The organism is Rhodococcus sp. RD6.2 (genome assembly GCF_001040705.1).
In the GTDB taxonomy this organism is placed as follows: Bacteria; Actinomycetota; Actinomycetes; order Mycobacteriales; family Mycobacteriaceae; genus Rhodococcus_G.
Map to the genome: position 1 here is coordinate 169,726 of NZ_CVQP01000005.1, position 55,029 is coordinate 224,754.

General features: G+C 69.0%; 53 protein-coding genes and 6 pseudogenes (2 of these 59 cut by a window edge). 26 read left to right on the forward strand and 33 right to left on the reverse strand.

Annotation, left to right across the window (positions count from 1 at the left end):
• From RHCRD62_RS07305 to RHCRD62_RS07315, 3 genes are all read left to right on the forward strand, one after another.
• Positions 1-17, forward strand: the 3' end of a protein-coding gene (locus RHCRD62_RS07305) for a response regulator transcription factor (RefSeq protein ID WP_253277235.1). 295 nt of this gene lie to the left of the window's left edge; 17 of the gene's 312 nt are visible here — the last part of the coding sequence; its start codon lies beyond the left edge, outside the window; it ends in the stop codon at positions 15-17.
• 79 nt (positions 18-96) lie between these two features.
• Entirely contained in the window at positions 97-1,242 is a 1,146-nt protein-coding gene (locus RHCRD62_RS07310; protein ID WP_157050837.1) for a sensor histidine kinase, read from the forward strand.
• A 56-nt stretch (positions 1,243-1,298) separates the two neighbouring features.
• A complete protein-coding gene (locus RHCRD62_RS07315; protein WP_157050838.1) occupies positions 1,299-2,339 on the forward strand; it encodes a hypothetical protein in 1,041 nt (346 codons plus the stop codon).
• 27 nt (positions 2,340-2,366) lie between these two features.
• Here the strand turns inward: RHCRD62_RS07315 and RHCRD62_RS07320 are convergent, their stop codons facing one another.
• Positions 2,367-3,365 (reverse strand): NAD(P)-dependent oxidoreductase, encoded by a 999-nt coding sequence (locus RHCRD62_RS07320; RefSeq protein WP_050064039.1) that lies wholly within the window; start codon positions 3,363-3,365, stop codon positions 2,367-2,369.
• A gap of 166 nt (positions 3,366-3,531) precedes the next feature.
• On the opposite strand from RHCRD62_RS07320, the pseudogene RHCRD62_RS25745 reads away from it, so the two are divergent.
• Both RHCRD62_RS25745 and RHCRD62_RS26355 read left to right on the forward strand, forming a co-directional pair.
• A pseudogene (locus RHCRD62_RS25745) lies at positions 3,532-3,843 on the forward strand (acyl-CoA dehydrogenase family protein); the annotation flags it as partial.
• A gap of 3 nt (positions 3,844-3,846) precedes the next feature.
• A pseudogene (locus RHCRD62_RS26355) lies at positions 3,847-4,423 on the forward strand (amidohydrolase); the annotation flags it as partial.
• Positions 4,424-4,517: 94 nt separating this feature from the next.
• Here the strand turns inward: RHCRD62_RS26355 and RHCRD62_RS07335 are convergent.
• The 4 genes and pseudogenes from RHCRD62_RS07335 to RHCRD62_RS26360 form a co-directional block, all read right to left on the reverse strand.
• Complete coding sequence (locus RHCRD62_RS07335; protein WP_050064041.1) at positions 4,518-5,513, reverse strand: DUF1648 domain-containing protein; 996 nt, start codon at positions 5,511-5,513, stop codon at positions 4,518-4,520.
• Positions 5,510-5,860, reverse strand: a complete 351-nt coding sequence (locus RHCRD62_RS07340) for a GntR family transcriptional regulator (RefSeq protein ID WP_050064516.1) — start codon at positions 5,858-5,860, stop codon at positions 5,510-5,512. The genes RHCRD62_RS07335 and RHCRD62_RS07340 overlap by 4 nt, the downstream gene beginning before the upstream one ends.
• Positions 5,861-6,413: 553 nt before the next feature.
• Positions 6,414-6,966: pseudogene (locus RHCRD62_RS26165) on the reverse strand (hypothetical protein); the annotation flags it as partial.
• Positions 6,963-7,304, reverse strand: a pseudogene (locus tag RHCRD62_RS26360) (hypothetical protein); the annotation flags it as partial. The pseudogenes RHCRD62_RS26165 and RHCRD62_RS26360, both read right to left, overlap by 4 nt.
• A gap of 152 nt (positions 7,305-7,456) precedes the next feature.
• Here RHCRD62_RS26360 and RHCRD62_RS07365 point away from each other — a divergent pair.
• Positions 7,457-7,894: a hypothetical protein gene (locus RHCRD62_RS07365; RefSeq protein WP_050064046.1), complete on the forward strand. Its 438-nt coding sequence runs from the start codon at positions 7,457-7,459 to the stop codon at positions 7,892-7,894.
• Positions 7,895-7,997: 103 nt separating this feature from the next.
• Here RHCRD62_RS07365 and RHCRD62_RS07370 read toward each other — a convergent pair.
• Positions 7,998-8,350: pseudogene (locus RHCRD62_RS07370) on the reverse strand (enoyl-CoA hydratase/isomerase family protein); the annotation flags it as partial.
• Positions 8,351-8,362: 12 nt separating this feature from the next.
• On the opposite strand from RHCRD62_RS07370, the pseudogene RHCRD62_RS07375 reads away from it, so the two are divergent.
• Positions 8,363-8,992, forward strand: a pseudogene (locus tag RHCRD62_RS07375) (amidohydrolase family protein); the annotation flags it as partial.
• Positions 8,993-9,156: 164 nt separating this feature from the next.
• Here the strand turns inward: RHCRD62_RS07375 and RHCRD62_RS07380 are convergent.
• Positions 9,157-10,014 carry a helix-turn-helix transcriptional regulator gene (locus tag RHCRD62_RS07380; protein ID WP_050064048.1) on the reverse strand — a complete coding sequence of 286 codons (858 nt, stop codon included), beginning with the start codon at positions 10,012-10,014 and terminating at the stop codon, positions 9,157-9,159.
• Between the two features lie 104 nt (positions 10,015-10,118).
• On the opposite strand from RHCRD62_RS07380, the gene RHCRD62_RS07385 reads away from it, so the two are divergent.
• Positions 10,119-11,729: a long-chain-fatty-acid--CoA ligase gene (locus RHCRD62_RS07385; RefSeq protein ID WP_050064049.1), complete on the forward strand. Its 1,611-nt coding sequence runs from the start codon at positions 10,119-10,121 to the stop codon at positions 11,727-11,729.
• A gap of 49 nt (positions 11,730-11,778) precedes the next feature.
• Positions 11,779-12,627 (forward strand): 3-hydroxybutyryl-CoA dehydrogenase, encoded by an 849-nt coding sequence (locus tag RHCRD62_RS07390; RefSeq protein WP_050064050.1) that lies wholly within the window; start codon positions 11,779-11,781, stop codon positions 12,625-12,627.
• Between the two features lie 65 nt (positions 12,628-12,692).
• On the opposite strand, the gene RHCRD62_RS26060 is transcribed toward RHCRD62_RS07390, so the two are convergent.
• The gene (locus RHCRD62_RS26060) at positions 12,693-12,848 is read right to left on the reverse strand and encodes a hypothetical protein (protein WP_172671023.1); all 156 of its coding nucleotides are present in this window, start codon (positions 12,846-12,848) and stop codon (positions 12,693-12,695) included.
• Positions 12,849-13,026: 178 nt separating this feature from the next.
• On the opposite strand from RHCRD62_RS26060, the gene RHCRD62_RS07395 reads away from it, so the two are divergent.
• The 5 genes from RHCRD62_RS07395 to RHCRD62_RS07415 all read left to right on the forward strand — a co-directional run bounded on the left by RHCRD62_RS07395 (position 13,027) and on the right by RHCRD62_RS07415 (position 18,967).
• On the forward strand, positions 13,027-14,478 hold the full coding sequence (locus RHCRD62_RS07395) for an MFS transporter (RefSeq protein WP_050064051.1): 1,452 nt from the start codon (positions 13,027-13,029) through the stop codon (positions 14,476-14,478).
• 354 nt (positions 14,479-14,832) lie between these two features.
• Positions 14,833-15,621, forward strand: coding sequence for a VOC family protein (locus RHCRD62_RS07400; RefSeq protein WP_050064052.1), 789 nt, complete (start codon positions 14,833-14,835; stop codon positions 15,619-15,621).
• A gap of 4 nt (positions 15,622-15,625) precedes the next feature.
• Positions 15,626-16,207 carry a TIGR03086 family metal-binding protein gene (locus RHCRD62_RS07405; protein WP_050064053.1) on the forward strand — a complete coding sequence of 194 codons (582 nt, stop codon included), beginning with the start codon at positions 15,626-15,628 and terminating at the stop codon, positions 16,205-16,207.
• Complete coding sequence (gene ilvD / locus RHCRD62_RS07410; protein WP_084734137.1) at positions 16,204-17,949, forward strand: dihydroxy-acid dehydratase; 1,746 nt, start codon at positions 16,204-16,206, stop codon at positions 17,947-17,949. Before RHCRD62_RS07405 ends, ilvD begins: the two co-directional genes overlap by 4 nt.
• Positions 17,942-18,967, forward strand: coding sequence for an adenylate/guanylate cyclase domain-containing protein (locus RHCRD62_RS07415; RefSeq protein WP_253277236.1), 1,026 nt, complete (start codon positions 17,942-17,944; stop codon positions 18,965-18,967). The genes ilvD and RHCRD62_RS07415 overlap by 8 nt, the downstream gene beginning before the upstream one ends.
• Before the next feature lie 75 nt (positions 18,968-19,042).
• Here RHCRD62_RS07415 and RHCRD62_RS07420 read toward each other — a convergent pair whose 3' ends face one another.
• The 3 genes from RHCRD62_RS07420 to RHCRD62_RS07430 form a co-directional block, all read right to left on the reverse strand.
• Positions 19,043-19,783, reverse strand: a complete 741-nt coding sequence (locus tag RHCRD62_RS07420; protein ID WP_050064054.1) for a DUF6319 family protein — start codon at positions 19,781-19,783, stop codon at positions 19,043-19,045.
• 6 nt (positions 19,784-19,789) lie between these two features.
• Positions 19,790-20,443: a S1 family peptidase gene (locus RHCRD62_RS07425; RefSeq protein ID WP_050064055.1), complete on the reverse strand. Its 654-nt coding sequence runs from the start codon at positions 20,441-20,443 to the stop codon at positions 19,790-19,792.
• 286 nt (positions 20,444-20,729) lie between these two features.
• On the reverse strand, positions 20,730-21,395 hold the full coding sequence (locus RHCRD62_RS07430; RefSeq protein WP_050064056.1) for a TetR/AcrR family transcriptional regulator: 666 nt from the start codon (positions 21,393-21,395) through the stop codon (positions 20,730-20,732).
• Positions 21,396-21,477: 82 nt separating this feature from the next.
• Here RHCRD62_RS07430 and RHCRD62_RS07435 point away from each other — a divergent pair, with 82 nt between their 5' ends.
• A complete protein-coding gene (locus RHCRD62_RS07435; RefSeq protein WP_050064057.1) occupies positions 21,478-23,013 on the forward strand; it encodes an MFS transporter in 1,536 nt (511 codons plus the stop codon).
• A gap of 32 nt (positions 23,014-23,045) precedes the next feature.
• On the opposite strand, the gene RHCRD62_RS07440 is transcribed toward RHCRD62_RS07435, so the two are convergent.
• Complete coding sequence (locus RHCRD62_RS07440) at positions 23,046-23,756, reverse strand: phosphatase PAP2 family protein (protein ID WP_050064058.1); 711 nt, start codon at positions 23,754-23,756, stop codon at positions 23,046-23,048.
• A 127-nt stretch (positions 23,757-23,883) separates the two neighbouring features.
• On the opposite strand from RHCRD62_RS07440, the gene RHCRD62_RS07445 reads away from it, so the two are divergent.
• The 3 genes from RHCRD62_RS07445 (at position 23,884) to RHCRD62_RS07455 (ending at position 26,637) form a co-directional block, all read left to right on the forward strand.
• Positions 23,884-24,312 (forward strand): very short patch repair endonuclease, encoded by a 429-nt coding sequence (locus RHCRD62_RS07445; protein WP_050064059.1) that lies wholly within the window; start codon positions 23,884-23,886, stop codon positions 24,310-24,312.
• A 79-nt stretch (positions 24,313-24,391) separates the two neighbouring features.
• Positions 24,392-26,053, forward strand: a complete 1,662-nt coding sequence (locus RHCRD62_RS07450) for an alkaline phosphatase D family protein (RefSeq protein ID WP_050064060.1) — start codon at positions 24,392-24,394, stop codon at positions 26,051-26,053.
• A 20-nt stretch (positions 26,054-26,073) separates the two neighbouring features.
• Positions 26,074-26,637, forward strand: a complete 564-nt coding sequence (locus tag RHCRD62_RS07455) for a mismatch-specific DNA-glycosylase (RefSeq protein WP_050064061.1) — start codon at positions 26,074-26,076, stop codon at positions 26,635-26,637.
• Positions 26,638-26,761: 124 nt separating this feature from the next.
• Here the strand turns inward: RHCRD62_RS07455 and RHCRD62_RS07460 are convergent, their stop codons facing one another.
• From RHCRD62_RS07460 to RHCRD62_RS07500, 9 genes are read right to left on the reverse strand one after another with little or no spacing between them, the layout of a single operon-like run.
• Entirely contained in the window at positions 26,762-27,523 is a 762-nt protein-coding gene (locus RHCRD62_RS07460) for an SDR family NAD(P)-dependent oxidoreductase (RefSeq protein WP_050064062.1), read from the reverse strand.
• A gap of 13 nt (positions 27,524-27,536) precedes the next feature.
• Positions 27,537-28,310 carry an SDR family oxidoreductase gene (locus tag RHCRD62_RS07465; protein ID WP_050064063.1) on the reverse strand — a complete coding sequence of 258 codons (774 nt, stop codon included), beginning with the start codon at positions 28,308-28,310 and terminating at the stop codon, positions 27,537-27,539.
• A 2-nt stretch (positions 28,311-28,312) separates the two neighbouring features.
• Positions 28,313-29,110: a MaoC/PaaZ C-terminal domain-containing protein gene (locus RHCRD62_RS07470; RefSeq protein WP_050064064.1), complete on the reverse strand. Its 798-nt coding sequence runs from the start codon at positions 29,108-29,110 to the stop codon at positions 28,313-28,315.
• The gene (locus tag RHCRD62_RS07475; protein WP_050064065.1) at positions 29,110-30,288 is read right to left on the reverse strand and encodes a lipid-transfer protein; all 1,179 of its coding nucleotides are present in this window, start codon (positions 30,286-30,288) and stop codon (positions 29,110-29,112) included. The genes RHCRD62_RS07470 and RHCRD62_RS07475 overlap by 1 nt, the downstream gene beginning before the upstream one ends.
• Positions 30,288-30,731 (reverse strand): MaoC family dehydratase, encoded by a 444-nt coding sequence (locus RHCRD62_RS07480; RefSeq protein ID WP_050064066.1) that lies wholly within the window; start codon positions 30,729-30,731, stop codon positions 30,288-30,290. Before RHCRD62_RS07480 ends, RHCRD62_RS07475 begins: the two co-directional genes overlap by 1 nt.
• Positions 30,728-31,837, reverse strand: coding sequence for an acyl-CoA dehydrogenase family protein (locus RHCRD62_RS07485; protein WP_050064067.1), 1,110 nt, complete (start codon positions 31,835-31,837; stop codon positions 30,728-30,730). Before RHCRD62_RS07485 ends, RHCRD62_RS07480 begins: the two co-directional genes overlap by 4 nt.
• Positions 31,837-32,775 (reverse strand): bifunctional MaoC family dehydratase N-terminal/OB-fold nucleic acid binding domain-containing protein, encoded by a 939-nt coding sequence (locus RHCRD62_RS07490; RefSeq protein WP_050064068.1) that lies wholly within the window; start codon positions 32,773-32,775, stop codon positions 31,837-31,839. Before RHCRD62_RS07490 ends, RHCRD62_RS07485 begins: the two co-directional genes overlap by 1 nt.
• A complete protein-coding gene (locus RHCRD62_RS07495) occupies positions 32,772-33,938 on the reverse strand; it encodes an acyl-CoA dehydrogenase family protein (protein WP_050064069.1) in 1,167 nt (388 codons plus the stop codon). The genes RHCRD62_RS07490 and RHCRD62_RS07495 overlap by 4 nt, the downstream gene beginning before the upstream one ends.
• Before the next feature lie 40 nt (positions 33,939-33,978).
• Positions 33,979-35,460, reverse strand: coding sequence for an MFS transporter (locus tag RHCRD62_RS07500; RefSeq protein ID WP_050064070.1), 1,482 nt, complete (start codon positions 35,458-35,460; stop codon positions 33,979-33,981).
• 129 nt (positions 35,461-35,589) lie between these two features.
• Here RHCRD62_RS07500 and RHCRD62_RS07505 point away from each other — a divergent pair, with 129 nt between their 5' ends.
• Complete coding sequence (locus RHCRD62_RS07505) at positions 35,590-36,021, forward strand: SgcJ/EcaC family oxidoreductase (RefSeq protein ID WP_050064071.1); 432 nt, start codon at positions 35,590-35,592, stop codon at positions 36,019-36,021.
• Positions 36,022-36,094: 73 nt separating this feature from the next.
• On the opposite strand, the gene RHCRD62_RS07510 is transcribed toward RHCRD62_RS07505, so the two are convergent.
• Positions 36,095-36,418: an AzlD domain-containing protein gene (locus tag RHCRD62_RS07510; protein ID WP_050064072.1), complete on the reverse strand. Its 324-nt coding sequence runs from the start codon at positions 36,416-36,418 to the stop codon at positions 36,095-36,097.
• Positions 36,415-37,107 (reverse strand): AzlC family ABC transporter permease, encoded by a 693-nt coding sequence (locus tag RHCRD62_RS07515; protein WP_050064073.1) that lies wholly within the window; start codon positions 37,105-37,107, stop codon positions 36,415-36,417. Before RHCRD62_RS07515 ends, RHCRD62_RS07510 begins: the two co-directional genes overlap by 4 nt.
• A 66-nt stretch (positions 37,108-37,173) precedes the next feature.
• Here RHCRD62_RS07515 and RHCRD62_RS07520 point away from each other — a divergent pair, with 66 nt between their 5' ends.
• Complete coding sequence (locus RHCRD62_RS07520) at positions 37,174-37,737, forward strand: helix-turn-helix domain-containing protein (RefSeq protein ID WP_050064074.1); 564 nt, start codon at positions 37,174-37,176, stop codon at positions 37,735-37,737.
• A 36-nt stretch (positions 37,738-37,773) separates the two neighbouring features.
• Positions 37,774-38,196, forward strand: coding sequence for a DnaJ family domain-containing protein (locus tag RHCRD62_RS07525; protein ID WP_050064075.1), 423 nt, complete (start codon positions 37,774-37,776; stop codon positions 38,194-38,196).
• Between the two features lie 79 nt (positions 38,197-38,275).
• On the opposite strand, the gene RHCRD62_RS07530 is transcribed toward RHCRD62_RS07525, so the two are convergent.
• The 5 genes from RHCRD62_RS07530 to RHCRD62_RS07550 all read right to left on the reverse strand — a co-directional run bounded on the left by RHCRD62_RS07530 (position 38,276) and on the right by RHCRD62_RS07550 (position 44,256).
• On the reverse strand, positions 38,276-39,424 hold the full coding sequence (locus RHCRD62_RS07530) for an acyl-CoA dehydrogenase family protein (RefSeq protein ID WP_050064076.1): 1,149 nt from the start codon (positions 39,422-39,424) through the stop codon (positions 38,276-38,278).
• A complete protein-coding gene (locus tag RHCRD62_RS07535) occupies positions 39,424-40,650 on the reverse strand; it encodes an acyl-CoA dehydrogenase family protein (protein ID WP_050064077.1) in 1,227 nt (408 codons plus the stop codon). Before RHCRD62_RS07535 ends, RHCRD62_RS07530 begins: the two co-directional genes overlap by 1 nt.
• 146 nt (positions 40,651-40,796) lie before the next feature.
• A complete protein-coding gene (locus RHCRD62_RS07540) occupies positions 40,797-41,693 on the reverse strand; it encodes an LLM class F420-dependent oxidoreductase (RefSeq protein ID WP_050064078.1) in 897 nt (298 codons plus the stop codon).
• A gap of 36 nt (positions 41,694-41,729) precedes the next feature.
• On the reverse strand, positions 41,730-42,563 hold the full coding sequence (locus tag RHCRD62_RS07545; RefSeq protein WP_050064519.1) for an SDR family NAD(P)-dependent oxidoreductase: 834 nt from the start codon (positions 42,561-42,563) through the stop codon (positions 41,730-41,732).
• 22 nt (positions 42,564-42,585) lie between these two features.
• The gene (locus tag RHCRD62_RS07550; RefSeq protein WP_050064079.1) at positions 42,586-44,256 is read right to left on the reverse strand and encodes a steroid-22-oyl-CoA synthetase; all 1,671 of its coding nucleotides are present in this window, start codon (positions 44,254-44,256) and stop codon (positions 42,586-42,588) included.
• Positions 44,257-44,500: 244 nt separating this feature from the next.
• Here RHCRD62_RS07550 and RHCRD62_RS07555 point away from each other — a divergent pair, with 244 nt between their 5' ends.
• A complete protein-coding gene (locus RHCRD62_RS07555; RefSeq protein ID WP_050064080.1) occupies positions 44,501-46,159 on the forward strand; it encodes a steroid-24-oyl-CoA synthetase in 1,659 nt (552 codons plus the stop codon).
• Between the two features lie 22 nt (positions 46,160-46,181).
• A complete protein-coding gene (locus RHCRD62_RS07560; RefSeq protein WP_253277237.1) occupies positions 46,182-46,643 on the forward strand; it encodes a nuclear transport factor 2 family protein in 462 nt (153 codons plus the stop codon).
• 68 nt (positions 46,644-46,711) lie between these two features.
• Here RHCRD62_RS07560 and RHCRD62_RS07565 read toward each other — a convergent pair whose 3' ends face one another.
• A complete protein-coding gene (locus RHCRD62_RS07565) occupies positions 46,712-47,179 on the reverse strand; it encodes a hypothetical protein (protein ID WP_050064082.1) in 468 nt (155 codons plus the stop codon).
• Positions 47,180-47,615: 436 nt separating this feature from the next.
• Between RHCRD62_RS07565 and RHCRD62_RS07570 the strand changes: the two genes are divergently transcribed.
• On the forward strand, positions 47,616-50,405 hold the full coding sequence (locus RHCRD62_RS07570) for an FAD-binding and (Fe-S)-binding domain-containing protein (protein ID WP_050064083.1): 2,790 nt from the start codon (positions 47,616-47,618) through the stop codon (positions 50,403-50,405).
• A 5-nt stretch (positions 50,406-50,410) separates the two neighbouring features.
• Here RHCRD62_RS07570 and RHCRD62_RS07575 read toward each other — a convergent pair whose 3' ends face one another.
• Entirely contained in the window at positions 50,411-51,319 is a 909-nt protein-coding gene (locus tag RHCRD62_RS07575; RefSeq protein WP_050064084.1) for a mechanosensitive ion channel family protein, read from the reverse strand.
• A gap of 150 nt (positions 51,320-51,469) precedes the next feature.
• Between RHCRD62_RS07575 and RHCRD62_RS07580 the strand changes: the two genes are divergently transcribed.
• Entirely contained in the window at positions 51,470-52,147 is a 678-nt protein-coding gene (locus tag RHCRD62_RS07580; RefSeq protein ID WP_050064085.1) for a hypothetical protein, read from the forward strand.
• Positions 52,148-52,154: 7 nt separating this feature from the next.
• Here RHCRD62_RS07580 and RHCRD62_RS07585 read toward each other — a convergent pair whose 3' ends face one another.
• The gene (locus tag RHCRD62_RS07585) at positions 52,155-53,399 is read right to left on the reverse strand and encodes a DUF4303 domain-containing protein (protein WP_157050840.1); all 1,245 of its coding nucleotides are present in this window, start codon (positions 53,397-53,399) and stop codon (positions 52,155-52,157) included.
• Positions 53,400-53,541: 142 nt separating this feature from the next.
• Here RHCRD62_RS07585 and RHCRD62_RS07590 point away from each other — a divergent pair, with 142 nt between their 5' ends.
• Complete coding sequence (locus RHCRD62_RS07590) at positions 53,542-53,967, forward strand: nuclear transport factor 2 family protein (RefSeq protein WP_050064087.1); 426 nt, start codon at positions 53,542-53,544, stop codon at positions 53,965-53,967.
• A 27-nt stretch (positions 53,968-53,994) separates the two neighbouring features.
• Here RHCRD62_RS07590 and RHCRD62_RS07595 read toward each other — a convergent pair whose 3' ends face one another.
• A complete protein-coding gene (locus RHCRD62_RS07595; RefSeq protein WP_050064088.1) occupies positions 53,995-54,783 on the reverse strand; it encodes an SDR family NAD(P)-dependent oxidoreductase in 789 nt (262 codons plus the stop codon).
• Between the two features lie 98 nt (positions 54,784-54,881).
• A protein-coding gene (locus tag RHCRD62_RS07600; protein ID WP_050064089.1) for a PaaI family thioesterase crosses the window boundary here: on the reverse strand, positions 54,882-55,029 show its 3' portion. It continues 509 nt past the right edge of the window; only the last 148 of its 657 coding nucleotides appear in the window; the start codon falls outside the window, past its right edge; its stop codon occupies positions 54,882-54,884.

A 55,029-nucleotide genomic window follows, 5' to 3' on the forward strand; every position in this document is an offset into this window, starting at 1 on the left:
AGCTCCACGAGCTGTGACCGCCTCTCCGCGGAACCGACGGCGGTGACCCCCGCGGTCGAGTCGGCAACCCGGATCGGGCCGGCCGAGGATCGCGTCGTGCGCACGTTCGCGGGCTTCATCGGCGCCACGGCTCTACTGTTCGCCGTCCTGCTCGCGCCGGGCGCGATCAAGCTGTCCGACATCATCCCGTCCTGGTGGACGGCAATCGCCGCAATACTCGTCGTCGTGCCGATCCTGTCGCTGTGGCCGGCGTCGCGTGCGACCGACCCGAGGTGGATCGGGCGCTGCGTCACGGCTGCGGCCGCCGGCTACCTGGTGTCGTTGGTGTCCTGGCTGTTCCTGGTCGACGGTCACATTCCGGCGAATCGCGACGTGTGGCTCGCGACGTTCCCAGGCCTCGTCTCGATGGCGACGGCCCTGCGTTGGCGGCCGGCGGCGAGCCTGACGTACCTGGCTGTCTCCGCGGGCACCGCCGAACTCGTCCGATACGTGACACGGGAGAACCAGCAGAAGGTCGTGCTTCCCGTGGAGATCGTGTCGGTCATCGTCTACAGCGCACTGTTCGTCGTGGCCACCATCGCTGCAGTGTCGACGGGTCGAGCCCTGGACAGGGCCATCCGCGCCTCCGTGCAGCACTCCGCGTCGTCGGCCGCCATCGCCGCCCGCGACATCGAGCGGGGTCGATTCCACGCCCTGATACATGATCGGGTGATGTCGACGCTCCTGGCACTGTCGCGCCTGGGCAACACACCGGACCTCCGTGACCAGGCCGCGAGCGCAGTCACCGAACTCGATCGGCTCCGCAACAGCAATGTCGCCGACGAGGACCTCGACGTCAGAACGGCGGTCGGGCTGATCCGTGCCGCCCTCGTCCAGGTCGATGGCGACGTCCCCGTCGAAGTCGACATCGATCCCCAGTCAGCCGACGTACCGAGGGCCGCAACCCGTTCCATCGCATCCGCGGCGGCAGAGGCACTCCGTCACAGCTTCCGTCAGGCGGACGCCGACCGCATCATCGTCATCGATGCGTGCCCGTTGGGACTGCGGGTGGTCGTGGCGGACAACGGAGGTGGACTCGAACAGGTCCCGGCACCCGAACTCGACGTGGAGGCCGCGTTCGGTCTCCGGCAGCGGATGGCCGCCTCGGACGGGTGCGCCTACGCCGTCAAGTCCGAGCCTGGGCGCGGTACGCAGGTCGTGTTGACGTGGACGCGACCAGTACCCGACAGGGACGCCGCGTGAACGCCCGCCGGAAGCACACCGACACCGCGGACCGTGACATTCGTACTCTGCTGTGGATGGATCGGCCCATCGCAATGGTCGTCGCCGTCGTCTTCTGCCTCAGTTCGGCCCTCCGCGCGGCCACGTATCTCGGCGACTCCGAGCACTTCTGGCCCATCCTGCTCGCGCTTGCCCTGACCACGGCGGGCGTACTCGCGATCGTCGCGGTGCCCGGCGACCCGCTGCCGCTGCCCGCCACCGTGCTCCTGACCGCCATCGGGCCGGCGACGTGTCTGCTCGTCCTCCCGCAGATACCCGCGCACGGCTGGATCATGAGCGACATCTGGCATCTGCGGGCCGTCACGATCATTCTGTGCTTCATGTCGGTACGCGGGCGACCCTGGTTCGCCGAAGCGGGGGCGGCGTCGTCGATCCTCGTCTTCACGATCTGGACCGGGATCACTGGTCAGGGCTGGGGCGGCGGGTTGCGGACCAGCCTCGTCGTCTTTGCACCCGTCCTCATCTCACTGCTGGTCGCCTCCGCCGTCCGGCCGATGGCGCAGCGGGTGTTCGCGCTCCGCGAGTTGGAGAGCGAACGCGCCGCCGACGAGGCGATGACGGCGGCCGTCACCTCGGAGCGGGAATCTCAACTCGAAGCTCTGGATTCGTCGGCGCGTCCGATTCTCGAAGCGGCCGCGGCGGGCGCCGCCCTCACCGACGCCGACCGCGAACGCTGCGCCATTCTGGAGGAACGTCTGCGGGACACGTTGCGCGCCCCGGTCTTCGCCACCGACGACGCCCTGCACCGGGCCACCTCGGATGCACGACGACGCGGTACGCAGGTGATCCTCCTCGACGAGGGCGGGCTCGACGACGAGGCCCTGGCGGCCCCCGTACGGGTCGCGTTGATCGACGAACTCGACGCAACTTCGGGCGGCACCGTCACGGCGCGGGCGCTACCGCCGGGGAGGAACACGTCGGCGACGATCGTCATCGAGGTGGGCCACCGGGTACGGCGAGTCGAGTTCGACGCCGAGGGCCGGGTTCGCGTCGAGGTCAGGAACGGCGACGTCCCTGACCTCGACTACCAGGCGGTCCGCTCCATCGTGGGTGGCTGACCGTCCACACGTCACGGAAGATCGACCTCACGCGTCGGCAGGCACTCCGCCCTCGAGCACAACCCCGCTCAGCCGCTCGAGGTGACGCATGACTTCGGTCTGATCGGCACCCGCTTCGAGATCGTCGACGGCGTCGTTCCACACCGCTCCGACCGTCTCCCCGACCCGCGTCGGCACGCCTTCACTCCGCGCGAGGTCCAGCGCGATACCGATGTCCTTGCGCATCAGCGCTGCCGTGAAGCCGGAGTCGAATGTCCGTGACAACACGAACTTCTCGTACTTCGTCTCGGTGGACTGGTTGCGTCCACTTCCCGCGTTGAACACCGCCAGCAGGGTCGCGGGGTCGATTCCGAACCGCCGGCCGACGAGCAGCGCCTCGGCCGCCGCGACGAAGCCGCCCGCCGCGAGGAGATTGTTGAGGGCCTTCGCCGCGTGACCCGCACCGACCGAACCCACGTGAATCACCTCGCGGGCCGTTGCCTCGATGAGCGGACGGACCGAGGCGAGGATCGCACCGTCACCACCCGCCATGACGGCGAGATCGGCCTGCCGTGCCCGTGCCACTCCCCCACTGACCGGGGCATCGACCACGGAAACACCCTTGTTACCAGCGAGATCGGCCAGCGCGCGGGTGCGCGCAGGGACGCTGGAACCCATGTCGACGATGACCGCGCCGGGTCGCAGGCGCGCGAGCAATCCTCCGTCGCCGACGGTGACGCGGTCGACGATGTCACTGTTCGGGAGAACGAGGACGACGACGTCACAGTCCGCGAAGGCCGACAGGTCCGCCGCTCCGACGGCATCCGGATGCGCCGACGTGAAGAGCTCTTGACGCGCCGCATCGGCGTCGTACACCAGCAGCGACTGTCCTGCGGCAAGGAAGTTCGCGGCGATCGGCGTACCCATCGCACCGAGACCGACGAAACCGACGCGCTTGCCCGGCAGTGGTCCCGCGCCGTCGGAACCGTCCGGCGAGTCGCGGGGGCGGTGGCGTGCACGACCACCCGGGTCCACACCGATCCCCACGCGACCTCGCTGACGGAGCGCTGCAACGCTTCCCCGTCCGTGCCCGTACTCCCGCTCAAGGCGGCGTCGACGTAGGCGTCGCCGAGCACCTCGCGGCGCAGTGCCACCCCGGCATCTGGTTGCGCCCGGTCGACGGTGGACGTGCCATCCCCCTCTCCGCAGGACGTCCCGCGCCATGTTGGCGCTGGCTCGCACGCACGCAATGGACCGCACCCAATTCGGCAAGCCCGTCGCGGGCTTACAGGCGGTCCGGCACAGGCTGGCCGAGACCCTCGTCGCGATCGAGGGCGCCGAAGCGGCCCTCGGGTTGTCCGACGGGGACCTCCGGGCGATGCTCGCCAAAGCCGCTGCTGGACAGGCGGCCCTGACCGCGGCCCGGCACTGCCGGCAGGTGCTCGGCGGCATCGGGTTCACCGCCGAACACGACCTGCACCGCCACGTGCGACCGGTGCTGGTACCGAACGGCCTGCTCGGCGCGCAGGGCTTCGGCGCACTGCGCCTGGCGTCGGACTTCCCATCGACAACCTGATGGTGTTGGCGCCCAGCGTGTCCCAGATCGCCGTTCAGGACCTGCTCTGGGGGCCCGGCGATGCACGCCTACCCGAAGCTGAAGGTGGCGCTGTCCGAGGGTGGCATCGGCTGGATCCCGTTCTTCATGAACCGCTCGGACCGAGCGCTACACCAATCAGAGCTGGCTGCCGCGCGACTTCGGGGGCAAGCTGCCCAGCGAGGTGTTCCGCGAGCACGTCATCGCGTGCTACGTCACCGACAAGACGTCACTCAAGCTGCGCCACGAGATCGGCATCGACATCATCGCCGGGGAGTGCGACTACCCGCACTCCGATTCGCTGTGGCCCGACGCACCCGAGTTCGTCCTCAACGAGTTGAACGCCGTCGGCGCGAGCGATTCCGACATCGACAAGATCACGTGGCAGAACGCCTGCCGGTTCCTGCCCTGGGATCCGTACGCGCACATCCCCGAGTAGCAGGCGACGGTCGGGGCTCTGCGCGCCAAGGCGACCGACGTCGACATCTCGACCCGCTCGCGCACGGAGTACCCCGCGCTGTACGCGCAGCGCGGCGTCCAACCACCCGAGAAACGGTGCTCCTCCCGGCGCTGCGCGCCGGGAGGAGCGGGGAAACTCCGCCGGGTCAGACGCGGCCGCGGGCAGCGAGGGTGTTGAGCACCGCCGCGGCCTGGTCGGCCCCGTCGACAGTGACGGTGAATCGCGACCCGTCACCCCGGGTGACCTCCAGCGCGGGGCCTGGCCGGGCAATCAGTCCGACGCCCCGGGGACCGACCCGATAGCCGTAGCCGCCGAACCCGTTGATCACCTTGACGGTGACCGCGCGCGCTTCGGCGACCTCGTCGAGAGGGATGTGAACGGGCCGGACCGGGACGACTCCGCGCGCGGACAGCCCGCGCTGATCGACGAGGACGCGAACCGGAGCGAGGACGAGCGCCATCGCGGCCCCCGAGATCGCGGCGACCACGAGCAGCAGGATCGCCGGGCCCACCCCGACCGCCATCAGTGCGACGACGACCGCGATCGGGAGCAAACCAAGGAGAACGCCGAACCACCGGGGCATCGCCGCCGATCCTGACCACGCCACCCGCTCCCCGTCCTCGAGCGGGATGCGTGGAGCGTCGGCGACGGGCGAGGTGCTCGCCCGAGCCGGTCCGGGCGCCGGCATGCTCAGGTGGGCGAGCACCGCCGCGCCAACCGCGATCGCCGCGCCGGCGACGATCCACCAGCCAGGCACGGTGACGGACGAGGCATCGGCGACGCCGCGTTGCGGGATTGCCAGCAGGATCGGGAGCACCGCCAGGAACGAGCCGATGCCGGAGGCGAGGGTGACGCCCAATCTGGCGGTTCGCAGGTCACGGCGGGTGATCAGCACCAGGACCGTCACCAGGACCGCTGCGGCGGCGGGACCGAGAAGCACGCTCGCGCGCGCCGCGGCCTGCGAGGCGAAGCCGTCGGCACTGCCGCCGAATGTGAAGTGCACGGCCATCGGATCCGGCAGGTCGGCGGCCCAGGCGGCGAACAACACCAGCGCGATCGCGGCGAGCACCACCGGCGCCGACAGCGCGCCGACCAGCGCCCGGACCCACGACACCTGCGGTGCCACGGTCTGTTCGGTCATGTCATCTCCTTCTTGATGAGGGTCACCAGTTCCGCCGCGCTCAGTCCGAGGCGACGCGCCTCGGTGACGACGTCGAGGACCGCCTCCTGGAGCCGGCTGCGTCCGCCGGCGTCGTCCGCGACCACCGCGCCGCGCCCACGCCGCAGTTCGATCAGCCCCTCGTCGCGCAGCTGCTGGTAACCCCGCAGCACCGTGTGCACGTTCAGGTCGAGGGATTCGGCGAGTTCCCGGGCGCCGGGCAAACGGTCCCCGGGACCGACGCTGCCGTCGGCCAGGGCGCGCCGCACGCTCGCCGCGACCTGTTCGAAGAGCGGCGTCGGCGAGGCGGGGTCGATTCGGATGAGCACGAACACATTCTATTGTTCTAGTTTCATTAGAACAACTTGGTATCGCGGGTGCACCGTTCGAGCACCCCCAGAACGGTGCGCGGATCGCGTTTGGTCGGCCGCTCGCCGAAGAAGCCGGCGGCCGCTCGCCGAAGAAGCCGGCGGCCGCTCCGGCCGGACCACCGGCCACCGCACATGAGTGGCCGCTGGTACAGGCGACTGTGGGACGGCGCCGGGTTCGTCACCGCCCCAGAGTCGTTGGTGGACTTGTCGTCAGCAGCCGGCGACAGGTTGCCACCGCCGTGAACGGAGAACAGGGCACAGAAGGTGGCTGCGGGGACCTTCCACGTTCCGTCCTGGTTGACGGCCTGGCCACCTGGTCCGGCATGACAGGGGCACCGCCCATGAGCAGCGTGTAGGTGACGTTGGGTTTGGTCTCGTCGACTCCTTCGATCGCCGCGACCGTCACCGTCGTGGCGGACGCGCGCGGGTCGGCGGCCATTCCCTCGAATGCGAGCCGGAAGGTGTCACCGTTCTCGACCAGGCCCACTCGCACGTCAACCGGCGAAGTCCCGTCCGCGGCGCTCTGCACCGCCTCGCATCCGAGAAGTTTGAGCATCGAGAGCGAGGCGACCTCCTGGTCGCCGCGCGCCTCGCGGGCCAGCACCTGCGTGGCGTAGTGGTCGCGGTCCAGTTCCGTGACGAGACGGAAGTCCTCGAGAAGGTCCTGGAGTCGGTCGGAGAAGCTGAGCCACAACAGGGTTCGCTCGTGACCGAGCGAACCCGTCGCGACACGCCAGCCCTTGTTCAGTTCATCGACGAGGCTTCCACGGGCACCCGGGCGTCAGTGAAGAAGACCTCGTTGAAGTCGAGGTCGTCGCCGGCGCAGACGGACGCGAACGGCCGACGGGTGACGCCCGGGGTGTCGGCGGGGATCAGCAGCACACTGATGCCCTGGCGCTTCGGGGCATCGGGGCGGTGCGGACGAAGGTGAGAAGTACGTCGGCGTCGTGCGCGCTGGACCGGGGACGTTCGCCCGCTTCGGCTTCCGTGGGCAGGTTCGCGTCGAGGAAGGCCACGAACTCGGCCCGGAACTCCTCGACAGCCGTGTCGAAGGTCAGCTTCACGCGTATTCCTTGGCGATCTGTGATCGGTACCCGTCGGCGATCCGCGCTCGGTGCTCTGCCGACCGCCGAGCGTCAACTGACCGGCCTTGGCTCGCTTGAGCGCGAACTGGAGGTCGTTCTCCCTAGTGAATTCCATGGCGCCGAACTGCTGCCGTTGCCGGAGATGCTCGAGTACGAGATCCAGAATCCGTTGGCAGGCACCGACACGTCGCCATGCCCATGAGCGCGAACTCACGCGCCCGCGCGGGATCGACGTCGGCGCGCTCGGCGTCGGTGACGCGGACGCCGGAGAACCTCACCTCGGCGAGGTGCAGGGTGGGGTCGAACACCGGCGAGCGGGCGGAGGCCCCCTGGTGCGCGCGCGGCGAGGGGCGGCGGGCACCGCTCTCCGAAGCGCCGTCACCGAGTTCGCGTAACGCGCGGTCCCTTTCGACCGATTCATCTCCCAACAGGCAACGTTGCGTGTGACGTCCGGCCCGAAGGAGCGAGGATGAAGACCAAATTGGTGCGTGCCGCCATCGCGGGCGCCGCTGCAGTCGGAATTGCCACCGGAGGTGTGGTCGCCGCCCCCGCGCAGGCGGCACCGGTCGGCCCGGTCGATCTCGACCTGACCGGTGGCGTGTACTGCGCCTTCGGAAAGCCTGGCGATCCGTGGGTGGACTCGTGGTACATGGTGCGGTGGATGGAAGTCACCGCGTACGGACGGGACTGGCCCAACGTGACGCTGCAGGAACTGGGCGGAGCACAGCAGTTCAGCCCCCTGCTCAAGGCGGGCGAGAAGCTCCGCATCGAAACCAAGTGGTTCGGCTGCTTCCCCAGTTCGATCTCCGGTTACACCATCTCCAGCGATGTCGACCCGCTGCAGAACAACTTCGGGTTCTGGGCGAACGTCGAGCGACGCGGCGGCGACAGCGGAAGCGCCAGTTAGTCCTCCGCGCAATCCCGGGGTCTCGTGCGCTGCCGACACCCGGGATTGCGTTCTCGTTCAATCGATGTGGGATGCGGGACGCGACACACGTCTTGACCGCCGTCAGTCGCGCGATGGTGGTGCGGAAGTCCTCGGTCTGGAACGACTGGTCCTCGGCGGCGTTCGCGTAGTCGAGGGAGGCGAGCACAGCCCATTCGATGTGCAGGTTCAGCATCCGTTTCGTCGCCTCGACAGACTGCGGTTGGGTGGCTTCGGTGCGCAGGCGAGAGCGTCGGCGAACGGGTCGGCCACCACGTGGTTCGCCAACCCCAGTTCCCGCGCCCGCTCCGCGGGGATCCGAACGCCCGTCAAAGTGAATACCTTCGCGAGCGGCAGACTGATCTGCAGCGGCCAGGTCAACGGGCCGCCGTCGGCCGCGACGAGTCCGACCTGCACGTGCGGGTCGGCGAGGTATGAGGGCCCGACCATCTGTTCGACGAGGACAACCACCTGTACGAGACCCCCGAGGCGCGGACCAAGTTCCTCCCCGAGAAGTACAGGGGCGTCATCAAGTACGTCCAGGTAGACGGCCGCATCAAGATCGCTATCAACGGCCAGATCAGCGAGTACATCCCCAATCCCACTTCGAGGTGGTCGCGCGTCCCGGCGCGATGGAGGACTACTTCAAGAACGGCAACCCCGAAGGCAAGAGCAGGCGCGAGATCTTCGGCTCCTCGATGAAGTCGATCCCCGCCTTCCGTGAGCCCGCCGCCCGCCTGGAGCTGATGGACGAGCTCGGCGTCGACCACACCTTGATGTTCCCGACACTCGCGAGCCTCGTCGAGGAGCGCATGCGGCACGATCCCGACGCGATCCACGTCGTCGTCCACGCACTCAACGAATGGCTCTACGAGACTTGGCAGTTCAACCACAAGGATCGGATCTTCACGACGCCCGCCATCACCCTGCCCAACGTGGACAAGGCGATCGAGGAACTCGAGTGGGTCGCCGAGCGCGACGCCAAGGCCGTCCTCATCCGGCCTGCTCCGGCCCGGGCTACAAGGGCCCCGCTCGTTCGCGCTCCCCGAGTTCGATCCATTCTGGAAGCGCGTGGTCGAACGGTCGATGCGACCCTCGACGCGGACGTCGTCGCCGAGCTGATGGAGGTGTGCAACCGCCGTGTCCTTCCCCCTATGGCACGGGCCGGCTGAGGCGGAGCCAATGAGCCGCGGAACCACCAGTCGGATCTGCGCCGGGCCGGTGATTCCGCACACCACTCCTGCCTACGGGATCAGGCCGCTCCGCCGCGCAGCGACCACCGCGGCCTGCCTGCTGTTCACGTCGAGTTTCGCCATCAGGTTCCGCATGTACGTCTTCACGGTTTCCACGCTGAGCGAGAGCCGGTCGGCGATCTCGACGTTCCGGCACCCGAGGGCGACGTGAGACAGGACATCGAACTCTCTCGGCGACAACGTGATCGACGACGGCTCCACTGCCGGCGTGGTCAGCGTGCGCAGCGTGTCCTCCACCTCGCGCAACTGCGCGGCAAGCACCTCGTCGTCCACCCGCGCCGCCAGATCACGCAGCGCCAGGTAGCTTTCCGTGATCCGCTCGGACTCGGTCGTCGACCGTCCGGCTCGGGGCGGCACCGCCGTCAGGATCTCGACCCGCCGGTCCACCTCGTCACGGATCTCGATCTCCCGGGCAAGTCGCGACGACGCCCGCAGGACCGGGCCGATCATCACGTCACCGATCGGCCGACGGACGCGCAGCCCGCCGTACAGTGCCGCCCGTGTCACGCCTCGCACCACGACGGGAACCGCGAGCAGCGACTCGATGCCCTCGCCCGCCACCTGCACGTCGTAGTCGTGGGTGATGTGGTCGGAGGCGAAGTAATCGGGTGCGGCCTCGGGGCGCTGCTCAGCGACGGCACGGCCACCGAGACCGCAGCGGAAGTCGATGGTGAGCCCGCGCAGCATCCGGGTGCGGGTACCCGCGAAGCCGGTGAGCAGCATCGACCCACCCGACACGGCACCACCGAACAGCACGGGAAAGGCCGACCCGGCGCTCAGGGCCCGCAGTTCGGCGCGGAGCGCGTCCTCGTCGCTCGGCCTCAGTACGTCGTTCGGTGTCTCGTTCATGGCATACCCACTTCGTAGGGTAGCGGCCCGTTCACGGTGACCCCTAGCGTCGGGGGCAACCCGTGTAAGCCCCGTCACAGTCCGTCCTACCTGGAGAAACGCGAATGACCGCCCTGGCCGCCAACCATTCCGAGCTGAGCCCGCTGCGTTTCCTGGAACGCTCGGCGTCGGTGTTCCCCGACCGCACCGCCATCGTCCACGGCGACCGCCGCTACACGTACCGGGAGTTCGGGGCCGAGGTGCAGCGTCTCGCGCAGGTGCTGGCATCGCGCATCGAGCCCGGCGACCGGGTCGCATACCTCTGCCCGAACACCCCCGAAATGCTGATCGCGCACTTCGCGGTCCCCCTGGCGGGCGGCATCCTCGTCGCCCTGAACTCCCGGCTTGCCGGCCCCGAACTCGAGTACATCCTCGACCACTCCGGCGCCACGATCCTGTTCGTCGACTCCGAGCTCCTCGGTTCGGCGGCCACCATCCGTGAGCGGGTCCCGACGGTGCGGGAGATCATCGATGTCCCCGATTCCACGATCACGATCGAGAATCCGGTCACCGGCGTCGCTACCACCACCTACTCCGAGTTCCTGGCATGCGACGTCGTCCGCGCTTCCCTGCCCTGGTCCGTCGCCGACGAACAGACACCGATCGCGATCAACTACACCTCCGGCACCACCGGAAAACCCAAGGGCGTCATGTACTCCCACCGGGGCGCCTACCTGAACTCGCTCGGCGAGACCTTCCACAACGGGTTCACCGGTGACACGAAGTACCTGTGGACTCTGCCGATGTTCCACTGCAACGGCTGGTGCACACCGTGGGCCGTCACTGCGGCGGGCGGCACGCACGTGTGCCTGCGCGCGGTCCGCGCCGATGCGATCTGGGAAGCCATCGACACCCTCGGCGTCACCAATCTGTGCGGCGCCCCGACCGTCTGCTCGACCATCGCCGACGCGGCGCAGGCCCACCCTCTGACGACGCCGCTCCGCATCACGACAGCAGGCGCCCCGCCGTCGCCGACGATCATCGGACGGCTGGAGTCGCTCGGCGTCACCGTAGTGCACGTGTACGGCCTGACCGAGGTGTACGGGCCATACACGATCTGCGAGCCGCAGGACTCGTGGGCGACGCTCGCGCCTGCGGAGCGGGCCGTCCTGATCTCGAGGCAGGGCGTCGGGATGCTGCAGGCCGAGAACGCGCGCGTCGTGGACCCGCAGATGAACGACGTCCCGTCCGACGGGATCAGCCTCGGCGAGATCGTGCTGCGCGGCAACAACGTGATGCTCGGCTACTACCGCGACGAGGAGGCCACCGCACAGGCATTCGCCGGCGGCTGGTTCCACACCGGCGACCTCGGCGTCATGCACCCGGACGGGTACATCCAGCTAAAGGACCGCGCGAAGGACATCATCATCTCCGGCGGCGAGAACATTTCCACTGTCGAGGTCGAGCAGGCGATCGTCTCCCATCCTGCGGTCGCGGACGTCGCGGTGATCGGCGTCCCGGACGACAAGTGGGGAGAACGTCCGAAGGCGTTCGTCCTCGTCCGGCCCGGTGCTGTGGTGACCGCACTGGAGTTGATCGCGCATGCTCGCGACCTGCTCGCCGGGTACAAAATCCCCCGCGACATCGTGTTCGCGTCGGACCTGCCACGGACCCCCACCGGCAAGATCCGCAAGAACGAGCTGCGGGCGGCCGATGACCCGGTTACCGGCGCATAGCAGAATGAGCCCGACAACATGACGAGATTTCCAGGTTTGGAGTGAAGCTGTGGAGCTGATCGGAGTTATCGGTGGCGGCACCATGGGTGCCGGAATCGCCGAGGTGTGCGCGAAGGCCGGGAGCGACGTCCTGGTGCTCGAGACGAAGCAGGAGTTCGCGGACGCCGCCACCGCGCGCATCGCGACGTCCATCTCCCGCGGTGTCGCCAAGGGCAAGATCACGCAGGAAGAGGCCGACGCGGCCATCGCGCGCGTGCGGGTCACCCTCGACATCGAGGAGTTCGCCGACCGCGACCTGGTCATTGAGGCCGCGCCGGAGATCGAGGCGCTCAAGTACGAGATCTTCGGCAAGCTCGACAAGATCGTGAAGCCGTCCGGCATCCTCGCGACCAACACCTCCTCCATCCCGGTGATCAAGGTCGCGGGCGCCACGCAGCGTCCCGAGCAGGTCGTCGGCGTGCACTTCTTCAACCCGGTGCCGGTGATGCCGCTGGTGGAGATCATCTCCACTCTGGTCACCGCTCCGGAGACGGCCGCCGCCGTCACCGACTACGCGAAGAACACGCTGGGCAAGACGACCGTGCAGGCCGGCGACCGGTCCGGCTTCATCGTCAACGCGCTGCTCATCCCGTACCTGTGCCAGGCGGTGCGGATGCTGGAGTCGGGTTACGCGTCGAAGGAAGACATCGATGCGGCGATGAAGGGTGGCTGCGGCTACCCGATGGGTCCGCTGACCCTGCTCGACACCGTCGGCCTCGACATCGCGCTGGCCGCGGCGGAGTCGCTCTACGCGGAGTTCGCGGAGCCGCACTTCGCTCCGCCGGCGCTGCTGCGTCGCATGGTCGACGCGGGCCGTCTGGGCCGCAAGACCGGCCGCGGGTTCTACGACTACAAGTAGGCACTACGCGCAAGTGCGCGGGTTTGGTGGCCCTCACCACCGAACCCGCGCACAGGCACAGGCGCTCAGCTGAGAGCCGACGCGGCACCGACGACGGTGAGGACCGCGCCGAGACCGCCGACGATGGCGCCGACACCGGTCACGATCGGCTGGATCTGCTTGATGAGGGCGAGGTTGTCGTCGGAAATCGAACCGTCGCGGGTCGCACGTGCAACTGCCATTGAACTTCTCCTTGTGTGAGTGGTTGAGCAGGGACGATGTAACCTCACGGTTCGCGCCGAATCCGTGCCTCGAGGTGCGACGGCACGCGAATGCGCAGGCAGCGAATTTGAATCCGGCTGCCCCGAACGCATCCGGCTGCGGCGGTCGAACAGGGTCTCGCGGCGTACCGTCACACCCATGACTGTCCCGTTGCGGTCACCGACGGGCCGGGCCGTGGTTCTCACGACGGTCCTCGGCTCGTCACTGGCGATGCTCGACGCGACGGTCGTGAACATCGCACTTCCCCGCATCGGCGAGGACCTCGGTGCCTCCGTCGCCGACCTGCAATGGGTGGTCAGCGGGTACACCCTCACCCTTGCGTCACTGATCCTGCTCGCGGGCGCTCTCGGCGACCGCCTCGGCAGGCGTCGCGTGTTCGTCTGGGGCACAGTGTGGTTCACGGTCGCCTCGGCGGCCTGTGCACTCGCACCGAACATCGAACTGCTCATCGCGGCCCGCATCGTGCAGGGCGTCGGTGCGGCACTGCTCACCCCCGGCAGCCTCGCGCTGCTGTCCGCGACCATCGACGACGACGATCGCGGCGCCGCCATCGGACTGTGGTCCGGGCTCGGCGGTGTCGCGTCGGCGGCCGGGCCGTTCCTCGGTGGCTGGCTCGTCGAGGTCGCGAGTTGGCGCGCCGTGTTCTGGCTCAATGTTCCCCTCGCGGCTGCCGTGGTGTGGGTCGCTGTTCGGCACGTCCCGGACAGCCGCGACCCGCACGCTCACGGACGACTCGACGTCCCGGGCACCGCGCTCGGCATCGTCGCCCTCGCCGCTCTGACCTACGGCCTGATCGCCGGGCACGCGATACCCGTCGGCATCGGGATCGTCGCGTTCGGCCTGTTCGTCGTCACCGAGCGACGCTCCTCGAATCCGCTCGTGCCGCCGTCGCTGTTCCGGTCGCGGGTGTTCACCGCGGCGAATCTGGTGACTCTCGCCGTGTATGCGGCACTGGGCGGGGTGTTCTTCCTCCTGGTCCTGCAGCTGCAGATCGTCGCCGGGTACTCGCCGATTGCGTCGGGAGTCGCGACGCTGCCGATCACGGTCCTGATGCTGGTGCTGTCGTCCCGCGCGGGACGCTGGGCGCAGCACCACGGGGCCAGGCTGCCGATGACGGTGGGACCACTGGTCGGAGCGGTCGGCCTACTGCTGATGCTCCGGATCGGCCCCGACGCCTCGTACGTCGCGGACGTCCTGCCTGCGGTAGTGGTGTTCGGACTCGGCCTGTCGGCACTGGTGGCGCCGCTGACCGGGGCCGTCCTCGGGTCGGTGTCCACGGACCGCGCCGGCATCGCGTCCGGTGTGAACAACGCCGTCGCCCGGACGGCGCAGCTGCTCGCCGTCGCGGCACTGCCCGGGCTGGCGGGCATCACCGACTACTCGGACATCGACGGGTTCAACGCAGGGTTCCACATCGCGATGCTGATCTGCGCCGGCTTGATGCTCGCAGGCGCCGCGATCGCTGCCCTCCTGGTGCCGTCGGCGAAACCCACTGTCGAACATGCTGATTCGATCGAATGCCAACCCCACTGCGACGTCTCAGCTCCCGCGCTCGTACCGGAATTCGACTCCCCACACGATGATCGCTGAGTAGCTCCAGAACCGGCCACCGTCGGACCCCGGGCGACCGCATCCCCGCCGCTGAGCCCACCGCCATCGACAGCAGTCCCCGGCACAGCGTGACCCCTCCCACGTTTGCGACGGGTACCGCACCGCCGTGACCATCAGATCCGGTCGACACAGCAGGTCAGGGACCCGCGCGGCGACATCGCGGCGGTGTCGGTCACGCACTCGACTCCGCGGAGACGGCATCGGCGACGTCTCGATACAGCCGCTCCACTTTTCAAACGCACCGCGGACTGGAAGCGTGGATGCAGGTCTCCGCCCGACGAGGTCGTGGGCGGGGATCTGCAGGACCGAATTTCCACGCGAAAGGACGTCACAATGCCCACCCGCTCGCACTACCCGGAGGGCTTGCCCTGTTGGGTCGACCTGGCGGCGGGCGACCCCGCCGCGGCCGAGGACTACTACACCCGACTCCTCGGCTGGGAGTTCGAGCGGATGCCGAACCCCGACGGCGGGGTTTACGCGATGGCGCAACTCCGCGGACACGCGGTCGCCGCCGTCGGCGGACAGCCGCCGGGCACCCCGCCCGAGACGCCGTCACACTGGAACACCTACCTCGCCACCGGCGACGTGACCGCGACCACGGCGAAGGTTCCCGGAGCGGGTGGCCAGGTGCTGATGGACCCGGCGGACGTCGGTGACGCGGGCCGCATGGCATTCGTCGCCGATCCGACCGGCGCCGTCGTCGGACTGTGGGAGGCAGGCAGACACATCGGTGCGGGCCTGCGCGGCGAAGCGGGCGCCCTCGTGTGGTCGGAATTGATCACCGCCGAACCGGCGTCCGCGCTGGCGTTCTACGACACCGTGTTCGGCGTGACGTCCACGGCGATGCCGATGCCGGACGGCAGCTACACGGTGCTGCACGCAGGCGGCGAGGACATCGGCGGGTGCGCCACACCGCAGATCCCCGGCGCACCCGCACACTGGCAGGTCTACTTCGCGGTGGACGATCCCGACACCACCGCCGAACAGTCCGTCGCCGCAGGCGGATCGACTCTCGTCGACCCCTTCCACATTCCCGGCGCGGGACGGATCGCCGTCCTGTCCGACCCGACGGGCGGCGTGTTCAGCGTCATCCTCCCCGAGCCCCCACAACAGGAGGGGTGACGCCGTGGCTCTGGAGTGGTTGGCGCTGCTGCGCCAGGCTCAACACGAATTCTCCACACGCGTCGAGTCGGTCACCGACTGGTCCGCCCCGACACCCGACACCGACTGGGACGTCACCGCCCTCGTCCGGCACGTCGTCGTCGAACAGCAATGGGTGCCACCACTGCTCGGGGGGCTCACGATCAGCGAGGCCGAGGAGCGGATCCGACCGCTCCGAGAGGACGACCTCGTCGCCGAGTGGAATCAATATTCGGGGCTGGCGACCGCCGCCTGGGACGTCGCGCCCGCGTCCTCACTCGTACACCTGTCCTACGCCGTGGTCACGGTGGATCACTATCTGCGCGAACAGGTCTGCGACATCACCGTCCACGCGTGGGACCTCGCCCGCGCGACCGGCGCCGACGAAGCGCTCGACACCCGACTCGTCGCCGCCGTGTGGGACGTGTTCGACGAACAGCGCGACATGCTCGGTGCCAGCGGACTATTCGCGGCCCCGGTCCCCGTGCCGGACGACGCACCGCTGCAGGACCGACTGCTCGCGCTCACCGGGCGCGATCCCCGACCGTCCGAAGGAGGCACACGATGACGAACGAACCCGACGTCAAGCCCCACGACGCCCCTGACGTCAAACCGCGCGACGGCGTCGACGTCAAACCGCGCAGCCGCGACGTCACCGACGGGTTGGAGAAGACCGCCGCCCGCGGCATGCTCCGCGCGGTCGGGATGGGCGACGACGACTGGGGCAAATCCCAGATCGGGGTCGCGTCGTCGTGGAACGAGATCACTCCCTGCAACCTGTCCCTCGACCGGCTCGCTCAGGCCGTGAAGGACGGCGTCCACTCGGCGGGTGGTTACCCGCTCGAGTTCGGCACCATCTCGGTGTCGGACGGCATCTCGATGGGCCACGAGGGCATGCACTTCTCGCTGGTGTCGCGGGAAGTGATCGCAGACAGCGTCGAAACGGTGATGCAGGCCGAGCGCCTCGACGGGTCCGTCCTGCTCGCGGGGTGCGACAAGTCGCTGCCCGGCATGCTGATGGCCGCCGCCCGCCTGAACCTGGCGTCGGTGTTCCTGTACGCGGGGTCGATCCTTCCCGGCACCGCGAAACTCTCGGACGGCACCGAGAAGGACGTCACGATCATCGACGCGTTCGAGGCTGTCGGCGCATGCGCCCGCGGGTTGATGAGCCGTGAGGACGTCGACGCCATCGAACGCGCAATCTGCCCCGGTGAAGGCGCCTGCGGCGGCATGTACACCGCCAACACGATGGCCTCCGCCGCCGAGGCACTCGGCATGTCGCTGCCCGGGTCGGCGGCGCCCCCTGCCACCGACCGGCGTCGCGACGGCTACGCCCGCCGCAGCGGACAGGCCGTCGTCGAACTGCTGCGCCGTGGGATCGTCCCGTCGGACATCCTGACGAGGGAGGCGTTCGAGAACGCGATTGCGGTGGTGATGGCGTTCGGCGGCTCCACCAACGCCGTCCTGCACCTGCTGGCGATCGCCAACGAGGCCGGGGTCCCGTTGTCCCTGGACGATTTCAAACGCGTCGGCGCGAAGGTGCCGCACCTCGCCGACGTCAAACCGTTCGGCGCCTACGTGATGAAGGACGTCGACCACATCGGCGGCGTCCCCGTCGTCATGAAGGCCCTCCTGGACGCGGGCCTGCTGCACGGCGACTGCCTGACTGTCACCGGACGCACGATCGCGGAGAACCTGGCGGACATCGCACCTCCCGATCCGGATGGCAAAGTGCTGCGCGCGATGAGCGCCCCCATCCACCCGACCGGCGGCATCACCATTCTCGCCGGATCCCTGGCTCCCGGCGGCGCCGTCGTCAAGTCGGCAGGCTTCGAGTCCGACGTGTTCACCGGAACGGCGCGCGTTTTCGACCGCGAACGCGCCGCGCTCGACGCCCTCGAGGACGGCACGATCACCGCAGGCGATGCCGTTGTCATCCGCTACGAGGGCCCGAAGGGTGGGCCCGGGATGCGGGAGATGCTCGCGATCACCGCCGCGATCAAGGGTGCCGGACTCGGCAAGGACGTCCTGCTGCTCACCGACGGCCGTTTCTCCGGCGGTACCACCGGGCTGTGCGTCGGGCACGTCGCACCCGAGGCCGTCGACGGCGGACCGATCGCGTTCGTCCGGGACGGCGACCCGATCCGCCTCGACGTCGGCACCGGTCGCCTCGATGTGCTCGTCGACCAGGGTGAACTCACGTTGCGCGCACAGGGATGGGAGCCGTTGCCGCCCCGGTACACTCGCGGAGTGCTCGCCAAGTACACGAAACTCGTGGGTTCGGCGTCGAACGGGGCCGTGTGTGGCTGATCGCGACCACGAACGGCGGCGCGCCCGCGAGTTCGAGATGATCGAAGCCGAGGTCGAACGGAGCCTCCTCGGCGGAGAGTTCAAGTACACCCGCGAACAGGCCGCCGAGATCGCCGGTGTCCCGCTCGAACGGGCCCAACGCCTGTGGGTCGCGCTGGGATTCGCCCACGACGACAAACCCGACGAGCCGATGTTCACCGACGCCGACGTCGAGGCGCTCAAGTCGATCACCTCACTGGTCGACGCCGGCATCATCGACCCCGGCCTCGAGGTGTCGGTGACCCGCGCACTCGGACAGGCGTTCTCACGGCTCGCCGAATGGCAGCTGGGCCTGCTCAACACCTATGTCGCCGATCGGGTCCGCAATCACGAGGCAGGCGACGAAGTCGACCCGCGTGCGGTGGCCGCCGCCGCCTCTCTCGTCGCCGAGCAGATGCTGCCCACCCTCGAGAAGCTCCAGTCCTACGCGTGGCGGCGGCACCTCGCGTCGAATGCGGCCCGCTTCCTCGACCGGCGCAGCGAGGACACGGACCGGCGCACGCTCGTGATCGGGTTTGCGGACATGGTCGGCTACACCAGCCTCACCCGCCGGCTCGACATCACCGAACTCACCACGCTGCTCGAGTTCTTCGAGTCCACCGTCACCACCGTCATCAGTCAGAACCGCGGCTGGGTGATCAAGAACGTCGGCGACGAAGTGCTCTTCGCAGCTGAGGACCCCGTCGATGCCGCCCGTATCGCCCTGTCGCTGCAGGACGCCGCACAGACCACCGAGGAACTGCCGAACCTTCGCGTCGGCCTCGCCCTCGGCGAGGTGCTCGTCCGGTTCGGGGACGTGTACGGCGCGGTCGTGAACATCGCCGCGCGGCTCACCAGCTCCGCCCGCCCCGGCACCGTCCTCATCGACTCCGCGATGGCCGACGCCCTCGAATCGGAGCACGAGTTCCAGGTGCGCTCCATGCGCACCCTGCGGGTCCGCGGCTACAGCAGGCTCAAGGCGTACACCCTGCGCCGCTGACCCGCCACGGTTCCCTGATGTCACACCAGGTCACTAGAGAACCCCCAATGTGACATCAGGGAACCAGAAGTGGCGTTACGAGCCCAGCGACTCGAGCGCGCTGCGGGCTTCGTCGAGCTGCTTGCTGAGTTCCTCGACGCGCTTCGCGGCGGCCTCGCGGGCGGCCGAGAGCACCGACGCGACAGCCTCCTCCGCAGCGGGATCACCGAGTTCGTGGACCGCCCGCTCGACCGAATCCGCGGACACCGGTGCGGCCTTGCCGGGACGCTTCGCGCCGTGGGTGACGGTGACGGTCCATTCGCCTCCCGCCTCCGCGTGCAGGGTGACGCTGACGCCAACGGGTTCCTTCGTGCGGCGGGGGCGCTTCGGCGCCGGCGCGGTCGCGGCGTCAGGGGTCGGAGTTGTCACGGCGTCCTTCGGTGAGGTGGGGAGGGGCTTCGGTTGCGGCGACACCGGTTTGGGCGCGGAGGCCGCGGACCGGTCGAGGGCGGCCTGCGCTGCTGCCGACCGCGGTCGGGCCGGCGGAGCAGCCGGCTTCGGCGCCGGTGCCGGCTTCGCAGCGGGCTGCGAGGGGTTCCGCGTCATCCGCAATTCGTCTGCCTCGAAAGGCAGTTCGTCATTGACACCCTTGGGTCGGATCAGCACCGTGGTGCCGTCCACCGACACCACTTTCGCGGAACAGCCCGCGGGCAGCCCGAGGCTCGGTGTGGCGTCGTTGAGGTAGACGGTGGCGCGTTTTCCATCTGCGATGGCGGCGGCGAGGTCAGTGAGATTCTGCTCGGTGAGGCGGTCACCGAGCCGGGAGCGAGGGGGCATACGTGATCAGATCGGACGGAAGCCTGCGCCAACGCCGCCGTGCGCGTTGAGATCCGCCAGGATGATGTCGATGTCGGTTCCGAGTTCGGGGCCGAGACACGCGACCCCCAAATAGGCATTCACCATGCCGACCAATGTAGTCCCGCGGACGACAGGCGATCCCGAGTCACCCTGGATCACGCACATCTGGGTCCACGTTTCGTTGGTCTGCAGGAGATCCCCCCACACGACTCCGCACGTGTTGCCGGTCCGCAGCCCCTGCTTGCAGACCACGTCCGGGAAGTTGGCGGGCGACCCGACCGTGGTGATGGTGACCGGGCCGATGCGGTTGACCGGGACCACCTTCGCGGGGTCGAACTCGATCACCGCGTAGTCGAGTTCGCGACTCTTGCCCACCATGTGACCCACGATGCCGACGTCCTGTCTGCGTTCGGGGACGATCTCGTAGCCCGGTTCGCCGCAGTGTCCTGCCGTCAGACCGACGAGTTTGCCACTGTTGTCGTGACCGATGGCGGTCAACGTGCACAGTGCCTCGTTGCCGAGAATGATGCCGGTGCCTCCTCCCATCACGGCAGGTGGAGCGGCCGCGGAGGTTCCCACCCCCAGGTATCCGAACAGTGCCGCGATCACCACGACCACGAATGTCGCCTTCTTGGCCATCGTCCGACCTCCAGGAGGTTCGCCGCGCCGGGCCTTACGCCCGGTCCGTGGGAGACGAGCTCACAGGGCATGCCTCTCGGTTCCCTCGGATGCGCCTGTCGGGGCAATCGCCGTCCGGCGTGGAGAGCCGATACGGGGTGTGTATCGGTGCCGACGGCGGCGCAGCGGGGCGGCGATGGGCGCCAGGTGCACCGACGGGTGGCCGGGAGGTATCTCATCAGTATCCGCGCATGCGCAACCCCGTGCAGTCGTTTGCTGCGATTCGCCGAACCTCGGTGGTGCGGTGTCACTCCTCCGCGGCGGCCACGTCGCGACCCACTGCCCGGCCTCGCGCGGCGAGGAAGTCGTCGACGATCTGTTCCCGCACGCGGGCGTCGAGGGGAGGCAGGGTCGCCAGCCGCACGAACACGAGCGGTCCGATCAGCTGCGCGAGGGCCACGTCGTGGTCGAACTCGCCGAGTTGTTCGCGGCATTCCGCGCTCGTGAAGACGCGGTCGAACGGCTCCCGGTACCGGGTGACGATGCGCTGCCGCAGAGAGTGCAGTTCGCTTCGGTCCGCGTTGGCGGCGCGAACGGACACGGGACCGCCGATTCCGGGCCCCATCCCGAGCCAGCACATCGCCGTCAACTGTGCGGGGGCCTCGTCGATGAGCCTGTCCTGTTCTTCGACGAGTGCGATCAGCTGGTCGCGCAGCGTCGCACCCTCAGGCACCGACGACGCCGGCGGCACCAGGCGCGCGAAGGCGGCGGCGAGCAGTTCGGTACCGCTGTCGAAATGCCGGTACAGCGTCGCGCGTGCGACGTGGGCGGCCTCGGTGACGGCGTCGATCGTCACGGCGTCGATCCCGCCGCGGGCGAGGAGGTTCGTCGCCGCGTCGAGCAGTCGCGCCCGCGACCGCGCCTTGCGCGGGTCGACGCGTCCCGAAACGTCCGCGTCCACGGCACCTCCCATCGCTCACGAAACCTGTGGGTTGTGGAACCCCGACACCACAAACGATACTGACAGTCTCATTTTGCCTCGGGGAAGGCCGCGCATGAATGCACGAACCGGATTGACCGCCCGGGAGATCTGGACGCTTTTCGTGGTGTGCTCGGGCGTGGCCTTGGTCATCGCCGCGATGGCTGCCCTGAATTCGGCCCTGCCCGCCATCGCCCTCGATACCGGTGCCACCCAGGGCGAACTGACCTGGATCATCGACAGCTACACCCTCACCCTGGCTGCGCTCCTGCTGCCCGCAGGTGCGCTGGGCGACCGGTACGGCCGGCGCGGGGTGCTGCTCATCGGACTGGCGATCGTCGGCATCGCCTCCCTCGGACCGATCTGGCTCGACTCGCCCACCTGGATCATCGCGTTCCGCGCATTCGCGGGAGTCGGCGCCGCCTTCATGATGCCCGCGACGTTGTCGCTGCTGGTGGCCACATTCCCGCCCGAACATCGTGCTCGCGGTGTCGCGATCTGGGCGGGCGTCGCCGCGATCGGCGGCATCGCGGGCATGGTCATCTCCGGCCTGATGCTCGAGCACTGGTCGTGGCAGTCGATCTTCGTCGGGTTCGCCGTCGGCGCGATCGGACTGTTCGTGGTCACCTGGACCATCCCACCGTCACGCGCCGAGCATCCCCCACGCATGGACGTGCCCGGCTCGTTGCTGTCGGTCGGTGCGGTCGGCGGATTCGTCCTCGGCATGCTCGAGGGTCCGCTCCGCGGCTGGTCGGACCCGCTGCCGGTCACGGCTCTCGTGACGGCCGTCGTCTGCGGAACGGCGTTCGTCGTGGTCGAGTTGCGGCGCACGGAGCCCCTGCTCGACGTGCGACTGTTCGGCAATCGCGGGTTCAGCGCCGGGTCACTGTCCATGACTCTGCAGTTCCTCGCATCGTTCGCGATGTTCTTCCTCGTCGTGCAGTACATGCAGTTGGTGCGAGGCTTCAGCCCGCTGATGTCCGGGATCGCGCTCGCTCCGATGGTGATACCGGTGATGGGAATGTCCGCGGTCGTCCCGTGGCTGCTCCCGCGCGTCGGACTGCGCTGGCTCAGCGTCGTCGGCTTGAGCCTGACGGGAGTCGGGATGTTCGCGTTCGCGACCATCGACGCCGACAGCGGGTACTGGACCACGGTGTGGTGCCTGATGATCTACGCGTTCGGCCTCGGACTGTGCACAGCACCCGCCACGCACGCGATCGTCGAGAACACCCCCGAGGACAAGCAGGGCGTCGCGTCCGCCGTCAACGACACCACCCGTGAGGTCGGCGCCGCCATCGGCATCGCGCTGGCGGGCAGCCTGCTGGCGTCCACCTACAGCCGCGAGATCGCGCCCGCTGTCGACGCGGTCCCCGAAGCGGCGAAGGAACCGGTCGGGTCGTCTCTCGCGGCCGCGCTCGAAGTGGCGAAGATGGCCGGTCCTCAGGGGGAGCAGCTCGCCGACTTCGCGCGATCGGCGTTCATGGCCGGGATGTCGAACGCCGCCTATGTGCTGGGTGGGATCCTGCTCGTCGCCGCCGTCGCGGTCGGCATCTGTGCGCCGGCTCGCCGCGCCGCCACGCCCGTTCCCGAGGAACCCGCCCTCGTCGACTGAACTCCGGCAGGCTCGCGCCGGAACGACATTCCCTAGTAGTGCGCGGGCTCGCGTCGCGGAGTGCCGAGGCCGACGCGGCGTACCACGATCGTCGCGACCGGTGTCAGGGCCACTGCGAAGGCGAGTGCGATGCACGAGCCGAACACCAACCCCGCGGCGACGTCGTGCGGGTAGTGCACCCCGCTCACGACCCGGGAGAAGCCGACGATCACCGCGGTGACGCCGGCGAGCACGGACATCCACGTCCGACGCGCCGCATAGCCGGCGAGGACCACCGCAGTGGCGAGGGCCGCAGAGATTCCCGAATGGTTACTGGGGAACGACCAGTCACCGAGCGGTGGGCACTCCGAGAGTGCGTGCACTCCCGGGAGGGCGGTGCAGGGCCGTTCCTCGGTGACGACCGACTTCACGGCGAGAGTCGCCAGGGCCGATCCGGCCGCGCCTGCGCCCGCGGCCAAGCCGACTGCGAGGGTGCGGGTGTCACCGCGACCCCACCACAACGACACCGCGAGCATCAGCGCGAGGGCGACCAGCCCCGCTTCCGCGACGAGATCGCTGACGGTCCCCGCGCCTGCAGGCCAGGACGCGGTGACGGCGTCAACGTCCCGATAGAGGGAGCTCGACCAGCCGATGACGGGGTTGCTCGCCATGTCGGCCGGACCGAACACGGCGAGGATGCCTGCGGCGACGATCAGGGCGGCCAGCCCGAGGGGCCAGTGCCGGGGTAGGAGGCGGGTACGCACGGGCGGAATGTACGGGGCGAAGCTGGCAGGAGACTGAGAGGGCCGGTCGGCGCAACCCCGAACCGGTGAACACCGGCGAAACAGCTGGGCATCTCGTGGTCACCCCGATCGGCGGACAATGGCATCCATGACGGCCCGGCCACTTCCGGATTCGGCGACGACCCGCGCCCGGATGAGTGCGCAGCGTCGCCGCGACACCGCGCCGGAGTTGGCATTGCGTCGGGAACTGCATCGCCGCGGTCGCCGGTACCGGGTCGACCGGGCACCCCTTCCCGGAATGCGCCGACGCGCAGATCTCGTGTTCCCGCGGGCCCGCGTCGCGGTGTTCGTCGACGGCTGCTTCTGGCATCGGTGCCCGCGGCACGCCACGTCGCCGAAGAACAACGCCGCGTGGTGGGCGACGAAACTGGACGGGAACGTCGCCCGCGACCGCGACACCGACGAGCGGCTCGCCGCAGCGGGCTGGACCGTGGTGCGTATCTGGGAGCACGAGGATCCGGTGACGGCCGCCGACGCGGTGGAGGTCGCGCTTCACCCCGCACGGACCGACCGGTGAACATCGGGAAAACTCGGAGCGAATGCAAAGTTACGTCTAGTGTAAATGTGTAACTGTCCCCTCCCCTCCGAGGTGTCCTGTGCCCTTCCCGTCCACCAACGTCTCTCGCCGAGCATTCCTGGTCGGCGCCACCGCTCTCGGTGGGGCAGCGCTGTTCCCCTCAGGCGCGAACGCCGCACCCCTTCTGCGTCAGGCACCCGACGCCGGACCGGGACTGATCCGGAACCCCGAGTTCGGCAACGGCGTCATGGCGGGTGTTCCCCGCACGGACGGCGCCACGTTGTGGACTCGGGTCGGGGCCGGTAGCGCGGCAGGCAGCAGCGTCTCCACCGGCAGCGCAGGGAGCAGCGCCACCGGAGGCGAACTGGCGCTGATCGTCTCGACGCGAGAGGACCTGTCCAGTCCCGTCATCGCTGAACGCGTTCAGGTGTCGGGCGACGCCGACGGCACGGCGCACTTCGACGCAACCGGATTGGCGCCCGGCGAGGCGTACTACTACCAGTTCCGCGGTGACGGCGGCGAGTCCCCGGTCGGACGGTTCCGGACGCTGCGGCCCGCCGACTCCAACGAACCGGTCCGCATTGGCTGGTTCACCTGCCAGGGCTTCGAGGAGGGCTACTACGCGGCGCACCGGCACCTCGCCGCGGAAGACCTCGACTTCGTCGTCTGTCTCGGCGACTACGTGTACGAGTTCACCAAGCCCGGCGTCCGTGGAGTGGAGAGCAACGCCTTCCCGCAGACCCTCGACGCCATGCGCGACAAGTACCGCAGATACCGCACCGACGCCGACCTGCGGGCGATGCACAGCAGTCACGCGTTCGTGCCGCTCTGGGACGACCACGAGTTCCGCAACAACTACAGCAAGGACGGCTGGACGTTCCCCGTCATCTCGCCGATCGAGGGCGCGATCGGCTTCCAGCAGAAGAAGCAGCAGGCGTGGCAGTCGTGGTTCGAGCACATGCCCGTCCCCCGATTCGCCGGCGACCCGACGCGCACCTACCGGTCGCTGCGCGTGGGCCGCACCGTCGAACTGTTCGCGCCCGACACCCGCCAGTACCGCGACAAGCAGGGGTGCGGCGACTCCCTCGACCACATCGTCTGCGCGGACGCCGACGTCGCGGGCCGGACGATGCTGGGTGCGCAGCAGAAGCAGTGGTTCCTCAACGGACTCACCACCTCGGATGCCCGGTGGAAGGTCGTCGCGAACCCGAACATGATGATGGGCATGGTCGTCGAGGACCAGGGCACCCGCGCCTACATGGACACCTGGGACGGCTACGGGGCCGAACGCAACGAAATTCTCTCCACTGCAGCGCAATCCGTCGAGAATCTTCTTCTTGTCACCGGCGACGACCACGACGGCTGGGCGGGCGAACTGTGGGACACCGGGTTCGCTCCCGGAACTCCGAGCGGCGCCCAGGTGAACGCGCCAGGGACCCGGCGCGCGGGCGTCGAGTTCGTCGTTCCGTCGGTGACGTCCTCCAACACCGGCGACGGCGGCTACACCAGCAGCGGCGTCGACACGAGCGGGGCCCGGGCCGAGGAAGCAAGCCGTCTCGCGAAGAACCCGCATCTCAAGCACGCCGACATGGTCGCGCACGGTTACGGGATCCTCGAGGTCGACGCGAGCGAGGCACGGTTCGCGTTCCGGGCCGTCGACAAGCTCAACCCGAACTCGGGCGTCGAGACGTCCAAGACGATGCGCGTCGAGTCGGGGACGTCTGTGCTCGACAACGCCTGAGCGGATGATGTACTGGCGCGATGGGTTTCACACGCGCCGAGTTGGAGTCGTTCCGCGACGCCGCGGTCCCGGACCTGATCGGGCCGGGATGCCGACTGCTGTTCGTCGGCATCAACCCCGGTCTGTGGACCGCGGCGACGGGAGCGCACTTCGCCCGTCCCGGTAACCGGTTCTATCCCGCACTGCACCGCGCGGGCATCGTGCCGCACCGCATCGACCCGAGCGCCGGGATGTCCGACGCCGACCGGGACCTGTTGCTCAGCCGCGGGATCGGGATCACCAACCTCGCGCCACGCGCCACCGCCCGGGCCGACGAACTGACGGCGTCCGAGCTACGCGACGGCCCCGAGCGACTGCGTCGGGTCGTGCGCTCGACGCGTCCCGCCGTCGTCGCGGTCGCGGGGGTGACGGCGTATCGCACGGCCTTCGGCGACCGGCGCGCGTCGACGGGGAGGCAGCCCCTGGACTTCGAGGGCGCGGCGCTGTGGGTGGTGCCGAACCCCAGTGGCCTCAACGCACACGAGACCGTCGACACCCTCGCCGAGTGGTACCGCCTCGCCGCCGTCGACGCAGGGGTGCTGTAGCGGGCCGCCACCCGCCCAGCGAAATCCCCTGCGCACACCGATTCTGCGGCGTGCACACGGGAATTGCGCGCACAACACCCCTGCGCGTGCTCCACAACCTGTGCACACAGGTTGTGGACAGGGCCTAACCCCAGCGGGACTGGCCACCGTCGAGGGGAACGGTGGCACCGGTGAGGTACCGGGAATCCTCGGAACACAGGAACACCACGGCGCGACCGATGTCGGATTCCGGGTCGCCGACGCGGCCGAGGGGAATGCCCGCGACGAAGGCCTCCGCCTCCTCGGGGTTCTTGTCCATCCACCACTGCAGCGCAGGCGTCATCGCATGTGGGGCAACGTTGTTGACGCGGATGCCGTCGCGTCCCCATTCCGCCGCGGCCGCGCGGGTGAGGACGCGCGTGCCCTCCTTGATGGACCCGTAGACGCCGTAGTTGCTGGCGTCCCACCGCACAGACGCCGACGTGACCAGGTTGACGACCGACCCGCCGCCGCGCGCGACCATGTGCGGGTGGCATGCCCGCATGAACCGCAGCGTCGCAAGCGGTCCGGACGCGAACGCGCGCTCGAAGTGCTCGTCCACCACGTCGAGCAGTGGGCCGGGCTTGGAGTCGTTGGCGTTGTTGACCATGATGTCTACGCCACCGAACTGCTCGACGGTGGTTGCGACGGCCGCCGCGATGTCCTCGGCGACCGAGACATCACACCGCACCGGGATGGCGCGTCCGCCGAACTCCTCGATCTCCGCGACCGTCTTGTGCAGTTTCGACTCGGTTCGGCCCGCGACTGCGATCGCGGCCCCCTCTTTCGCCAGTGCCAGCGAGATGCCGCGACCGATGCCCTGGCCGGCGCCGGTGACGATCGCGACCTTTCCGTCGAGGATGCCCATGTTCGTGCTCCGATCAGATTTCGGGGTGGGTGGCCAGGTAGCGGGCCGGGTATTCGCCGCCACCGTGAACGGCGATGTCGGCGCCGTTGACGTACGCCGACAGCGGTCCCGCGAGGAACAGGCAGGCACCGGCGATGTCCGACGGCACCGCCATCCGGCCGATCGGCAGGGTGCGGGTGACCGCGGCGCCGCCGTCCTCGCCGTACACCGACGCTGCGGCCTCGGTGCGGATCAGCCCGGTGGTGATGTGGTTGACGCGGACCTTCGGCGCCCACTCCAGCGCGAGGGCCTTCGTCAGCATCAGCAGGCCCGCCTTGGCCGCGGAGTACGCGGCGGTGCCGGGTTGCGGGTCGTGCGCCGACACCGAACCGATGTTGACTATCGCGCCGCCGGTGTCCTGCTGTTGCATCACCGCATTCACGGCCTGCGCAACGTAGAAGGGCGCCAACAGGTTCAGAGCGACGATCTTGTCGACGAACCGGGGTGAAACCGTCGCGGCGTCCGCGTCGGGCGAGCCGCCCGCGTTGTTGACGAGAACGTCCAGGCGACCCATCCGTGCGTGTGCGGCATCGACCATCGCCTTCACCGCGTCGGCGTCACGGACGTCGACGGGGACGAAACATGCTCGGCGTCCACCGCTCTCGATCTCACTGTCGGGCGCACTGCGAGCACAGACGGTGACGTCGGCTCCGGCCGCGAGGAACGTCTCGGCGACGACGCGACCGATACCCTTGGTGCCACCGGTGATCAACACCGACTTACCCGTGAAGTCTGCCGGATTGTCCATCCCTACGCCTCGAAACGGGCGTGGGCGCCGGTGATCGCGCCGCCGACCTCGAAATCGACGCCGCGGTCCCCGAGCCAGCCGCGGATCGGCTGCGTGTCTCCCGGAAACATCGGGGCGGCAAAGCGTCCCGACAGCTGTACCAGGTCCGCGGGGTGTGAGCCCAGTTCGCGGGCCAGCGGCAGCGTGCTCGCCGCCAGGGTGCACAGTCCGTGCATGATCGGGCGGGGCTGCCCGATCACCGCGGCCGCGACCGGGTCGATGTGGATGTGGTGCATGTCGCCGAGCAACCGGTAGAGCGCCGTCTGGTTCCCGGCGGTCACCAGGTCCGTGGTCACGGTGGGATCGCCGGACGGCCCTGCGGGCTTCGACGGCCCCCTCTCGCCGCCGAATCCTCCGTAGCCGGGCGCGAACAGCGACCACGTTGCGACGAAGTAGTCGCTCTCGACGACCACCTCGAACACGGCGGCGGCTCCCTTGTCCCACACCTCACCGACACGGGCCGACAACGCGATCTCACCGGAGCGCGGAAGCGGGGCGAGCACCGTCAACTCCTGCGAGCCGTGCAGCGCGGTCTTGGTGTCGAACGCGCCGCGGGAGCCCAGTTCGTCGGGCGCCCACTGCGCGAGTGTCAGCGCGAACGTCGGCAGCACCCGCAGCCGGTCCTCCATCACGAGGTCCAGGTCGGTGGCCTTCGCGCCCACGGCGAGCGCGTAGAGGATCGCGTCGCGTTCGGTGTAGCTCACGGTCCGGGTGCCCAGGTCGGTGCCCCGCCAGCTTCCCGCATTCAGAGTCGTTGTCATCAGGCTGCTCCCAGGATCAGACCGCTCGTGGGAACCGCGGTTCCCGCCGTGACGATCACATTCTCGACGTTGTCGGGTTGGTTGGTGGACGTGCCGCGGACCAGTCGGACACCTTCGGCGATCCCGTTGACGCCGTGCAGGTACGCCTCGCCCACCTGACCGCCGTGGGTGTTGCTCGGCAACCGGCCGCCGATCTCCAGGTTGCCCGCGCGGATGAAGTCCTTGGCCTCACCGGGGCCACAGAAGCCGAGCTCCTCGAGCTGCGGGAGCACCAGCGGGGTGAAGTGGTCGTAGAGGATCGCAGCATCGATGTCGTCCGGCGTCAGGCCGGCCTGCGCGTACAGCTGGCGTCCGACGAGGCCCATCTCCGGGATGCCGGTGATGTCGGGGCGGTAGTAGCTCGCCATCATGTGCTGGTCCTTGCCACTGCCCTGCGCGGCGCCCTTGACGATCGCGGGTGTGTGGCGCAGGTCCTTGGCGCGTTCGGCCGAGACGACGACGAGGGCCTGACCGCCGTCGGTCTCCTGGCAGCAGTCGAGCAGGTGCAGCGGTTCGGCGATCCACCGGGAGTTCTGATGGTCCTCCAGCGTGATCGGTTTCCCGTGGAACCATGCTGCGGGGTTGTTGGCGGCGTGCTTGCGGGCGACCACCGCGACCCGTCCGAAATCCTCACTCGTCGCACCGTATTGGTGCATGTAGCGTCGAGCGAACATCGCGACCCACTGAGCGGGAGTCGAGAGGCCCTGCGGGGTGAGCCAGGCGTACGCCGCCCGATCGGCGGTGCTGTCCATTGGGCGGTCGTGCTGCCCCAGGCCGAAACGCATGCCGGAGCGTTCGTTGAACGCGCGGTACACGACGACGACCTCGGCGACGCCGGTTGCGACGGCCATCGCCGCCTGCTGCACCGACGCGCACGCGGCGCCGCCGCCGTAGCCGATGCGGGAGAAGAACTTGAGCTCCCCCAGCCCACAGTTGCGGGCGACGAGGATCTCGCCGTTCGTCTCCATCGTGAAGGTGGTCAGGCCGTCGACCTCGGACGGGTCGATGCCTGCGTCGGCGAGGGCCGCGGTGACGGCCTCGCACGCGAGCTGTAGCTCGGTGCGACCGGAGTTCTTGGAGAACTCGGTGGCACCGATACCGACGATCGCGGCGGCACCGGAGAGCGGACTGACGGCCATCAGGCGTCCTTCCCTTCGCTGGCGGGGTACGACACGGTGACGGTTCCGGACAGGTGATTGCCGAGGCTGTTCGCACCCACGACCTTCACCTCGACCTGGCCGTTGTCCTTCGCGACCACCTCGCCGGTCATCGTCATCGTGTCGCCCGGATAGTTCGGGGCACCGAGGCGGATCTTCACGCGGCGCACCGTCGCATACGGTCCCGCCCAGTCGGTCACGAATCGTCCAGCCAGCCCGTTGCTGGTGAGGATGTTCATGAACACGTCCTTCGAACCGCGCTCGCGCGCGAGATCGGGGTCGTGGTGCACGTCCTGGAAGTCGCGGGTGGCGATGGCCGTCGCGACGATCAGCGTGCGCGTCAGCGGAATCGCCAACTCGGGAAGCACGTCACCGACCGCGATGTCGTCGTAGCCGCGGCCGGTCCGATCGATCGTGGCGGTCATCCGGCGACCTCGACCCCGGCGGCGAGCTGGGCGCCGAGACGCGCCAGATCCGATGCCGACCCGCCGAGGGTTGCACCGATCTGCTTGCCCCACAACAAGTGCCGGTGCACCGGGTAGTCGGTGTCGACACCCATGCCGCCGTGCAGGTGGGTGGTGCGGTGTACGACCCGCTGACCGCCGTCGGTGGCCCACCACTTCGCCACGAGGACGGAGGTTCCGGGGTCCGCGCCGTCCGCGAGATTCTGCGTGGCCTGCCACAGGGTGACGCTCATCGCCTGGAGGTCGATGTAGCAGTCGGCGAGCTGATGTCCGACCGCCTGGAACGTCGCGAGCGGACGCCCGAACTGGTGCCTGCCGTTGAGGTAGGTGACGGCCTGCTCGACGGCGCCGGAACCCACTCCGATCTGGATAGCGGCGAGCGCCAGCTCGACGCGATCGACCAGCCACCGCGCGGTGGTGCCGTCGGCCGGTCCGAGAAGTTCGGCGGGCGCGGACTCGAAGGTGACGTTCCCGCAGATCGCCCAGTCGGTGGACTGGGTCTGCTCGATCGAAACGCCTTCGGCGGCAAGGTCGATGACGAACAGCGCCGCACCGGTGTCGGTGGCGGCCGAGACGATCGCGCGATGCGCGACGTGGGTGATGGGGACGACGGCCTTCGCTCCCGTGAGCGTCCACCGGCCGTCGGTCTCGGTCGCCGTGGTCCGCGGTGCGTCGGTGTAGGGACCGAACTCCTCGAGCCCGACCGTCAGGAACTCGCTGCCGTCGGCGACACCGGGAACCAGCGCGGCGCGCTGGGCGTCGGTGCCGAACTCGGCGACCGCGAGTGCGGCCACCGTCGACGGCCAGATCGGCACCGGCGCAACGTGCCTGCCCTGCTGTTCGAGCAGCACGTACAGCTCGGCCAGTCCGAGACCACCGCCGCCGAGAGCCTCGGGCAGCGCGATCCCGAGCAAGCCCGTGGTGGCGAGTTCACGCCACAGGTCGCGGTCGATCCGATCGTCGCTCCGCTCGACCTCCTTGACCCGGTCGATTCCCGCCTTGCTGGTGAACACCTCGCCTGCGAGGGTGCGAACCGCTTCCTGCTCTTCGCTGAAGGTGAAGTCCATCAGTACTCCTCACGTGCGGCCGGCCGGAACGCGGGCAGCGTCAGATCCGGGTCGGCGTCGATCCAGTCCAGTTCCACCGGCATGCCGATCTCGACCTCGTCCGGCGCAATGCCGGTCATGTTCGCGATCAGGCGGGTGCCCTCCTCGAGTTCGATCGTCGCGACGACGAGCGGGTACTCGAATCCGGGGATCTGCGGGTGGTGGTTGACGACGAAGCTGTAGACGGTGCCGCGGCCCGAGGCGTCGACGGTGTCCCACTCCAGCGACCGGCATGTCCCGCACATCGGTCCGGTGGGGTGACGCAGCGTGCCGCAGGCCGTGCAACGCTGGATCACCAGACGATGCTCCTTCGCGGCCTCGAACCAGAACGCGTTGTCCGCGTTGAGGGCCGGGCGCGGACGCAGCCCCTTCGGCTTGTCTGCCGCCTTCGGTGTGAAACGCAGTGTGCGCCAGCGCTGCGTCGCGACAACGTCTCCGTCGCCGTTGCAGTACGTCTTCAGCGTCGTGACGAAGTGCCCGACGCCGAGTCCGGTGGTCTTCTCCTCGGAGATCGACTCGATCACCTCGGTGAGCGACACCCGGTCGCCGGGACGGAGTTCGGCGAAGAACTCGAAGTCCGAGTCGGTCGCGACGACCGAGGTGAATCCGGCGGTGTCGAGGGTGCCGATCAGGTCGGTCCACACCTGCGACGGGTCGTTGTTCGCCATCTTGTCGGTGAAGGTGCGCATCGTCCACACCTGTGTCATGAGTGCGGGCGCGACGGCGCCGGCACGACCGGTGGCGCGGGCCGCGTCGTCGTCCAGGTGGATGGGGTTGGTGTCCCCCATCGTCTCCACCCAGTGCCGGATCATCGGCGTGTTGACCTCGTCGGGCCCCCACGTCTCCGGCGTCAGGGTCTTGCCCTCGAATGCCTTGAGGGTGGTGAGGAAGTCGCTCACTTGACCCTCTTCTCCCGGACCAGACCGAGGCCCATCGTCGCGACCATGTCGCGCAGCACCTCGTTGACACCGCCGCCGAAGGTGTTGACCATGCCCTGCCGCGAGATCTGCTCGATCTGACCGGCCAGCAGGGCACCAGGCGACTCGGGACGGATACGTCCGGCGGCGCCGAGGATGCCGAGCAGCGACCGATACACGTCGATGTGGGTCTCGGTGCCGTACGCCTTGGTGGCGCCCGCGTCGGCCCCGGACAGGGTGTCGGCGGCGACGGCGGCCGTCATCTTCCAGTTCAGCAGGCGCATGGCCTCGAGCTTGGCGTGGGTCCGCGCGAATTCCTGCTGCACCCAGGGAATCTCGATGGCGCCGTTCTCCTTGGCCCAGTCGAGGACCTGATGCCACAGACCGTAGGTGCGACCACCGATCGCGGCGAGCCCGATGCGTTCGTGGTTGAGCTGGGCGGCGATCAGCTGCCAACCGCCGTTGACGTCGCCGATGACGTTCTCGTCGGCGACGCGAATCCCGCTGTAGTACGTCGAGGTGACTGTCAGGCCGCCGACCGTGGGGATGGGTGACCACGAGAATCCCGCGTCGTCGGTCGGCACGACCATGATCGAGATGCCCTTGTGCTTCGGGGCGTCGGGGTCGGTGCGGCACGCGAGCCACACGTAGTCGGCGGTGTTCGCTCCGGAGGTGAAGATCTTGTTGCCGTCGATCACCCACTCGTCGCCGTCGCGGACGGCGCGGGTCTTGAGCGAGGCGAGGTCGGTACCGGCCTCCGGCTCGGTGTAGCCGATCGCGAAGACGATGTCACCGGACAGGATGCCGGGCAGGAAGCGGGCCTTCTGCTCCTCGGTGCCGTACTTCATGAGGGTGGGTCCGACGGTGTTGACCGTGACGAACGGGAACGGCAGTCCGGCGCGCTGCACCTCGTCGAAGAACACGAACTGTTCCTCGATGGACCGGCCCTGTCCGCCGTACTCCGTCGGCCAGCCGATGCCGAGCCAGCCGTCCGCGCCGAGCAGGCTGACGACCTCCCGGAAGTGCTCGCCACCGACGCCCTGCTCGCCCGCCGCGCGCCGCTTCTCCTCCGGCAGCAGGCCCGCGAAGTACGCGCGCAGTTCCCGTCGCAGCTCCAGCTGCGACGCCGACTCCCTCAACTCCATCGCACATCTCCCATTCCTGGCGTTCCCACCAGGTCGGACGTTACGGAGTGATGTCGACGCGGTCCTGGTCGGTCTCACTGAGCGGTAGATTCCCGGCCTCGGGGGCCCGGTCACGCGGAACGAACAGGCCGACGACCACGGCCACCAACGCCGAGGCCGAACCGATCCCGAACACCACCGCGTACGCCGTGTGGGTGGGGAACTCGACCCCCGCGACCGTCATCACCGACGCCGTCGTGACAGCTGCGACCACCGCGCTGCAGGTCGACGTGCCCAGCGACCGAGCGAGCGCGTTGAGGCTGTTCGCGGCCGCCGTCTCCGAGACCGGGACGGCCCGCATGATCATCGACGGGATCGCGCCGTAGGCGAGCGCGGCACCGATCGACGTCACCGTCGTCGCGACGATCACGATCGCCAACTCGTGGGGCGTGACGGCACGGGTGAAGTTGGAGACGACCAGGATCGTCGTCCCGATCAGGAAGGTGATCCGCGGCCCGCGACGGCGCGACAGGTGGGCGGTCACCGGGGAGAACGCGATCATCGCGAGACCACCTGGCAGCAGGGCGAGACCGCTGAGCGTCAACGACATGCCGTATCCGTAGCCGGTGTCTTCGGGAGCCTGGAAGATCTGGGCGCTCACCATGAACGACGTGAACATCGCGAACCCGACGAGGACCGAGGCGATGTTCGTCAGCAGCACCTGCCTGCGCGCGGACACCCGCAGATCCACGAGCGGCTGCCGTACGGCCTCCTTGCCCGGTGGCGCCAACCGCATCTCGTACACACCCCACGCGGCGAACAGCACGGCCGCCGCCGCGAACAGGCCGAGCACCGGGGGGCTGCCCCAGCCCCAGCCGTTCCCCTGCGTGATCGCGAGCAGCAGGCACACCAGGGCGGCCGACAGCCCGACCGCACCGACGAGGTCGAACTTGCCGCCGGACCGCACCGGCGACTCCGGCACCACCCACCAGATCGCCAGCATCCCCAGCAGTCCCACCACGGCGGCGCCACCGAAGAGCCAGTGCCAGCTGAAGTGTTCGGCGACCACACCGGTCAGCGGCAACCCGATTGCTCCGCCCGCACCCAACGTCGAACTCATCAACGCGATCCCGCCCGCGACCCGTTCCGCGGGCAACTCGTCACGCATGATGCTGATGCCGAGGGGCACCACCCCCATCGCGGCGCCCTGCAACGCCCGGGCGACGAGCACAATGGTGAAGGTGTCGAACACGGCCCCGAGCAGACTGCCTGCCGCCATGACGGCCAGCGCGACGAGCAGCAGTCGCCGCTTGCCGTACATGTCGCCGAGACGTCCGAGGACGGGAGCGCAGACCGCACCTGCGATGAGGTTCGCGGTTACCAGCCACGCCGCACCAGCGGGGCTGGTGTTCAGCAGTCGTGGGAACTCCGGGAGCAGCGGCATCACGATGGTCTGCATCAGCGACACCACGATGCCGCAGGACGCCAGGGCGACGACGACGAGCCGGGCGGACGCGCGTCCCCCGCGCACTGCTGTCGTCACTGGCACACTCCCTGCAACTATTTAGCTTCAGTAATCGAGACTATGACACGGAAGTTCTGGGGCGGGAACGATTTCCCGCTCACCGGATTCCGAGCCCCAGTCCCGTCGGCCATCCGCATAATCGTTCATATGAATGAACCGTCCGACCTCCCCGGACGGTACGCCGTCGCCGTCGACACCCGGGACGCGGACGGGGTGGCCGCGCTGTTCACCCCTGACGCCGAGTTCGTCCAGCCGCCGGCGCTGACCCGCGGTGCAGGCGAGGTCGTGACGGTCGGCGCGGCCGCCATCGCCGCCGCCGTCCTCGGCGCCACCGCACACCTGAAGGGCACGCACCACGCGGTGCACCAGGTGGTCGTCGACGTCGTGGAGGACGATGCGTCCGCAGTCGTGTACTGCCTCGCCCATCACCTGTACGTCGGCCGGGACGGCGCGGCGCGGGACAACGCCGTCGCGATCCGCTACCTGGACACCTACCGACGGGTGGACGGCCGCTGGCTGATCGCCCGCCGGGCGCTCGCCGTCGACTTCACCGAGGACCGCGCCGTCACCCTCCCCTGACTTCCAGGACCGTTCCCTGATGTCACATCAGCTCACTTGACGACCCCAAATGTGACATCAGGGAACGGCGGGGTCAGGGGACACCGAGCAGGCGCAGGACCGCGGCGGTCGCGGCGGCGGCAAGGATGACGACGACGAACGGCGCCTTCCGCCACGCCAGGACACCACCGACCAGGACACCCGCGGGGCGCGCGATACCCGCGACGCCGCCGTCCTCGGTGACCGCATTGGTCACCGCGACCGCGACGAGCAGCACCACCGCGCCGACGGCCAGCACGGATTCGAGCCGGTCCGGGACGACGCCCCGCGCACGCAGCGCCGGGCCCGCGAACCGGAACGCGAACGTGCCCGCGGCGAGGATCAGTACGGCCACCACCAGCGGCAGGGTCGCGGTCATGCGGGCACCGCCTCGGGATGGCCAGGCTTGATCCAAATCAACGCGACGAGTGCCGCGAGGGCGAGGAGTACGGGAACGCCGGTCGGCAGGAAGGGGGTCGCGGCGACGGCGATCGCGGCCCCGAGCATGGCCACCTTCGCGGTCGCGCGGTCCCGGAGAGCGGGAAGCACGAGCGCGATCAGCACGGCCGGGAACATGGCGTCGAGCCCGAAGGCGTCGATGTCGTCGATGAGGCTGCCCGCCGTCGCGCCGATCAGGGCACCGAGCGGCCAGCAGACGCCGATCCCGATTCCGCTCAGCCAGAACACGGCCCGCCTGCGACGCGGATCGGCCTGACCGAGGGCGAAGACAGTGCTCTCGTCGTTGAGGAGGTGGGCGCCGAGTCCCCGGCGCCAGCCGCGGCCCGCGGCGTCGCCGACGGCGAGGCCGAACGGGAGGTGTCTGGCATTGACGATCAGCCCACCCGCCAGGGCGGCGAGGAGGCTGCCGCCCGCCGCGACGATGCCGACGAAGAGAAACTCAGACGCGCCTGCGAGGACGACCACGGACATCAGCACCGGCACCCAGGGCGCGAAGCCGAGTCCGACGGCGATCGCGCCGTACGAGATCCCGACGAGTCCGTCCGCGAGGGACACCAGTGCGATGTCCCGGCGGAGACCACCATCGATTGTTCGCCAGATCGAACGCATGATCTTTATAGTGAACGTTCTGCTATCGTTCGTCAAGGCGAACAAATGAGCCGATATAGTGAACGGATGGCAGCGGACGGCAGCAAGGCACCCCTCGACGTCATCGCAGGCTCGCTGCGCCGCGAACGCGACCGTGCCGGACTGTCCCTGACCGAGGTCGCCCGACGCGCCGGCATCGCCAAGTCCACGTTGTCGCAGCTCGAAGCGGGCACCGGCAACCCGAGCGTCGAAACCCTGTGGGCGCTGAGCGTCGCACTCGACATCCAGTTCGCGCAGCTCGTGGACCCGCCGCGACCCCGCGTCCAGGTGATCCGCGCCGGGGAAGGCCCCGTGCTGTACTCCGAACGCACCGACTACCAGGTCACCCTCGTCGCGTCCTGCCCGCCCAATGCGCGCCGTGACATCTACCGCCTCGACGTCGAACCCGGACCCCCGCGCGAATCGGAGCCGCACCTGCCGGGTGTCGTCGAGCACGTCATCGTCAGCGCCGGCCGCGCCCTCGTCGGACTCCGCGAGGATCCGGTCGAACTCGGCCCCGGCGACTACATCGCCTACCCCGGCGACGTCGCGCACATCTTCCAAGCCCTCGAGCCCGGCACCCGCGCGGTACTGGTGTCCGAGCACACGTGAGGTTCGGACGGGATCGCGCGGGCGCACAATGGACGGATGACTGAGCGGAAACCGTGGGACGTCCCGTTCGAGTCGTGGGTCGAACGGCAGATCCGGCTCGCTCAGGAGCGCGGCGACTTCGACAACCTCGAAGGTGCAGGCAAGCCGCTGCCACATGTCGCCGACACCGACGAATTATGGTGGGTCAAGCGCAAACTCGCGGCCGAGGACCTGTCCACCGAGGCGCTGCTGCCGGCGTCACTGCAACTACGACGCGAGATCGAGCGACTCCCTGAGACCGTCGCCGACCTACCCGGCGAGCGAGACGTTCGCGACCACGTCGCGGACCTGAACCGTCGCATCGCCGACTACATCCGCGCGCCGAGCGCACCGATCGTTCCCGTCCACAGAGTGGACGCCGACGCGACCGTCGCCGCGTGGCGCGCCAGGCGTCTACCTCCACAAACACGAGTTCCCTGATGTCACATCGAGGTTCGTGAAGTGACCCAATGTGACATCAGGGAACCGGAAGCGGGTGGGCACACCCCGCCGGGGAGCGTTACCGGTTTGCGGTGAGCGCCGCGAACCGCGCGATGTGCAGGTCGGCGGAGCCGAACTCGTGCTCGATGACGGTGAGGCGCCGGAAGTAGTGGCCGATGGCCAGTTCCTCGGTCATGCCCATGCCGCCGTGCAACTGGACCGCGTTCTGTCCGACGAAGCGTGCGGCGCGCGCGATGGTCGCCTTGGCTGCGGAGACGGCGAGCGCGCGGTCAACAGGGTCGGCGTCGAGGTTGAGGATCGCCAGGTACACGGCGGCCACAGACTGCTCGACTTCCATGTACATGTCGACCATGCGGTGCTGGAGCACCTGGAAGGTGCCGATCGCCTGCCCGAACTGCTTGCGCTGCTTGGCGTATTCGACGGTGTCGGCGAGGACCTTGCGCATCAGGCCGACGGCCTCGGACGCGATTGCCGCGGTTGCCTCGTCGATGGCGTACTCGATCGACGGCAGCGCACCACCTTCGACTCCGAGGAGCGCATCGGCGGGCAGTCGCAGGTCGGTGAACGTGATGTCCGCGGCCTGACGGTCGTCGACGGTGCGGAAGCTGTGACTGTCCAGCCCGGACTGGCTGTGGGGGCCGAGGGGAACGACGAACAACGAGATGCCGTCGGCGTCGCGCTGATCGCCCGAGGTGCGGGCGGTGACCAGCAGGTGGCTCGCGAGCGGTGCACTGGTGACAACGATCTTGGTGCCGCTGAGCACCCACTCGTCGCCGTCGCGGCGGGCGGTGGTCGTCACGTCGGCGTAGTCGTCGCCGGAGGTGGCCTCGAGCGCGGCGAACGCGGTGATGGCGTTGCCTTCGACGATCTCGGCGATGATCTCGGCCGCGCGGTCGCCGCCTGCGCGCCGCAGCAGACCGGTGCCGATGACGACGGTGTCGACGAACGGCTCGACGACGAGTGCCTGGCCGAGCGCCTCGGTCACGATCATCAGTTCGACTGCGCCGCCACCGAGTCCGCCGTCCTCCTCCGGCAGGGTGGCGCCGAGGATGCCGAGTTCCTCGGCGAAGCTCCGCCAGATCTCGGGCTGCCAGCCGATGCCGGTTTTCGCGGCGGCACGGCTCTCCTCGAGGGTGTAGCGGGCGGCGAGGAACTTGGTCAGTCCGTCGCGGAGAAGTTCCTGTTCTTTGGTCAGGGAGAAGTCCATCAGAGCCCCAATGCTGCTTTGGCGAGAATGTTCCGCTGAATCTCATTGCTACCGGCGTAGATCGAGCCGGCTCGGTCGTTGAGGTACCGCAGCGGCGCGACGGCCTGCCACGGCTGCCCGCTGACGTAGCCGCCCTCGGGGACGACGAAGTCGGCGATCGGGCCGCCGGGCGCAGTGGCGTGCGGCTGGTACACCCGTCCGCGCGGACCGGCTGCCTCGAGTGCGATTTCGGTGATGCGCTGGCTGAGTTCGGTCGCGAGGACCTTGAGCATCGACGACGCGGCGCCGTTGACGTCGACACCGGCGGAGAGGGTGCGGAACTCGAGGATCTCGAGCACCTTCGTCCGGATGCGGGCTTCGGCGAGCTTCGCGGCGAAGGCCGGGTCCTCGATGAGAGGGCGGCCGTTCGGGCCGGGCTGTTGCGCGGCGGCGTCGGCGACGGACTCGGCCATGACCTGCAGTGCGGGTGCCGCCGCTCCGCCGCCACGCTCGAACAGCAGCAGGTACTTCGCGACGGTCCAGCCGTCGTCGATCTTGCCGATGACGTTGGACTTGGGAACGCGGACCTGGTCGAAGAAGACCTGGTTCTGCACCTCCTCGCCGGACGACATGACGAGCGGACGGATCTCGATGCCCGGGGTGGTCATGTCGATGAGCAGGAAGGTGATGCCCTGCTGCTTGCGGTCGGTGCGGGTAGTGCGCACCAGGCAGAACATCCAGTTCGCCTCGGTGGCGTGCGTGGTCCAGATCTTGCTGCCGGTACAGATGAGGTGGTCGCCGTCGTCGACGGCCGACATCGACAGCGACGCCAGGTCCGATCCGGCCTCCGGCTCGGAGTAGCCCTGGCAGAAGAACACGTCGCCGGTGAGGATGCCGGGCAGGAAGTAGTCCTTCTGCTCCCGGGTTCCGAAGGCCACGATCGCGTGCGCGACCATCCGAATGCCCATGGGCGACAGCGACGGAGCACCCGCGAGAACGGATTCCCGGCTGAAGATGTAGTGCTGGGTCAGGCTCCAGTCGCAGCCGCCGTGCTCGACCGGCCATGCAGGCGCGGCCCAGCCGCGCTCGTGCAGGATGCGCTGCCATTCCATGCTCGCTTCGTGATCCGAGTAGACACTCGTCATCAGTCGGCCGGACTGCCGCAGTTCGGGCGTCAGCTTCTCGTCGAGAAAGGCAACGACCTCATCACGGAACGCCGCGTCGTCCGCGGACCACGCCAAATCCATCTGCACTCCCTCGCTAACGTGTCGACCTTGTCGGCCGCAGCAGGAAGTTAATCTAGCTTCGCACGATTGGAGACGTCAATGACCCGATGGTCGCGCCGCGAGTGCGAAACAGATTCACCAGCTTGAACTGGGAAAAGGACTGTCGACTAGGCGACACCGACCGATCCGAGGCCCATACGTTGCGAACAGGAATTCATCTCGTCGAGCACCGCATCGAGGGTGGTGGCGTGCCGCGACGCCGACAGCAGGATCCGGTCGCAGCCCAGCGACTCCGCCCACTCCACCTTCGCCTCGTCCATCCGCGGCAGCGTCGCCCCGAGGACCAGCGCGACGTCGGACGGATCGCGCCCGGCGTCGGCCGCGGCGGCCCGCATCGTTCCGACGGCGGCGGTCAGGTCGTCCCCGCCGAGCCCGAGGGGTTGGAACCCGTCGCCGAGTCGTCCCGCACGCCGAGCCGCGGCCGCGCTGTGCCCGCCGATGTACAGCGGGACACCCGACGGCCGCGCCGGCTTCGGGTAGGAGAACGCCCGGGAGAAGGAGTAGAACTCTCCGGCGAAGTCGACGCCCTCGGACCCGCCCGCCCACAGTGCGCGCATCACGGCGATCGCCTCGTCCGTGGCCTTGCCGCGGCGGGTGAAGTCGCCGCCGCACGCCTCGATCTCCTCCCGCATCCAGCCCACACCCAGGCAGATCCGCGCGCGGCCTCCGGAGAGCCGATCCAACGTGGCGAGCCGTTTCGCCAGGACCACGGGGTTGTGGTTGGGCGCGACCAGGACTCCCGTGGCGAGCCCGAGACGGGTGGTGGCACCCGCGACGAACGAGAGGAGTTCCAGCGGGTCGGGCAGTGGGCAATCGTCCGGTAGGTGGGACTTTCCGGTCGGCGAATACGGGTACTCGCTGCCCGTGTCACCGATGACGACGGCGTGCTCGACGGCCGAGATCTCGTCGAAACCCAACGACTCTGCCGCACGAGCGAATTCGAGCACCCGCTCCGGGTCTCCCGCCATGCCCAGTTCGACCGGCATCACCACACCGAGCTTCACGCCACACACACCCTTTCCGTTGTTCCGCCGCGCGCATCACGCAGCAAAGGAATCCACCAGCTTCGGAGCCCAGACGACCTTGCCGAGGAACCGGTCGGCACCCGGATCGGTTGCCAGCCACACCGCGGCCTCGGCGGGAACCGCCGCGGGGACGACGTCGAACCCGGCGCCCACGATCGCATCGCTGCCACCTCGCGCCGCTCCCGACTCGGTGACCACGAATCCGGGACTGAGATTGAACGCCCGCACCCCGAGGTGGCGATACTCGGCGTTCACCGCGCCCGCGAGCCTGCCGAACGCTGCCTTCGACGCCGCGTAGGACAGTCCCCAGCCGCCCTGCCCCGGCGCGGCGGGCGGGTCCGTCGTCGCCGAACCTGACACCAGGTTGATCAGGACACCGGCTCCGCGACCGACCATCGCGGGCAGCACTCGCTGGATCAGCGCAAGCTGATGCAGATAGTTTCCGCGCATCATCGCGGTTGCGTCGTCGAGCTCGATGTCGAGCAGGCGGTCCATGTTCCCGGCGGTCTGCGCGTATGCGTTGTTGACGAGCACGTCCACACGGCCCCAGGTTTCGAGCACCCGGTTCGCCGCCGCCAGCACCGACGAGCCGTCGAGCAGGTCCATCGGCACGGCCAGCGCGTCGACTCCGAGTGCCCGCACCTCCGCGGCGGTGGTCTCCAGGCTTCCCGGCACCGGAATCAAGTCACCGTGCGTGCGCGGTGAGACCCGCCCCTCACCTTCCCGCACCGTGCGGGCCGTGAGGGCGATGTCGAATCCGTTGCGAGCGAAGGCGAGTGCCACTTCCCTGCCGATGCCGCGACTCGCACCGGTCACCAGCGCGACCGGTCGACCACTCGGCGCAGCCATCAGGCCATCGGGGATCGACGCGTCAGACACCGAGGAACCGCTGCCGGCCCGACGCCTCGAATTGCGCTTCCAGTTCACGCTTGTCATCGTCGGACATCTGGGCGTAGACCGGTTCACCTCTTCCCTGCCAGTGGAACACCGACTCGGAGCCACGCCACAACTGGGCCTGCAGCTCCCGCTTGAGCACCTTGTTCGACCCAGTCACCGGGAGGTTGGTCGACACCCGGACGAACCGCGGCGCCGACTTGGTGCCGAGATCGTCCTGCCCCGCGAGGAACGACGCGAACTCCTCCGGGTCGAAGTCCGTCGGATCCGACACCTCGATCGCGGCCATCACCTGGTCGCCGGACCGCGGGTCCGGGACCGCGTACACGCCTGTGGCGATCACCTTCGGGTGCCTGCGCAGGATCCGCTCGATCATCAGCGCCGACGTGTTCTCGCCGTCGACACGAATCCAGTCGCCCTTGCGTCCGGCGAAGTAGATGAAGCCCGCCTCGTCGACGTAGCCGAGGTCGCCGGTCCAGTACCAGCCGTGCTTGATGCGGTCGGCGACCGCCTGCTCGTTCTTGTAGTAGCCCTCGAATCGCTTGGCGCCGCCCCGGTCGATCATCTCGCCGATCGCCTCGTCCGGATTGAGGACGCGTCCGTGCTGGTCCAGCCGGGCCCGCTCGCACTCGACGAGGGTGTCGGGATTCACGACCGCGATCTCGTCGTGCGCGGGCCGGCCGAGGGCACCTTCCGGGGCATCGGGGTCGAGGCGGACCGACCCGGCGCCCTCCGAGGAGCCGTAGCCCTCGAACAGTTCGGCTCCGAACCGGCGTACGAACTCGACCCGGTCCTCCGGGGACGCCTCGGTGCCGAAACCGCGGACGAGGGTGTTGTCGATGTCGTCGGACCCCTCCGGCGTCGCCATCAGGTAGGACAGCGCCTTGCCGACGTAGGTGAAGAAGGTCGCACCGAAGTACCGGACGTCGGGGAGGAAGCCGGACGCCGAGAACTTCCGCGCGGCGGGCAGACACACCGTCGCGCCGTTGGCCAGCGCGGGCGCCCACAGTGCCATCAACGCGTTGCCGTGGAACAGCGGCATGCAGCAGTAGTCGACGTCGCCCGGGACGTGTCCGTACTTCGCGCTGTTCGCGTACGCGAGGCGCGCGAGCCGGCCCTGGCTGCACCGCACCGCCTTCGACGCCCCGGTGGTGCCGGAGGTGAACAGCAGCAGGAACAGAGAATCCTCGACGACCTCCGGGTCAGCGGCGGGCTCGACCCGGTGCGTGTCCACGACGTCGGCGTAGTCGGGGGCGTCGACGAGCACGAACCGGTCGTCGGACAGGCCGAGATCCAGATCCTTGAGCGTCGCCATGCCGTCCGAGTCGGTGACGATGAGCTGGCAGTCGACGTACCGGATCTCCGCCTCGAGTTCGGCGCCGCGACGAGTCGGGTTGATGCCGACGATCGTCGCGCCCGACAGTGCGGCGCCCCCGAGCCAGAACAGGAATTCGGGGACGTTCTCGAGCAGCACGCCGATGTGGAACGGCCCGTCGCGACGCAAGCTGCGTGCCAGTGCGCCGCGGGCGGCACTCTCACGGACCGTCTCGTCCCATGTCCAGTCCCGGTCCCGGGTTCGGGTGCCGGGTTCCTCGTCCCCGAGGCGGTCGAGCAGCATCTCGGCGATCGTCGCGCGTTCCACTTCCACTCCTTCGAGTCTTTCGCTGCGGCGCCCTCGACACACGCGAGTGCCACGGTAGATCCCGCCAGCGGACCGGTCGGGGCGTTTGCCCGAGTTCGCCCGGCGCCACCGAAACAGCGTTGTCCCGACGCTAACGAGGCCGTTTCGGGCCGATAAACCGAGTCCCGGTCAGTGGAAAACCCTTCCCCGCACCCCCTCCGCCGTGTGATCCTTCGTGCACTCCGAGGACGTGAGAAAGGCCACACCCCGTATGACCACCTCCACCGATCCGCAGGCGTACCTCGCCGCAGTCGTCTCCCGCTTGACCGGACCGGACGCCCCCTTCGAACTGGTCGAAGAGGAGGTGCGCGGGGCACCGATGCCGGTGATGCGGAGCCGCAACCACGCCGTTCACGAACTGTTGACGGCGTCCCGCGCCTTCGGTGACCGCGACTACCTCGTCGCCGAGGACCGGCGGATGTCCTTCGCCGAGCACGCCGACGCCGTCGCCGCGCTGGCGCGCGCACTGGCCGACGAGTACGGCATCGGCGCGGGCGACCGCGTCGGCATCCTCGCCGCCAACACCATCGAATGGGTCGTCGCGTTCTGGGCGACGCAGTCGCTCGGCGCGATCGCGGTCGGCCTCAATGGATGGTGGGTGCCACGCGAGATCGAGCACGGTGTCGGTCTGACCACTCCGACGGTGCTGATCGCCGACGCCAAGCGCGCCGCCGTCGTGGCCGAGACCGATGTCGACGTCCCCGTCCTGACGATGGAGGAGGATCTGCCGCGGCTGATCGAGGCGCATCGCGGTGCCGACCTGCCGACCGCCGAGGTCGACGAGGACGATCCGGCGGTCATCCTGTTCACCAGCGGAACCAGTGGAAAGCCCAAGGGTGCGCTGCACTCCCAGCGGAATCTGCTCGCGGTCGTGGACTACCACCGGTACAACGACGCCCTGCTCGACGCCTTCGCCGGGAAGGAATACGACCCGGCACGGCCCAGCGACCTGCGGTACCTGCTCACCTCACCGCTGTTCCACATCGCGAGCCTGCACAACCTCGTCGTGCCGCGCCTCGCCACCGGCAGCGCCGTGATCATGTACCAGGGCTCCTTCGACGCCGACCGCGTCCTCGCCCTCGTCGAGCGGGAGAAGGTCACCAACTGGGGCGCCGTCCCCACCATGGCGGCGCGGCTGATCGAGCACGGCAACGTCCGGAAGTACGACACCACGTCCCTGACCGCGTTCGCCCTGGCGTCGGCACCGTCGTCGGTGGCCTTCAAGGAACGTCTGCGCGAAGAGGTGCCGTTCGCGGCCAATTCCCTCACCGACAGCTACGGCCTCACCGAATGCAGCACCGGCGTCGCCGTGGCGACCCCAATGGATGTCCAGATGTTCCCGGGCACCCTGGGCCGGCCGATCTTCGGCGTCGCGCTGGAGATCCGCGATCCGCTGGGAGAACGGGTGCCGGACGGTGAGGAAGGCGAGGTGTGTGTTCGCAGCCCGTACGTGATGCTCGGCTACTGGGACAACCCGGAAGCCACCGCGTCCGCGATCAGGGACGGCTGGCTCCACACCGGCGACTTCGGCCGCATCGACGACGGTCGACTGCGGCTGACGGGTCGCCGCTCCGACCTGATCCTGCGCGGCGGCGAGAACGTCTACCCCACCGAGATCGAACAGTGCCTCGACGAGCATCCCGACGTCGTCGAGTGCGCGGTCGTCGGTGAAGCACACGAGGACCTGGGCCAGGAGGTCGCAGCGATCATCGTCGTCCGTGCGGGTGCCACGGTGTCGGAGGAAGAGCTGAGGCAGTTCGCCGCCGATCAGCTCTCGTACTTCAAGGTGCCGACGCGGTGGCGGTTGACTACGGAACCGTTGCCGCGCAACGCAACCGGAAAGGTATCGCGTGGACAGGTCAAGCTCTGACCGCGCGGCAGTCGACAGGCTCGTGGCGATCGAGGCCGTTCGGGACCTGATCATCTCGTATTCGCACCTGATCGACCGCGGCGAGCTGGATGCGGTTGCGGCCCTGTTCGCCGACGCCGTCTACGGCTTGGGGGACGGGGACGGCAACCCCGTCGGCGCGGTCACCGACCGGGACGCCACGGCGGTCCGGCAGGCCAACGAGGCGTTCATCCGGATGCACGGGGATCCGCCGTCACCGCGCACCAAGCACGTCACCACCAACATCCTGGTCACCGTGGCCGACGACAACACCGAGGCGAGCGCGGTGTCGTACGTGACGGTGCTGCAGGGGACGGAGACACTGCCCTTGCAGCCGATTCTCGTCGGCCGCTACTTCGACCGGTTCGCCGTGCTCGACGGCACCTGGCGGTTCACCCAGCGCCTGTGCTGCATCGACCACACCGGTGACCTGACGGAGCATGCGCAGCGACATCTGCGCTCGTGAACATGCCACGGCCCGGCGCGGCCCGCTCGGGCACCGGTACGGGTCGAGGACCCGTACCGGCACAGTGATCAGCTACTGAACAGAAGCGGCAGGCCGACCGTCATGTCGACGCTTCCCAGCGGGATCGGCGAGCCGACACTGCCGAGGGAGCCACCGGAGGCCCCGATGGTGACCGGCACTCCCCCCTCAGGGGTCAGGACGGTTGTCCCGTCGGCGTCGGTGCACAGTGCCCCGATCAAGTACTTACCCGGGTCGAGTTCGGTCGAGACGAAGGTGCCCGAGCCGGGGTTTCCGATGATCAGCACCGGGGTGGCTGCGATCGCTGTATGGGATTCGTTCGAAACCGTGGCCCAGCACAGGCCGAGGCTCGGGGAGCTCACCCCGGAGAACTGCACGACCACCCGGGTGCCGCTGTTGTCCACGCTCGCGGTTCCCTCGACCGTGGCCGAGGCAAGCGCGGGAAGCGCGAGCAGGGCCGTGGCGGCCAGAGCAGTTGTAGCGCCGAGCCGCGCGGTGTTCTTGCGAAGGGAGTTCACTGCTGTCTCCAATGTCTTGCGGTTGGTTGGGTCGGCACGCCGCCGTGTGGGTCTGCGACGAAGCGAGCGTGCGGCTGCCATCATGCCCACTCGGACACGACCCCCTCCCGGTTTTCCGGGATTCCATGATCAGCACTCGCCTCGGAAACATTCTGTTAGACACAATGATTCCGTCGTGCAGATCAACACGATCCAACCCGCGTCGGACACTCCTGGTGCATGTCTTCTCCACGCCCCCTCCGGTGCATCCATTCGCTTCCACTCCGGCCTCCGGATCACACCCGCTGGGCATCGCCACTTTCCCGGGATTCCTTGTCCCATCCAACAGCCTTGTCGGCCAACATCATTCACTCTGCAAGCTAGTGATCTGCCCTGCTCACCGTGTTCGCCACCGTGGGACAGCCGTAGTATCGGCAAGGTGTCCAGCAACCAGGCCATGTCGTCCGCGATCGCGACACTGCGCACTCGCATCGCCGGCGAGGTCGACGACGCTGTCCGGCGCCGCGCCGAGTACTCGTCGGACGCCTCGAACTACCGCGTCGTTCCCGCTGCGGTGGTGTTTCCCAGCTCGGACGACGACGTGGCCGCGGCGCTCGCGGCGGGACGCGAGTACGGTCTGCCCGTGACCGCGAGGGGCGCGGGAACGTCGGTGGCGGGCAACGCGATCGGTCCCGGTCTCGTCCTCGACTTCAGCCGCCACCTGAACCGGATCGTCGATCTCGACGGCGACGCCCGCACCGCGGTCGTACAGCCGGGGGTGGTGCTGTCGACGCTGCAGCGCGCTGCGGCGGCACACGGGCTGCGATTCGGCCCCGACCCGTCCACGCAGGACCGCTGCACGATCGGCGGGATGCTCGGCAACAATGCGTGCGGTCCGCGCGCGGTGGCATGGGGACGCACCGCCGACAACACCCGCACGCTGCGGATCCTCGATGCTACCGACGTCGAGCGAACCCTCGCCGACGACCTGTCCGCCGTCCCGGGGATCGACGCGTTCGTCACCGCGAACCTCGCGACGCTGCGCACCGAACTGGGGCGTTTCGACCGCCAGGCATCCGGGTTCTCCCTCGAACACCTCCTCCCGGAGCGCGGCCACGCGCTCGCGAAGGCCTTCGTCGGTACCGAGGGCACCTGCGGTCTGATCCTCGACGCGACCGTCGACCTGGTCCCGGTGCCCGCCGCGACCGCGCTCGCCGTGCTCGGCTACCCCGACATGCCGACCGCCGCCGACGACGCAGTCGCGTTGACGGTGTTCGAACCACTCGCGGTCGAGGGCATCGACGCCCGCCTCGTCGACGTTGTCCGCCGCCACAAAGGCCCGGCCGCGGTGCCGGACCTTCCCCGGGGCACCGGCTGGCTGTTCGTCGAAATGGCCGGGGCCACAACGGTAGATGCCATCGTCGCCGCCGAAGCCCTGTGCCACTCCTCTTCTGCGCTGGACACCCGCGTCCTGCCCACCGGTCCGGAATCGGCTGCGCTGTGGCGTATCCGCGCCGACGGCGTCGGACTCGCCGGTCGCACCCGCGACGGAAGCCCCGCGTGGCCGGGATGGGAGGACGCCGCAGTCCCCCAGCACCGTCTCGGGGCGTACCTGCGTGACTTCGACGACCTGATGCACGGCCACGACGTCGACGGACTGCTGTACGGCCACTTCGGTGACGGCTGCGTGCACATTCGGCTGGACTTCCCGTTCGACCGGGCACCGCATCGTTTCCGGGAGTTCCTCGTCGATGCCGCGACGCTGGTTGCCGCCCATGGTGGTTCGATGTCCGGTGAGCACGGTGACGGACGCGCGCGATCCGAACTACTCCCCCTGATGTACTCCCCGGCCGCACTGTCCACCTTCGCGGGGTTCAAGGCGCTCTTCGACCCCGACGGTTCGCTCAATCCCGGAGTCGTGGTGGAACCCGCCGCGGTGGACGCCGACCTGCGTGTCCCTGCCGCCGCGCCGGCCAAGGGCGCCGGCGGCTTCGCCCTGCTCGAGGACGGCGGCGACCTGTCGGTCGCCGCGCACCGCTGCGTCGGAATCGGCAAGTGCCGAGCCGACTCCGGCGCATCCGGCGGGTTCATGTGTCCGTCCTATCAGGCGACGCGGGACGAGAAGGACAGCACCCGAGGACGGGCCCGCGTGCTGCAGGAGACCATCAACGGCACCCTCGTCACAGACGGCTTCGCATCCGAGGAGCTCGCCGAGTCACTCGACCTGTGCCTGTCCTGCAAGGCGTGCGCGTCGGACTGCCCGGCCGGGGTGGACATGGCCACCTACAAGTCGGAGGTGCTGCACCGCCGATACCGCAGACGCCTCCGACCGCTGAGCCACTACACCCTCGGCCAGATGTCTCGATGGACCGGGATTGCTTCGGCAGCACCGCGTTTCACGAACGCACTGGCGCGAGTCGGACCGCTGCGCCGCGGCGGGATGCGACTGGCCGGTCTCGACACCCGCCGCGACGTCCCAGAGGTCGCGGCGCAGAGTTTCCGCCGCTGGTGGCGAAGACGCGCGCCTCGGACCGGTGGCCGTGACGTCCTGCTGTGGGTCGACACGTTCACCGACGGCTTCGCCCCCGACGCTGCCCGGGACGCCGTCGGTCTGCTCGAGTCCGCCGGCTACCGCGTCACGCTCACGGAGCGACGCGTCTGCTGCGGTCTCACCTGGATCAGCACCGGCCAACTCGGCGGTGCGCGAAAGCAATTGACGGCGACACTCGACCAACTCGAACCGCACCTCGACGCCGGGGTTCCGATCATCGCCCTGGAGCCGTCCTGCGCCGCGGTGCTGCGCTCGGACCTGGTGGAGCTGCTTCCCGAGGACCCACGTTCTCCTCGGGTCGCGAGCGCCACGACCACCCTCGCGGAGTTCCTCACGATGGCCACCACCGCGAACGGCGAACCGTGGCAACCGCCCGATCTGACCGGTGTCGAGGTCGTCGTTCAGCCGCACTGCCACCAGCACGCCGTCATGGGGTTCCGCCCGGACCGCGCGCTCCTCGACCGGGCGGGCGCCACCGTTCACCAGCTCGCGGGCTGCTGCGGGCTGGCCGGGAACTTCGGGATGGAACGAGGCCACTACGACGTCTCGGTCGCCGTCGCGGAGGCTGCTCTGCTTCCCGCGCTGGCTGCGCACCCCGACGCGATCCTGCTCGCCGACGGATTCTCGTGCCGCACCCAGGCCGCGCAGCTCACCGGGCGCACCGGGGTACACCTGGCGACGCTGCTGCGGCGCTGACCGCGTCAGCTGCCCCGCACCATCCCCAGCTGTGCGAGTGGGGCGGCGACGGCGTTCTCGTCGAACGCCATCAGCACCGCCTGCGTGATGTGCCGCTGCACCGCCCACTGACGGCCCGGCTTGACCCGCACCGTCAGACGCAGCGTCACGGCCTCCGGTGTCACGCTGTTGACGCCGAGCATCTTCGGGGTTTCGAGGACCGCGTCGGCGATCGACTCGTCCTCGGCCGCGGCCGTCGCGGCCTCCGTCGCGACCTGCGTCGCCTTCGGCACGCCCGAACTGTGGGCGATCGGCAGGTCGATCACCGCGACGGCATGCCCCTGACTCATGTTGCCGACGCGGGCGATCTCACCGTTGCGGCAGTACCACAACGTCCCTTGCACGTCGCGGATCGTCGTCACCCGCAGTCCGACCGTCTCGACGGTGCCGATGGCGTCACCGACGTCGACGGTGTCACCCACTCCGTACTGGTCCTCGAGCAGCATGAACATGCCGGTGAGGAAGTCCCGCACCAGGTTCTGCGCGCCGAAACCGAGCGCGACTCCGACCACACCGGCCGACGCGACGAGGGGCGCGACATTGACACTGAAACTGGTGAGGATCTGCAGTACGCACCAGGTGAGCGTCACGATCGAGACGACGGACTTGAGGACCGAGCCGATCGTGCGGGCCCGCTGCGCTCGTCGTTGCGCGGCAACCGAATCGCGCACACCGCCGGGAAGCCGCTCCTTGAGTGGTGCCAGCAATCGCGGTTCGGCGCCCGGTCTCTCACGTGTCGCGCGGTCGATGGCTCGGTGCAGCGTGAATCTCAGCAGGAGTGCGACCAGGACGTAGACCGCGATCTCGAGGGGACGCTCGACCAGCCACAAGCGCGCGGTGTCGGACAATGCCAGCGAACTCGATAGGTACATCATCGCCGTCGACCATACGGAAGGCGCACCGCGCGCCACGGGCCCGCCGTGGGCACCATGTCGCTGGTCACATCCCACCATCGATGGCCCAGGTCGGGCACCATCAGACCACGAGGTCCACTTTCCATCGACCGACTCGAGAGCTGGTGACCAGTGGGACACACGACTACACGCTCGATCACAACCACCACGACCATCGCAGGAGCGGCGGCCGTCGCGCTCGCGGTGTCACTGCTCACCGCACCCGCGGCGTCCGCGCAGATCCCGCCGCCGGAACCACCGGAGATCACCACCACGGTCGACGGGAACACCGTGACCATCGACCTGGTGGACCCGAACAGAGGGATTTCGCACCTTCTCACGGCGTGCACGGCAGCGCTGGTCAACCCGGTGAAGGGCGTCAACCTCATCCCCGCGATCGCCTCGGGCACTCTCCCACCGATCAGCGAGATCGACCCCGCCGTCTTCGAGTGGGGTCCGTCGCTCCTCACGACGAACGCCGCGACCCGGGAACGCACCTACGAGCTCGGCGAGATCCCCTCCGGTGTCTACGTCGCGGTCGGGTTCTGCATCAATCCGAACATCACCAACCCTGCGGTCGACTTCGAGCCCGTGTTCGTAGGCGGCACCATCGAGGTCGGCTCGGCCGTCCTCGACCTCGGCAGCGCTGTCGTCGAGACCCCGGGAGCGCTGACCGCGGTTCTGGAACTGCTCGGCATCGACACCGGCAGCCTCGGCAGCGCCGAGGGCAGCGCAGTCGGATCCGGAGAGGTCGGGTCCGGAGACGCGGCGGTCGGATCCGGGGACGCGACCGTGGGAAGCGGGAACTGAGGGACCGTCAGCGTGTGATCCGCTCCGCGACGATCACCGCGTCACGCACGCGATCGTCCGAATCGGCGGAGAGCCGTTCGAGTTCGGCCGTGTACCGCGCGCGGCGGTCCGCCGCCAGCCGGACATCCGCGAGGACGACCACGGCGTGTCGGCGAACGGCGGCCCATTCCGATCCGAGACCCCCGAAGGCGACCTCGACCTCGTCCGCAGCGAGCACGCAGTAGCCGCTGCCGGGGGCCAGGCGCACGCAGACGGGGTCGTGCAGCGAGGGATGGGCCGTCAGCGCCGCCTCGAGCGGGGCGTAGTCGAGCGGCGTCGGGACCCCGATGTCGCGGAACGAGGTGTACGGCGCGGTGAGTGCCCGGACGGCGACCTCCTCGGGTAGGCGTTCGATCCGCGCGACCGCGACGTCCATCCGGCCGAGGCGGGCGAGTGCTGCGGCGGCCCAGGCGCGGTCCGGAACGGACAGCGACCGCGTCGCGACGACCGCATCCAACGCGTCGACGACATCGTCGGACGATTCGCCCAGTTCACCGAGAAGTTTTGCCCATTGCCACTTCTCGCGAGCTCGCCGAATCCGGTCCAGCACCGTGGGAACGGCGTCGCGACCGAGCTCGCGAAGCCAGGCGATCGCGCGTTCGGCTCCCGGTGGCGGCGAGACGTGTGCGTCGACGATCTCGACGAGTTCGGCGATACGCGCCCCCACGGGCAGAGCGGCAAGCCGGTCGACGGCGACCTGTTCCTCGTCCAGCTCGGGGAAGTGCTTGCGCACCTGCGCCTTCGACAGACTCAGTGGAATCAGCTCCCACGCCTCGTCCATCGCGACGGCGACGAAGTCGCGGTCGACGATCCCCTCGTCGACGAGGATGCGGCGGGCGGCGCGACACGCCTTGGCGGCGGTGCGCTCGAATCGAAGGTGCACGTGGTCCCAGTTGGCGTCGTCGCCCGCGGTCGCCGCGGCCGTGAGCGCCTCGGCGACCGCGTCGTCGTCGTCCCCGGGGTCGAGTTGCCACGGCCAGTCCGCGGGACTCCAGCGCAGGGCGTCGGCGTCGAATCTCTCGGTGGCGACGGACGCGAGCGAACGCTCACTGGCCACACCGATCACCGGCCACGCGATCACACCGCCGGACTCGGCGTAGAACTCGTGGAGCGCGGCGCCGTAGATCCGATCGTCCGGGTGTTCGGCGTGCATCCGCCGCACGAACTCGACGATCCGGTCCCGAAACGTCGTCTCCACTCGCGCCCAGTCCACACGCAGACCCTAGCCGCGGGCACGGACACCCCGCCTCCGACAACAGTCGACGTTCGGCGCCGCCGGGCTTCTGCGGGACGCGGTGTCCCGCTGCCCGGGACACCGCTCGAACCCCCGTCGACGGACGGTGGAGGATACGGGCATGACCAGCGACTTTGTTCAGAACGAGGCACCCGCCGAGGCGATTCGATCCCTCATCGCCCGCATCGCCCACGCCGCCGATGAGGCGGACGTCGTCACCTACTCCCAGCTCTACACCGAGGACGCCGTGTGGGAGATGACCGGCTCCCGGCCGCAGCTGAACTCCGGACTCGCCGAGATCCAGGCTGCAACCCGCGCACGCCGAGCGTCGGGCACCTCCGGACCCGGCACCGAAACCCGCCACCTTGCCTCGTGTATCGACGTCACCGTCGACTCCCCCGCCGAGGCCCGGGCGGAATCGTCGTGGCAGTTCTACTCCGACACCACCACCGCACCTCGGCTGACCACCATCGGCCGCTATCACGACAGGTTCCGTCGCGTGGACGGACGCTGGCTCCTGGCGCACCGCACCATCACCATCGGCTGACGAACCTGCTTCGGCCGCAAGGCCGGCTCAGTCCACTGCGGGCGCCCACTGCACGCCATTGATGTGACCGCCGCCGTCCACGAACAGCGTGTTGCCGGTCAGGTACCGGGAATCGTCGCTCGCCAGAAACGCCGCGACCGTACCGATGTCGTCGAGGGGATCGCCGATGCGTCCCATGGGGTTCGCCGCGGCCTGCGCGGCCGCCATCTGAGGATTGGCGTCGGCGACCCGCTGGTACGCCGCACTCTGCGCACCCGGACAGATGACGTTGCAGCACACCTGTTTCGGCGCCCACTCACGCGCCGCCGTCCGCGTCATGCTGCGCAGGGCTTCCTTCGCCGCGTTGTACGGCGCCGAGTACATGTGGGCGTTGACGCCGTTGAGGCTGCACATCGTGATGACCCGCCCGGTTCCGTTCGCGGCCAGTGCCGGGTAGGCACGCTGCATGGCCCAGAACGCTGCCATCACCCCCATGTCGAACCCGGCCCGCATGGCGTCCTCAGCAGTCTTCTCGATCCGCTCGAAACCCAGTGAACGCCAAGCATTGTTGACGAGGATGTCCAGCCGGCCGAACTCCTCCGTCGCGGCGTCGACCATCGCGTGCACCTGGTCGCGGTCGGTGACGTCGGTGCGCTGGAACAGCGCGCGCACACCCCACTCGTCGGTCAGCCAGCGCGCGGTGTCGACGCCGGCGGCCTCGTCCACCTCCGCGACGACGACACTCGCGCCTTCACGTGCCAGCGCGCCCGCGACCCCGCGGCCGATACCCATGCCTGCGCCGGTGACCACAGCCACCCGCCCGTCCAGCTTGCCCATGCCCTGTCCTTCCGTGGCGCGAAAGCCCTCTCACCGACCTGACCGAATGTCGCGTTCGGTCACGTGAAGTGACCGAACGTCACATTCGGCCAACGTGCTCAGCGGGGGCGGGGAACCGTCTTGTCGACGAACAGTGCCTCGACGGACACGCAGACGGTGCCGTCGGCGGTGCGGATGTCGCCGACCGTGTTGATCTTGCGGCCGTCCTGGGAGGCGAGACGCCCGGAGACGGTCAGGGGCTCGAAC

What these genes read in the sequence shown, in the direction of transcription:
- RHCRD62_RS07315 (WP_157050838.1), top strand. Translation starts at nt 1,299, where the DNA reads ATGGATCGGCCCATCGCAATGGTCGTCGCCGTCGTCTTCTGCCTCAGT.
- RHCRD62_RS07335 (WP_050064041.1), bottom strand. Translation starts at nt 5,513, where the DNA reads ATGACCGAACAGACCGTGGCACCGCAGGTGTCGTGGGTCCGGGCGCTG.
- RHCRD62_RS07365 (WP_050064046.1), top strand. Translation starts at nt 7,457, where the DNA reads ATGAAGACCAAATTGGTGCGTGCCGCCATCGCGGGCGCCGCTGCAGTC.
- RHCRD62_RS07380 (WP_050064048.1), bottom strand. Translation starts at nt 10,014, where the DNA reads ATGAACGAGACACCGAACGACGTACTGAGGCCGAGCGACGAGGACGCG.
- RHCRD62_RS07385 (WP_050064049.1), top strand. Translation starts at nt 10,119, where the DNA reads ATGACCGCCCTGGCCGCCAACCATTCCGAGCTGAGCCCGCTGCGTTTC.
- RHCRD62_RS26060 (WP_172671023.1), bottom strand. Translation starts at nt 12,848, where the DNA reads ATGGCAGTTGCACGTGCGACCCGCGACGGTTCGATTTCCGACGACAAC.
- RHCRD62_RS07395 (WP_050064051.1), top strand. Translation starts at nt 13,027, where the DNA reads ATGACTGTCCCGTTGCGGTCACCGACGGGCCGGGCCGTGGTTCTCACG.
- RHCRD62_RS07400 (WP_050064052.1), top strand. Translation starts at nt 14,833, where the DNA reads ATGCCCACCCGCTCGCACTACCCGGAGGGCTTGCCCTGTTGGGTCGAC.
- ilvD (WP_084734137.1), top strand. Translation starts at nt 16,204, where the DNA reads ATGACGAACGAACCCGACGTCAAGCCCCACGACGCCCCTGACGTCAAA.
- RHCRD62_RS07420 (WP_050064054.1), bottom strand. Translation starts at nt 19,783, where the DNA reads ATGCCCCCTCGCTCCCGGCTCGGTGACCGCCTCACCGAGCAGAATCTC.
- RHCRD62_RS07425 (WP_050064055.1), bottom strand. Translation starts at nt 20,443, where the DNA reads ATGGCCAAGAAGGCGACATTCGTGGTCGTGGTGATCGCGGCACTGTTC.
- RHCRD62_RS07430 (WP_050064056.1), bottom strand. Translation starts at nt 21,395, where the DNA reads ATGGGAGGTGCCGTGGACGCGGACGTTTCGGGACGCGTCGACCCGCGC.
- RHCRD62_RS07435 (WP_050064057.1), top strand. Translation starts at nt 21,478, where the DNA reads ATGAATGCACGAACCGGATTGACCGCCCGGGAGATCTGGACGCTTTTC.
- RHCRD62_RS07445 (WP_050064059.1), top strand. Translation starts at nt 23,884, where the DNA reads ATGACGGCCCGGCCACTTCCGGATTCGGCGACGACCCGCGCCCGGATG.
- RHCRD62_RS07455 (WP_050064061.1), top strand. Translation starts at nt 26,074, where the DNA reads ATGGGTTTCACACGCGCCGAGTTGGAGTCGTTCCGCGACGCCGCGGTC.
- RHCRD62_RS07460 (WP_050064062.1), bottom strand. Translation starts at nt 27,523, where the DNA reads ATGGGCATCCTCGACGGAAAGGTCGCGATCGTCACCGGCGCCGGCCAG.
- RHCRD62_RS07465 (WP_050064063.1), bottom strand. Translation starts at nt 28,310, where the DNA reads ATGGACAATCCGGCAGACTTCACGGGTAAGTCGGTGTTGATCACCGGT.
- RHCRD62_RS07470 (WP_050064064.1), bottom strand. Translation starts at nt 29,110, where the DNA reads ATGACAACGACTCTGAATGCGGGAAGCTGGCGGGGCACCGACCTGGGC.
- RHCRD62_RS07475 (WP_050064065.1), bottom strand. Translation starts at nt 30,288, where the DNA reads ATGGCCGTCAGTCCGCTCTCCGGTGCCGCCGCGATCGTCGGTATCGGT.
- RHCRD62_RS07480 (WP_050064066.1), bottom strand. Translation starts at nt 30,731, where the DNA reads ATGACCGCCACGATCGATCGGACCGGCCGCGGCTACGACGACATCGCG.
- RHCRD62_RS07485 (WP_050064067.1), bottom strand. Translation starts at nt 31,837, where the DNA reads ATGGACTTCACCTTCAGCGAAGAGCAGGAAGCGGTTCGCACCCTCGCA.
- RHCRD62_RS07495 (WP_050064069.1), bottom strand. Translation starts at nt 33,938, where the DNA reads ATGGAGTTGAGGGAGTCGGCGTCGCAGCTGGAGCTGCGACGGGAACTG.
- RHCRD62_RS07505 (WP_050064071.1), top strand. Translation starts at nt 35,590, where the DNA reads ATGAATGAACCGTCCGACCTCCCCGGACGGTACGCCGTCGCCGTCGAC.
- RHCRD62_RS07510 (WP_050064072.1), bottom strand. Translation starts at nt 36,418, where the DNA reads ATGACCGCGACCCTGCCGCTGGTGGTGGCCGTACTGATCCTCGCCGCG.
- RHCRD62_RS07515 (WP_050064073.1), bottom strand. Translation starts at nt 37,107, where the DNA reads ATGCGTTCGATCTGGCGAACAATCGATGGTGGTCTCCGCCGGGACATC.
- RHCRD62_RS07520 (WP_050064074.1), top strand. Translation starts at nt 37,174, where the DNA reads ATGGCAGCGGACGGCAGCAAGGCACCCCTCGACGTCATCGCAGGCTCG.
- RHCRD62_RS07525 (WP_050064075.1), top strand. Translation starts at nt 37,774, where the DNA reads ATGACTGAGCGGAAACCGTGGGACGTCCCGTTCGAGTCGTGGGTCGAA.
- RHCRD62_RS07530 (WP_050064076.1), bottom strand. Translation starts at nt 39,424, where the DNA reads ATGGACTTCTCCCTGACCAAAGAACAGGAACTTCTCCGCGACGGACTG.
- RHCRD62_RS07535 (WP_050064077.1), bottom strand. Translation starts at nt 40,650, where the DNA reads ATGGATTTGGCGTGGTCCGCGGACGACGCGGCGTTCCGTGATGAGGTC.
- RHCRD62_RS07545 (WP_050064519.1), bottom strand. Translation starts at nt 42,563, where the DNA reads ATGGCTGCGCCGAGTGGTCGACCGGTCGCGCTGGTGACCGGTGCGAGT.
- RHCRD62_RS07555 (WP_050064080.1), top strand. Translation starts at nt 44,501, where the DNA reads ATGACCACCTCCACCGATCCGCAGGCGTACCTCGCCGCAGTCGTCTCC.
- RHCRD62_RS07570 (WP_050064083.1), top strand. Translation starts at nt 47,616, where the DNA reads ATGTCGTCCGCGATCGCGACACTGCGCACTCGCATCGCCGGCGAGGTC.
- RHCRD62_RS07575 (WP_050064084.1), bottom strand. Translation starts at nt 51,319, where the DNA reads ATGATGTACCTATCGAGTTCGCTGGCATTGTCCGACACCGCGCGCTTG.
- RHCRD62_RS07590 (WP_050064087.1), top strand. Translation starts at nt 53,542, where the DNA reads ATGACCAGCGACTTTGTTCAGAACGAGGCACCCGCCGAGGCGATTCGA.
- RHCRD62_RS07595 (WP_050064088.1), bottom strand. Translation starts at nt 54,783, where the DNA reads ATGGGCAAGCTGGACGGGCGGGTGGCTGTGGTCACCGGCGCAGGCATG.